Origin of the sequence: Rhodopirellula europaea 6C (assembly GCF_000338295.1) — a bacterium.
In the GTDB taxonomy this organism is placed as follows: domain Bacteria; phylum Planctomycetota; class Planctomycetia; order Pirellulales; family Pirellulaceae; genus Rhodopirellula; species Rhodopirellula europaea.
The window spans coordinates 1-50,895 of sequence record NZ_ANMO01000096.1 but is presented as its reverse complement, the minus strand read 5'-3'; the positions used below and the strand labels follow the sequence as shown (position 1 = coordinate 50,895).

Annotated in this window: 36 protein-coding genes; 24 read left to right on the top strand and 12 right to left on the bottom strand. The window is 56.0% G+C overall.

From position 1 onward, the window contains the following. Positions 1-365 precede the first annotated feature (365 nt). Together xrtU and RE6C_RS08560 are read left to right on the top strand one after the other, a co-directional pair. Entirely contained in the window at positions 366-2,195 is a 1,830-nt protein-coding gene (gene xrtU / locus RE6C_RS08565) for an exosortase U (protein WP_008655661.1), read from the top strand. Then, a complete protein-coding gene (locus tag RE6C_RS08560) occupies positions 2,192-3,685 on the top strand; it encodes a tetratricopeptide repeat protein (protein ID WP_008655660.1) in 1,494 nt (497 codons plus the stop codon). Before xrtU ends, RE6C_RS08560 begins: the two co-directional genes overlap by 4 nt. Before the next feature lie 601 nt (positions 3,686-4,286). On the opposite strand, the gene RE6C_RS08555 is transcribed toward RE6C_RS08560, so the two are convergent. Further along, a complete protein-coding gene (locus RE6C_RS08555) occupies positions 4,287-4,931 on the bottom strand; it encodes a hypothetical protein (protein WP_008655658.1) in 645 nt (214 codons plus the stop codon). A 577-nt stretch (positions 4,932-5,508) separates the two neighbouring features. After that, complete coding sequence (locus RE6C_RS08550) at positions 5,509-7,239, bottom strand: hypothetical protein (RefSeq protein ID WP_008655655.1); 1,731 nt, start codon at positions 7,237-7,239, stop codon at positions 5,509-5,511. 328 nt (positions 7,240-7,567) lie between these two features. On the opposite strand from RE6C_RS08550, the gene RE6C_RS08545 reads away from it, so the two are divergent. The 5 genes from RE6C_RS08545 to RE6C_RS08525 all read left to right on the top strand — a co-directional run bounded on the left by RE6C_RS08545 (position 7,568) and on the right by RE6C_RS08525 (position 17,790). Next, the gene (locus RE6C_RS08545) at positions 7,568-10,717 is read left to right on the top strand and encodes a dockerin type I domain-containing protein (protein ID WP_144054704.1); all 3,150 of its coding nucleotides are present in this window, start codon (positions 7,568-7,570) and stop codon (positions 10,715-10,717) included. Positions 10,718-11,206: 489 nt separating this feature from the next. Next, positions 11,207-14,968, top strand: coding sequence for a DUF4347 domain-containing protein (locus RE6C_RS08540; RefSeq protein WP_081605601.1), 3,762 nt, complete (start codon positions 11,207-11,209; stop codon positions 14,966-14,968). Between the two features lie 238 nt (positions 14,969-15,206). Next, positions 15,207-16,412, top strand: a complete 1,206-nt coding sequence (locus RE6C_RS08535; protein ID WP_008655646.1) for a hypothetical protein — start codon at positions 15,207-15,209, stop codon at positions 16,410-16,412. 89 nt (positions 16,413-16,501) lie between these two features. Continuing rightward, the gene (locus RE6C_RS08530) at positions 16,502-17,548 is read left to right on the top strand and encodes an endonuclease/exonuclease/phosphatase family protein (RefSeq protein ID WP_236618040.1); all 1,047 of its coding nucleotides are present in this window, start codon (positions 16,502-16,504) and stop codon (positions 17,546-17,548) included. Next, positions 17,545-17,790, top strand: a complete 246-nt coding sequence (locus RE6C_RS08525) for an RNA-binding S4 domain-containing protein (protein WP_007325922.1) — start codon at positions 17,545-17,547, stop codon at positions 17,788-17,790. Before RE6C_RS08530 ends, RE6C_RS08525 begins: the two co-directional genes overlap by 4 nt. A gap of 11 nt (positions 17,791-17,801) precedes the next feature. Here the strand turns inward: RE6C_RS08525 and RE6C_RS08520 are convergent, their stop codons facing one another. Continuing rightward, a complete protein-coding gene (locus RE6C_RS08520; protein WP_236616057.1) occupies positions 17,802-18,545 on the bottom strand; it encodes a DUF726 domain-containing protein in 744 nt (247 codons plus the stop codon). Between the two features lie 254 nt (positions 18,546-18,799). Between RE6C_RS08520 and RE6C_RS08515 the strand changes: the two genes are divergently transcribed. The 3 genes from RE6C_RS08515 (at position 18,800) to RE6C_RS08505 (ending at position 23,063) form a co-directional block, all read left to right on the top strand. Next, positions 18,800-20,563, top strand: a complete 1,764-nt coding sequence (locus RE6C_RS08515) for an Hsp70 family protein (protein WP_008655643.1) — start codon at positions 18,800-18,802, stop codon at positions 20,561-20,563. 2 nt (positions 20,564-20,565) lie between these two features. After that, entirely contained in the window at positions 20,566-21,246 is a 681-nt protein-coding gene (locus RE6C_RS08510) for a hypothetical protein (RefSeq protein WP_236618039.1), read from the top strand. A 113-nt stretch (positions 21,247-21,359) separates the two neighbouring features. Beyond that, positions 21,360-23,063, top strand: a complete 1,704-nt coding sequence (locus tag RE6C_RS08505; protein WP_008655641.1) for a J domain-containing protein — start codon at positions 21,360-21,362, stop codon at positions 23,061-23,063. Between the two features lie 265 nt (positions 23,064-23,328). Here the strand turns inward: RE6C_RS08505 and RE6C_RS08500 are convergent, their stop codons facing one another. Together RE6C_RS08500 and RE6C_RS08495 are read right to left on the bottom strand one after the other, a co-directional pair. Further along, entirely contained in the window at positions 23,329-23,610 is a 282-nt protein-coding gene (locus tag RE6C_RS08500) for a hypothetical protein (protein ID WP_008655640.1), read from the bottom strand. After that, positions 23,607-24,767, bottom strand: coding sequence for a Gfo/Idh/MocA family protein (locus tag RE6C_RS08495; RefSeq protein ID WP_173401782.1), 1,161 nt, complete (start codon positions 24,765-24,767; stop codon positions 23,607-23,609). The genes RE6C_RS08500 and RE6C_RS08495 overlap by 4 nt, the downstream gene beginning before the upstream one ends. Positions 24,768-25,088: 321 nt before the next feature. Here RE6C_RS08495 and RE6C_RS08490 point away from each other — a divergent pair, with 321 nt between their 5' ends. Continuing rightward, positions 25,089-25,613 carry a hypothetical protein gene (locus tag RE6C_RS08490; protein WP_008655638.1) on the top strand — a complete coding sequence of 175 codons (525 nt, stop codon included), beginning with the start codon at positions 25,089-25,091 and terminating at the stop codon, positions 25,611-25,613. Positions 25,614-25,756: 143 nt separating this feature from the next. After that, positions 25,757-26,896: a transglutaminase-like domain-containing protein gene (locus RE6C_RS08485; RefSeq protein WP_039961620.1), complete on the top strand. Its 1,140-nt coding sequence runs from the start codon at positions 25,757-25,759 to the stop codon at positions 26,894-26,896. A 216-nt stretch (positions 26,897-27,112) separates the two neighbouring features. On the opposite strand, the gene RE6C_RS08480 is transcribed toward RE6C_RS08485, so the two are convergent. Then, entirely contained in the window at positions 27,113-28,174 is a 1,062-nt protein-coding gene (locus RE6C_RS08480; protein WP_236618037.1) for a hypothetical protein, read from the bottom strand. Between the two features lie 898 nt (positions 28,175-29,072). On the opposite strand from RE6C_RS08480, the gene RE6C_RS08470 reads away from it, so the two are divergent. After that, entirely contained in the window at positions 29,073-29,954 is an 882-nt protein-coding gene (locus tag RE6C_RS08470; RefSeq protein WP_008655630.1) for an SHOCT domain-containing protein, read from the top strand. Positions 29,955-30,039: 85 nt separating this feature from the next. On the opposite strand, the gene RE6C_RS08465 is transcribed toward RE6C_RS08470, so the two are convergent. Next, entirely contained in the window at positions 30,040-34,797 is a 4,758-nt protein-coding gene (locus RE6C_RS08465; protein ID WP_008655627.1) for a sulfatase-like hydrolase/transferase, read from the bottom strand. A 142-nt stretch (positions 34,798-34,939) separates the two neighbouring features. Between RE6C_RS08465 and RE6C_RS08460 the strand changes: the two genes are divergently transcribed. Continuing rightward, positions 34,940-35,143, top strand: coding sequence for a sulfatase-like hydrolase/transferase (locus RE6C_RS08460; RefSeq protein ID WP_008655626.1), 204 nt, complete (start codon positions 34,940-34,942; stop codon positions 35,141-35,143). Positions 35,144-35,434: 291 nt separating this feature from the next. Here RE6C_RS08460 and RE6C_RS08450 read toward each other — a convergent pair whose 3' ends face one another. Then, positions 35,435-37,438 (bottom strand): redoxin family protein, encoded by a 2,004-nt coding sequence (locus RE6C_RS08450; RefSeq protein WP_008655623.1) that lies wholly within the window; start codon positions 37,436-37,438, stop codon positions 35,435-35,437. Then, a complete protein-coding gene (locus RE6C_RS08445; protein WP_039961615.1) occupies positions 37,435-38,310 on the bottom strand; it encodes an alpha/beta hydrolase family protein in 876 nt (291 codons plus the stop codon). Before RE6C_RS08445 ends, RE6C_RS08450 begins: the two co-directional genes overlap by 4 nt. A 453-nt stretch (positions 38,311-38,763) precedes the next feature. Between RE6C_RS08445 and fdhA the strand changes: the two genes are divergently transcribed. Then, positions 38,764-39,972, top strand: a complete 1,209-nt coding sequence (fdhA, locus tag RE6C_RS08440; protein WP_039961599.1) for a formaldehyde dehydrogenase, glutathione-independent — start codon at positions 38,764-38,766, stop codon at positions 39,970-39,972. 791 nt (positions 39,973-40,763) lie between these two features. Here the strand turns inward: fdhA and RE6C_RS08430 are convergent. Together RE6C_RS08430 and RE6C_RS08425 are read right to left on the bottom strand one after the other, a co-directional pair. Further along, a complete protein-coding gene (locus RE6C_RS08430) occupies positions 40,764-42,110 on the bottom strand; it encodes a hypothetical protein (protein WP_008655613.1) in 1,347 nt (448 codons plus the stop codon). A gap of 204 nt (positions 42,111-42,314) precedes the next feature. After that, positions 42,315-43,208, bottom strand: coding sequence for a rhomboid family intramembrane serine protease (locus RE6C_RS08425; RefSeq protein WP_039961597.1), 894 nt, complete (start codon positions 43,206-43,208; stop codon positions 42,315-42,317). A gap of 743 nt (positions 43,209-43,951) precedes the next feature. Here RE6C_RS08425 and RE6C_RS29445 point away from each other — a divergent pair. From RE6C_RS29445 to RE6C_RS30080, 3 genes are all read left to right on the top strand, one after another. Next, positions 43,952-44,308 (top strand): hypothetical protein, encoded by a 357-nt coding sequence (locus tag RE6C_RS29445; protein ID WP_008655609.1) that lies wholly within the window; start codon positions 43,952-43,954, stop codon positions 44,306-44,308. A gap of 142 nt (positions 44,309-44,450) precedes the next feature. After that, positions 44,451-45,053: a PDDEXK-like endonuclease domain-containing protein gene (locus tag RE6C_RS08415; protein WP_081605599.1), complete on the top strand. Its 603-nt coding sequence runs from the start codon at positions 44,451-44,453 to the stop codon at positions 45,051-45,053. Positions 45,054-45,148: 95 nt separating this feature from the next. After that, positions 45,149-45,691 carry a DUF3987 domain-containing protein gene (locus RE6C_RS30080; RefSeq protein WP_315852346.1) on the top strand — a complete coding sequence of 181 codons (543 nt, stop codon included), beginning with the start codon at positions 45,149-45,151 and terminating at the stop codon, positions 45,689-45,691. On the opposite strand, the gene RE6C_RS32430 is transcribed toward RE6C_RS30080, so the two are convergent. Next, positions 45,648-45,797, bottom strand: a complete 150-nt coding sequence (locus RE6C_RS32430) for a hypothetical protein (RefSeq protein ID WP_173401780.1) — start codon at positions 45,795-45,797, stop codon at positions 45,648-45,650. The two genes, RE6C_RS30080 and RE6C_RS32430, sit on opposite strands and share 44 nt — an antisense overlap. A 300-nt stretch (positions 45,798-46,097) precedes the next feature. Between RE6C_RS32430 and RE6C_RS08400 the strand changes: the two genes are divergently transcribed. From RE6C_RS08400 to RE6C_RS08375, 6 genes are all read left to right on the top strand, one after another. Continuing rightward, on the top strand, positions 46,098-47,234 hold the full coding sequence (locus tag RE6C_RS08400) for a radical SAM protein (protein WP_008655604.1): 1,137 nt from the start codon (positions 46,098-46,100) through the stop codon (positions 47,232-47,234). Then, on the top strand, positions 47,204-48,685 hold the full coding sequence (hemG, locus tag RE6C_RS08395; RefSeq protein ID WP_081605597.1) for a protoporphyrinogen oxidase: 1,482 nt from the start codon (positions 47,204-47,206) through the stop codon (positions 48,683-48,685). The genes RE6C_RS08400 and hemG overlap by 31 nt, the downstream gene beginning before the upstream one ends. A 62-nt stretch (positions 48,686-48,747) precedes the next feature. After that, positions 48,748-49,551, top strand: coding sequence for a YwiC-like family protein (locus RE6C_RS08390; protein WP_008655599.1), 804 nt, complete (start codon positions 48,748-48,750; stop codon positions 49,549-49,551). Then, positions 49,551-49,862 carry a cupin domain-containing protein gene (locus RE6C_RS08385; RefSeq protein WP_236618035.1) on the top strand — a complete coding sequence of 104 codons (312 nt, stop codon included), beginning with the start codon at positions 49,551-49,553 and terminating at the stop codon, positions 49,860-49,862. Before RE6C_RS08390 ends, RE6C_RS08385 begins: the two co-directional genes overlap by 1 nt. A gap of 64 nt (positions 49,863-49,926) precedes the next feature. Continuing rightward, entirely contained in the window at positions 49,927-50,565 is a 639-nt protein-coding gene (locus RE6C_RS08380) for a TenA family protein (protein ID WP_144054703.1), read from the top strand. Then, positions 50,555-50,895, top strand: a 341-nt coding sequence (locus RE6C_RS08375) for a thiaminase II/PqqC family protein (RefSeq protein ID WP_201766874.1), incomplete at its 3' end; no start/stop codon positions are given. The genes RE6C_RS08380 and RE6C_RS08375, both read left to right, overlap by 11 nt.

The following is a 50,895-nucleotide window of genomic DNA, read 5'->3' as shown; positions in this document are numbered from 1 at the left end:
AACGCACGCAACGGTTCGCAGTCCTGCAAACAATCTGAGATCTGGCGATTCCAGCTACGATTCGTGGAGATGCTGATCGTGGCCTTGCTGACGCGGCGGGTTGTGACGCGACAAGCGATGCTCGTCTGCATCGCCAGATTTGTTTAGTATTCCTACGTACGGTCCCTCGCTGACGCGTTCGGGTTGTGATTGCAGACTCAAATGCCGGACACATCTGATCTCTGCAATTCCAGCGTCCGATTGAGCGGGATTGCCTGCAATTCTTTTCGCGATTGCGGTGACAATCGGCTAGCAATTTGTGGCGTTCGGACACTCCTCGCCTTATCATGGGGATCGACCTTTCCCCCCGCACAACAGACCGCAGTATGACTGAAGATTCTCCCGCGATCGCTCCCATGAAGACGAAGGCGAAGGTGCCGTTGGCTCCCGTTCGCACTCCGGTCATCCAATCCGTTTGGACTTGGTTTTGGGTGGCTCTGCTTGCCGCGTGCATTCCCATGCTGGTCATCTACTTCTCGCGGATGTGGCGTCTAGATCATTACCAGTACTTTCCGTTTGCGATCGGAGCGGTCGCTTGGCTGGCATGGTCCCGTAGCGACCGCTACTTCTACGCTCCGTCTCGGATCAGTTCTCTGCTGCTGATCGCAGTAGGCGTCCTCGCCATGATCGGTAGTTGGAGCCTCCGGTCACCTTGGATGATGTCCATCGCCTTTGTCTGCTACGCGGCGGCTTGTTTGAGTGTGATGCGCGGCCCGCACGACAAGAGCCTGTTGATCCTCGCTCTGCCGTTGTTGCTGCTGATTCGTTTGCCGCTTGGCTACGACCAGTTGCTAGTGATTCAGCTGCAACATTTGACCACCATGATGTCGAGTTTGCTCCTGGATGTTCTCTCGATTCCGCACGCGGTGACACGAAATGTGATCGAACTGCCAAGCCGAGAATTGTTCGTGGCTGAAGCGTGCAGTGGAATTCAGTCAGTCTTCACCATGGCTTTTCTGAGCACGCTGATCGTCGCGATCAATCGCCGGAAACTGTGGCTGGCTCCGTTCTATTTAATCATCGCTCTCATTCTCGCCGCCGGCGGGAATGTCCTGCGAGTGACCATGGTTGCTGTCGCTGATCAATGGATGTCGCTTGACCTGGCATCGGGGTGGGCTCACGACATTTTGGGATACACCACTTTGGCGATTTCTGCATTCTTTCTTTGGTCATTCGATGGGATGATCATGACGCTGATGCACGTGACTGGAACGACGGCGGACGAACATCCGGACAATCCAGTCTTGCATCTTTGGAACTGGTTCGTTGACGACGGCCAAAACGTTGACGCCGTGGGCGAATACTACCGCAGCAATCAGCCGGTTTCAGATCCAAAAGACCTCGGATTTCAGCTGCAGCTAGCTCGTCTATTGGGCCGTTTGCAGGCCAAGCCTATCGCAGCAGCAATGGCGGTTCTGGGAGTTGTCTTGATTTCAGTAAGTTCGACTTCTGCCATGAAGGTCAGTGCCATCGGCGTGGAGGAAGGTGCGCAGGGCATGTTTGTTGATGGACTTATTTTCGAACCACCAGTTAAATTCATATCTTCAGGCAACAGCGGCTTTCGACTGAATGAACATCAACAGTCGCGTGACGGTGACAATCCCATTCTGGGACAAAATGCGGATGTTTGGACTTTCGAATCAATGGTCAACGGCGTTCCGGTTCGCGGACAGTTCGTCTTGAGTCAAACTTACGCAGAGTGGCATGAGCTTTGTCTTTGCTACGAGAACCAGGACTGGAGGCTGCTCAATCGAGTGCTGGAGTCAACCGATGCATCCGAGCCTGAAGCAGCAGATTCTGAATTTCAACCTTTCGCTTACGCTCTGTTTGGTGGTGACACCGACGCTCGCGGCCATCTCTGGTATTCCGCAATCACTCCATCAGGAAATTTTGTTTACCCACCCGAAAGGCCCGGACAAATCGGGAACCGGCTCGCTGAAGCCGCAGATGGCCTGGATGAAGTGATCGAACCGATGATGATGCTGCAGCTTTGGGTGGTCGCACCTCAAAAACTGGATGCGTCGACGATTGATCGGATTGATGAGATGTTTGACGGACTGCGGCAGAAGATTGCGACCGCGGTCAAAGCGGCCAATGGCGGCTCAGCGATTGGACCGGACGATCAGGCAGAAGCCAACTTGGAGGTGTCGTCATGATTCGGTACCTCAACCCGTTGCAGTGGTTCAAATGGTTTGGACAGTGGTTCATTGCTTGGTTTCGGACGATTCCGTGGAAACGCGCATCAACAGCGATTCCCGCGTTGGGATTGACGATTGCTTTGGCGATTTTACTGTTCGTTTCGACGGGCGAGAACGTTTCTTGGCGGAACCAGTTGATCCGCGAACAGTTGGCGTCCGCTTTCGAACGGGATGACTACAAGACCGCAGATCTGCTGATTCGCCGGCAGATTGAGGAAGGCGACGAGTCAGCTGAGACGCTGTACCGGTTGGCGGTGGCTCGGAATCAGCAGGATGAGACGGAGGAGGCTCGGTCGCTGATGCGTGGGTTGGTGGCGCAGCAGCGTGATGCTCGTGCGGCTCGGTGGTTGTTGCAGGAGCTCTATGAACAAAAGAAGTGGGCGGACCTGGAGAATGAGGAGCAGCGAGAGTTCGGACAGTTGCTTCGTCTTCTGAGCGAGGAAGTGCCTGATGATTTGGGCATCAAGAAGGCGTACGCGGACTATCTGATTCGCACCAACCGCCAGAATCAAGCGGTCCCGTACTTGGTTCAACTCGCGTCCGTTCAGCCGATGTTTGGATTGCAGGCGGCGATGATTTCCCGTCAAGCTGGCGAGGATGACGCTGCCACTCGCTACGCGGAGACCACGCTCGAAAAGATTCAGCAGCTGTTTGAGGAAGAGCCGGCCAGCCCGCAGTTGGCAATGGCGAACGTGCAGGCGTTGATCTTCCTTGAGAAGCACGCGGACGCGGTTCGGCTGTTGAGCGAATCGATTGGACGAATGAAAACCAAAGAGCATCAGGCTGGGTTGCAACAGGCAATGGGCGACACAATCGTCGTCTGGATCAACAAGATTGAATCGGAACCCAACGAGACCGTGGAAGAACGTTTGCGGGTGCTGAAGATGCTGCAAGTTGCGTTGCAGTATGCTCCCAACAATCCGCGTGTGCTGAGTCTGGTTGCGGATCAGGTGCTCAAAACGTTGGAATCGGATGACAAAGAACTGGGCAAGATTCGAGCGGCATTGGTCAAAGGGTCTTCGCCGGGAATCGCGAACTTCATTCGCGGGACGGCGGCCCTGTTGAAAGGCGATGCTGAGAAAGCAACGCTCCACCTGAAGCTCGCGGTGGAACATTTGCCGCATAGCCCGGCCATCCTGAATAACTTGGCAGTCGCGATAGCGGAGAAGGAAGATGGCGATCTGGAACAAGCCCTTCAGATCAGCGAGCAAGCGATCGAAAGTGTCTCGACACCGAATGCTTACTTCTTCGAAACCCGCGGGCAGATCCTGACCAAGCTAGGTAAACACCTGGAAGCCATCCCTGACCTCGAACGGGCTTTGGCGGAAGAGTCGCTGGCCAATGCGGCTCATGAGTCGCTTGCCGTTTGCTTTGAGGCGTTGGGGCAACAGGATTTGGCGGAGGAACACCGAGCGGCGATGACGGAAGAAGCCGAGACGTCCGATTGAGGTGTTTGGGTTTGCCGGGGATTTGAATCGAATGCTCAACGATCCAGGATGCTTTTAACGCTCGCTCGTCACAACCCGCCACGTTAGCAAGGACGCTGTGCTGGTCGCCGGCTCCATGGCTCGACATTGCTTCCATTGCGGGATGACTCCGTTGCCGACTCAGGCTTTGAGTCGGTTCTCCGCATCACGAAGAGCCTTGCTTACGCTGCGGGTTATGACTTGGAGCAGCTTGAACCGGAGCACTTGTGGGCCGAATTCTGGCGAACTCGGCTACGGGATGGACGGCCACGGCGGGATTGCGTTTGATTGCGCAGAAGGCCGATTCAGGGCCTGAATCTGCTACAGATTGGAGAGTTCGATCCTCGCTTATCCGGCTGCGGAAGACGGTTGCACGACGCTGCGGTTCAGTACACGTGTTGCCGACTCAGGCTTTGAGTCGGTTCGTCATATCACGAAAAGCCTTGCTCACGCTGCGGGTTGGGTGGTAGAGCGACGGGCAACGCTGTTACGACATGCAAAAAGGCGGCTGTGAGCTTGGCTCGCAGTCGCCTTTTTTCGTTGGTATTCGAGTCAATCTGAAGTATTGCTGGCTCAGACTGGTTTATTGAGTGATACCGGCTTGTCCGGCTGCGCTGGTCGTTGGCAACTTTGGTGCGGCCATTTGCTCGAGGCGTTCTCGGTTGATCTTGGTGGCCATCACACCTGGCGATGTGGCTGGCTCGATCGTGGTCACCAAAACCTGCGGTTGAGGCTGACCGTCCAACACATAGTTGTCGACCGCGTCTCGCACCGATTTCAGACGCGACTGGGTTTCAGCTTGGTTGGCACCGCGAAGGACGTAGATCTCTCGGCGAGTTTCAGGTGCCTGGGTGGCGATCCAGCGGACGCGATTTTGGCCGGCGGCCAAGAGGGCTCCGTCACCGCCACGAAACAGCTCGTGTCCGATGGTGTTGTGCATGCGCCATCCGTTGCGTTTCATCGCTTCGAATGGCATCACGACTTGCAGGGCGTCCACTTCGTTGAATGGGTCTGGCCAAGCGACATTGCGGTGGTAGCCGACGTGCATTTGGTGAACCAAGGAACCCCAGTCCGCCGATGCTGTTTGGGTGCGAATGCCACCGAATGCTGTCGCTGCGAGGATTGCGGCGAAGAGCAACGTGCGTTGTGTTGGGAACGTGGTCGCCATGGCGGGCAAGTCCTTTTGCAGGGCCGAATGAGTTTGAGTCGCAAGGTACTGGCTCCTCATCGCAAATTGCGAACGGAAGCCTTGATGCTTTATCTCATTCGTCACGTTGTGCCCTCGACGTTCAATCGCTGGACCAGAGGGGCCCCGGCTTGCGTGATCGATAAAGTCGCGGCAAGCGTTAGGGTTGCCAGAACTCGAATGCTGTTCACCTGGGCCGACTCAGGGCCTGAGTCGGCTACGCCGGTAAATCCGCCGCTTTAATGCACGTGTAGTCGACTCAGGCTCTGAGTCGACTGGCCTTCAACACGGAAGAGCCTTGCTGACGCGGCGGGTTATGACTACGAGTAGCCTGAACTGCGTGACTTACAGTCCGAATTCTTGGCGAATACGGCTACGGCAGTGCACGTAGTCGACTCAGGCTCTGAGTCGACTGGTCCTCAAAACGGAAGAGCCTTGCTGACGCGGCGGGTTGTGACTTGGGGCAGGGTGAACTGCGTGACTTACAGTCCGAATTCTTGGCGAATACGGCTACGGCAGTGCACGTAGTCGACTCAGGCTCTGAGTCGACTGATCCTCAACACAGAATAGCCTTGCTTACGCGGCGGGTTGTGACATCAAGCCGCGAATTGGCCCCGTTTCAGGAGTCGCTGGCTTCGGTTTCGACGACCAGTTTGTGGATCGCCTCGATGGCCTGGGACTCACTGCCGTGCAGGACTTTCATGGCATCGGGGCCGCCGGTGATCTCAAACGCTTGTTCGACTTCATCGGGCGTCAGCCAGCCGCGATAGCCGTAGTAGCGGATCTCGGCCAGTTTCCGAAGCGGCGTCATTGATCGGTCGCCCAACACTTGAGCCACACGTTTGCGAGCGACTTCAGGACTGAGTGTTGGCAAATCTGACAGCGTCAAACGCTCGTCCACCACCGCCCACAGAGACTTCAATTGTTCGTCGACATACGCCGATGGTGAACCTCGGCCAACACGGGTCATGCGTTCGACTTCGGTGTTGTCCATCGCGGCGGAGCTGACCAACGTCTTGCCGGTGCGAGCGTCCATCACCTTCACACGGCTGATGTTGCTGACGGCACCCATGCGATTTTCTTTCAGCCCTACGTCGAAATGGAACAGCAAATCTAACTCCAGGTAGTGAGCTGTTTTGATTGTGTCGCGCGAGTTGCCTTCTCCGACGAACAGAACGCTGGGAATCCACATGGATTGGGGTGCTTCGTCGACCGTCTCACCATTGACGGTGTGGCCCTGGGTCGTGGATTTAGCCTCGACGTCAACCAAAGCATGTCCGAATTTGCCGTCCGAGATCCGTTTTGACAGGCCGTTCTTGACTGTGTCAGCGACCAGCCCCAGGAACTTCTCCATGCGAGAATTGACTTCCGAGTCGGTCATTTCTGCTTTCGGAACCGACGGCGCCGCGGCTTGATTGCGCTGACCGCGTCCAGACATTCCCATCCCGGACATGCCCATGCCCGACATTCCCATTCCGGCCATGCCCATGTCTTCCTCGTACATATCCATGCCGCCCATTCCCATCTCTTCTTCCATGCCGGACATGCCTTCTCGCATGCCCTCATTCATTCCTTGCATGGAATTTGCCATCTCCATTTCCATGTCCATCATGCCGGAGTCCATCCCCATTCCCATCTCGCCGTTCCCCATGCCTCGAGAAGTTCCCGAGTCGGTGATGGGCGACGGATCCGTCGTTGAGGAATCGCCGTGGACCCCGAGGCTCACGCCAACCCGGAGGTGCCAAAGCGGTTTGCGGAAATGCTTGCTGAATTTGATTTGATCCATCTGCTGTTCAGCCGCGTCGCTGCCTCGAGCGATGAAGCCATGGAAAAGCTGCAGCGCCAAAGGCAGGTTGCCGTATCGGTACGCCACATGGGCTTCGTTGCGAAGAACTGGCCCCAAAGCCACCGGTTGTTGCGAAGTTGACGCGGACGTTAGGACTTGTTGAACACGCTCGGCCAGCGGTGACCAATCAAGCTGGAACACTTCCAGCATCACCGTGGGCGACGGCTTCAGGTCGCCTCCGCCGCGAGAGTTTGGCTGACCGCCGTAACCGGAACCGTATCCCGATTCGCCGTATGGATCCCCCATCCCTTGGTCTTCCATATCGGCGTCGTACATGTCCATGTCATCGTAGCCCGCCTCCATTTCTTCATAGCCGGAAGGGCCACCTTGGGCTTCCATTGCGGCACGCTCCGCCGCTTGCATCGTGGCCTGCTGGCCTTGGGCAACCGCGACCGACGAAAACGCGGTCGCGAAAAAGAGCGGGCCGAGCGTCGTCAAACAGATCGCCCAAGCAGCAGATTTGGCAGAAAAACGCAGCGACAGATCAGCGGGCTTTGTCGGCATGGGATGAATTGAATGGTGGAGAGGCGTTGCGGACGTTCAATCAAGCGTTTTGCTGGCAATCACGAGCGTGCGGGTCATCCCGATCGCGGTGATTCCGGCAAAAATCCGAGCAAAAGGCTACTCGGAGCCAAACGGTCGTTGTCTATAATAAGCGACGACGACGAGCGTCGGGGAACGGATTCTGGAAAACCATCCAAACAATCGCGTGACAAATCATCGGATTTTGACGCGAAAGATGCCGCATCCAGGGAACTTTCCTCCCACCCGTGACGTCCACCATAAAACGTCTGCCCATCCGTTCCGCCTCGACATGTGAGAATTCGTCACGATGCCGCGTGTTTCCCTGACGAGCCTACGACGCCGCTCCCAGAGAAATCTGTCGCGTGGGACTCGTCGTCGCCTTTCGATGCAAACGCTGGATGATCGCCGCGTTTTGGCCGCGATTGTTGGCTCGGTCTTTCACGACGCCAACGACTCTCTAAAAAAAGAAGCCGAAGAGTCGACGCTCGCGAATCGGTTGGTGTTCGTCGACCAAAACGACAACAGCACGCTGGATCAGGGCGAACAATACGGGCTGACGGACGAAGCCGGTCAGTTCGCATTCAATGGTCTTGGTGACGGCACCCACGTGATTCGTGTCTTCAACGGCACCGAGTCGCAAGTTCAAACCACGCCGACCGTGATCACGGCCAACCCGTTCCTCAGCGAAGCAGGAATCACGGCTGTCACGCCCGCCTTTGTTCTCGATGCGGGAACTTCGGAAGAAGACGTGCTGCCCGCCGTCTTCGCGAAAGGCACATCGCTCAACTCCGTGACCAGCAGCGGCTCGATTGCATCGACGTTGGATTTGGGCGTCGGCATTCAAGCGATCTGGCGTGCACCTTCCGGCGAATTGATCGCACTGGGTGACAATGCCGTCGGACACAAAGCATTCATCATCGATGCGGCACTCACAGGATTCACTCCGTTCGAGGACAGTGACCTCGCACCGCAATTCGTCGATCACGCGATTGACGACGTCGGCCGCGGTTTGCTGTTGCAAGCCGACGAAAACGGATCATCTCAGTTGTGGACTGTCGACACGGCCAGCCTCAGCGCCGAAGCGACAGGCACATTGATTCCAACAGACACCCAGTTGGTTGGCGACTCGGCACCTCGTTCAACAGACGGCCCCACCCGTTCGATCCTGGCTCGAGCGACGCAAATTGATGACGGGCAAGGTGGTTTTGCCGATGGATTGGAGATCCAGGTTTGGAGCAATGCCAGCCACTCGTTGTTGACCAACGACCCGATCATCGTCGATGGCGGTGTCGAAGTGGTCGCGTTCAGCGATGAAGCAGGCTTGTTGGTCGTGCGGCAATCAGATGGATTGACGGTTCACGATCTCGAAACCACTGACCTGGCGACTCTCTACAGCCTTCCGACCGACGCCCCCGTCGCGATCGATGCGGCCCGTGGATTGATCGTTACGTTGACTCCTGACTCAGTTGATCCGGTCGAGGCCGGGTTGCGATTGATCGATGCTGAAACTGGCGACTTGGTCGTCGATCTCGCGATTGATTTGTCATCGTTGAATCTGCCATCCACGTCCGGCGCACAAGGCATCTCGCTCGATCCCGAACTGCGACGCGTTGCTATCGTTGGTGCGGCCGGGTTGGCGGAAATGAGCCTTCGCACGCCGGCTCCTCACCGAGTTCAAATCACAAACAACGAAGACGCAGCCCCGATCGAGTTTGGGATGCGTTTGATCGGTGCCAACACGGCACCGGATTACAACACTCCGCCAAGCTGGACGATGGACGAGGACACCGTCCTGACCAGCGCGGCTCCCGCCGTATATGGCGACGCGTCCGACGCAGATGACGACGATTTCATCCTGCTGCCGATGCAACCAACCAGTGCCGGAGTGTCGACGGTAACGCTCGCCGGTTCGCTTTCGTACGTTCCGATCGAAGACTTCGCGGGCGTCGATCAATTCACCGTTTGGCTGCACGACGGACGCGACTTCACCGAGCACGCGTTGGACATCACGGTTGTGAATGTGCCGGACGCTCCTGTCCAAGTTGTGCCTCACGTCGAACCGGTCCCAGAAAACATTCTGGTGAACGGAATCATCGGCGAAATCGAAGTCATCGATGGTGACGGCCAAGGCAACCACATCATCGAAATCGATGACGACCGATTCATCGTCGACGCGAACGGCAATTTGATCTTTGTTGGCCCCGACAAACTGAACTGGGAAGATGAATGGGCGATCCCGTTGATCATCACAGTTCACGATCCTGACTTCGAAGAACCTTTGGTTCACACCGCGACGCTGCAGATCACCGACGAAGACGATCCGATCGAGGACGTGTTGCCGGGCAACGCAACGGTGCGTGAAAACTTCGAAGGCGACGTGGTCACCGAGATCACCGTGGTCGATGAAGACGACGACCAGTTCTACGACTTCGAAGTCGATGACGATCGCTTTGTCATCATCAGCGGAAGCCTGCGTTTGAAACCGGGCATCGCCGTCGATTACGAAGCCGAAGAGAGCATCGTGATCAACGTCACCGTTTCTCACCTGGACGACTCGTTTGAAAAAGCAATCACCTTGCAAGTGATTGACTTGCCGGAAGCCCCCACCGGATTTGCTCTCACGCCCGCCACGGTGGAAGAACAGCTTGCCGGTGCGACGGTTGGTGAACTTCGCATCGCCGGTAACCCTGCCGCGAACAATCACACTCTGACAGTCAACGATTCTCGATTTGTGTTTGATGGCTCGACGCTGAAGTTGGCAGAAGGCGTCGCGGTTTTGGTTGCCGACCAACAAGAAATCGAAGTCGACATCACCGCGAGCTCGCAATCGCCCGGAGTCGACCCGGTCACGGAAACATTCTTGATTCAAGTGATCGAGAATGACACGCCGTACCACAACGACACCGAGCCTCACGATGTGAACGGCGACGGTGACGTCAGCTCGTTGGACGCACTCACGATCATCAACTACCTCAACACGTACGGTCCTGGACCGGTTGGCTTTGGTGATCCCGGTTTCGGTTACGACGTCAACGGTGATGGATTTGTCACCGCGTTGGATGCGTTGTTGGTGATCAATCATCTGAATCACATTTCGACGCCCGCTGGCACGGTCAACAACGGTGAAGAAGAGCCGGACGGAGAAGGCGAAGGTGAACCCGACGTCGATGACGAACTCGCCCAAGAGAGCGACGATGATTCGGGGCAACCGTTGGCGCCGGGTGGCGATAGCACAATTGGCCCGAACGCTCCCCGAGGTTTCGCTCAATCATCGCTTCGCAGCCAAGCTCGCGATTCTGTGCTGACTGACTTGACCAAGTTGATTGATAGCAGCACGCAAGATCCGTTTGGCGTCACAACGGACCAGCTCGTCGATGTGCTTTCACGCGTGAGCGACCTGGGCGGCGACAACCACGACTCGGCACTCAAATTGTTGTCCGACGAATCGAACGAGTAGTCGTCGCGATAGCCGTTGATGAATCAGCCGACCGGCGGTAGCAGCGGTTGTTGAATGCAACGTCGTTCTGCTTGCTCTGCCGATGCGTTCGTAATCCATGAGCGACTGCGTGTGAGTTGTGCTGAGAACCGGGCCTAACGGCCTGCGGCTAATTGGATTTGCGTTAGCGGGCTGTTGATTTAATGAGCCGTACCGCGTTAGCGGCGGTTAGTCAGACGCCAACCTGGGCTAACGCCCATCGGCTAATTGTTGTCATTTGGTATATGACTAAATCAACAGACTGTTAGGCGTGCGAACGGGGCCAAACCCTGAACGGCCAACGATTCCTGCCAAATCTTCTACGCCAACGAACTACCAAAATTCACATTGTGCGAGTTGTATCGAATGTGCCGGTAGGTATGCTTGGGGAAGCACCCCTCTACAGGGCCGCATTGTCGTTGGTCGTGTCGGAAGGTTGCTGGTATCCAAGCCGTACCGGAACTGCATCTGATGACTCGATTCCAATCCAAACGCAAACCTTCTTTCGCCCATCCTCAATGGTCCGTTGAGCCGCTGGAGCCACGGCTCATGCTGGCGGGTGACGCGGGTGCAGAAGTCGCTGCGGCCGCCGGAACCAGCTCAGCCAACTCGAGCTCAGCCAACTCGAGCTCGTCTGACACGATCGCGGACTCATCGGCTTCGACCCCATCGGTGACCGAGATTGCCTTCATTGATGGCGACGTCGAGCAGTCCGAGCAACTCACCGGATTGATGCGAAGCGGTGTCGAGATCGTGCTGCTCGATGGAACGAAACCCGCGATCGATCAGATGACCGCGGTCCTAAGTGGCCGCACCAACGTGCGAGCCGTGCACATCGTCTCGCATGGTGAAGCGGGCGCATTGCAGCTGGCTGGGCAAAGAGTCGATGCGGAAGTGTTTCAACGACATTCCGATCAACTCGCGCGATGGAAGCATTCGCTTCATCGTGACGCGGACATCATGCTTTATGGCTGCAACGCCGCATCGGATGTCACCGGACACAACCTGATCACGACGCTCGCACATTTGACATCGGCCGACGTCGCTGCGTCTGACGATGCGACTGGGCATGCATCCCAAGGCGGTGATTGGGACTTGGAGTCGCACGTTGGCGACATCGAGACTTCGTTGCTCGCGAGCGTGGAGCAATTGCAACACATTGAAATGGTTCTACCGATCTCGATTCGTGCAGCCGGCACGACGGGCTCCGAACAGATGCAGTTGCAAGTCAACGGCGAAGTCGTCCAAACGTGGAACAACATTGGCGGTGACGTCGACGCTCGCCAGTTCCAAACGTTCACCTACAACGGTGCCGCGGACGCGACGGCGGATGATGTGCGAGTCGTTTTCACCAACGATTTGTATCAGCCCAGCCAAGGCATCGATCGCAACTTGGTCGTCGACTCGATCACCGTCAACGGTGTCACGGTCGAGTCAGAAAACGCGAATACCTTCGGAACGGGAACTTGGCAAGAAGAAGACGGTGTCGCTCCTGGATTCCGACGCAGTGAATGGATCCACAGCAACGGCTACTTCCAATACGCGGCGCCATCAGCATCCAGCTCGATCTCCGTTTACGCGGCCGGTGCCGAGAACACGGAAACGATTGAACTTTGGATCGATGGCCAGCGAGCCCAAACGTGGCAGAACATCGGTGGAGACATCGACACAGGCGATTTCGTCCAATTGGACTTCGACGCCGACACCACGGTCGATATTTCACAGATTCAAATTCGCTTCACGAATGACCTTTATCAAGCCGACGACGGTATCGATCGCAACGTTCGCATCGACCGAATTGAACTGGACGGAACGTCTTATCAAACCGAAGCTGAAACGGTTTATTCCACCGGCACATGGCAGGAAGATGGCCTGACGCCAGGATTCAAACAATCCGAATGGCTGCACGCAAACGGCTACTTCCTATATGGAATCACACCGACCAATCCTGGAACGATCTCGCTCGCGACCAGCAACGTGACGGTCGACGAAGACGCGGGAACAGCACTCATTCAAGTCATTCGGTCGGGCGGCAGTGACGGCATCGCCACGGTTGACTATGACACGTTCGCTGGCACGGCGACCGATGGTGTCGACTACACGCGTCAAACCGGAACGCTGACGTTTGCCGACGGTGTCACCGAGCAAACGATCGTGATTCCTATTCTCGATGACGCTTTGCTGGAAAACAACGAAACCTTCAACATCACGATCGACAACGTGCAAGGCGGAGCCAACTTGCTGGTTCCTAGAACTGCGACGGTGTCGATCGTTGACAACGAAGTCAGCCTGCCCGACTACTCGAACTTCGCCGACATATCCGGTTTAACTCTCAACGGCACAGCACGTCAAACCGGTAACACGCTCGAACTCACGCAAGCCCTCAACAACCAAGCCGGCAGTGCGTTCTACTCCACCGCGGTCAATCTCACCAACGATGGATCCTTCCGCACCGCCTTCACATTTCGTGCGATGAACGGTGCGGGCACGAACGGTGCCGACGGCCTGACCTTCACCATCCAAAACGATCCCCGCGGAGCGACCGCCATTGGCGGTTCCGGTGAAGAACTCGGTTACCAGGACATCTCCAACTCGGTCGCCATTGAATTCGATACTTATCGAAACAGTCTGGACCTGAACGACAACCACGTCTCGATCTTGACCGGTTCGGTGTATTCGAACGTGCGAACTGCGGTTCCGGAGATCGATCTCAACAACGGAAGTCCGCGATATGCGTGGGTCGAATACAACGGGACGAGCAATGTGTTGGCGGTCTACCTGTCCGACAACGCAACGAAGCCGACTGAAGCTTTGATGAAGGCCACGATTGACTTGCAAACGCAGGTCGGTGATTCAGGATTCGTCGGCTTCACCGCTGGGACGGGCGGACTGGACAATTCACACCGCATCTTGAACTGGACCGTCGACCAAACCGATCCACCGTTCGATCCACCCGTTGTTGGCGGTGACGAAGTCCTCAGCACGACGATCGCGTCACAACTTCATTTGCCAACCGCCATCGATTGGCTCCCTGACGGAACGATGTTGGTATCTGAACAAGGCGGAGTCGTCAAAACGGTTCGTGGCGGCGCGGTCGCAAACGATCCTTTCATCGACATCTCGGGAATCGTCAACGGTACGCGCGATCGCGGACTGCTCGATATCGCCGTGCATCCAGACTTCGCAAACAATCCGTACGTCTATCTGCTCTTCACCTACGACCCGCCGGAGGTCAATCAATACAGCAACGGATCGTTGGCCGGTCCCGATGGCAAAGGCAACCGCGCCGGCCGTCTGATCCGTGTGACCGCCGATGTCGCCAACAACTACCAAACCGCGGTTGCGGGCAGCGAAGTGGTTCTGCTGGGCAGCAATAGCACGTGGGAAAACTTCAACGGGTTTGCCAACAGCACATTCAACTTCAACGAAGCCCCGGCTGGCGAGAACCCAGACGGAACCTACATCAACGATTTCATCAACAGCGACAGTGAATCGCACACGATCGGATCACTCGCCTTCGGAATCAACGGCGAGCTGTTCGTCTCGATCGGCGACGGTGCCAGCTACAACCGTGTCGATGTCCGAGCCGACCGCGTCCAGGATATCGACAGCTTGTCCGGTAAGGTGCTGCGAATCGATCCGCTCACTGGCGAAGGTTTGTCGGACAATCCGTTCTTCAACGGCGATCCAGACGCCAACCGATCCAAGGTCTATCAGCTGGGTCTACGGAATCCGTTCCGTATGTCGGTCGATCCCGTCACCGGTCGATTGTTCGTGGGTGATGTCGGCTGGACCAAATGGGAAGAGATCAATTCAGCCGGTGCCGGTGCAAACTTTGGATGGCCGTTCTACGAAGGAGGCAGTGGAACCAGTTTGGTCAACTCCGGATACGCAAACACCCCAGAGGGGATCGCTTTCTTCGCGGAAAACGTCGTTGTGAATTCCTCGCAATATGGGCTGAATCATCAAGCCGATGGGATCAACGCGATCGTGATGGGCGACGTCTATCGTGGAAACCTATACGGCGACGATTACACCGGCGACGTGTTCTTCAACGACCTGGGCCAAGGCATTGTCCGCCACGGCGACGTCGACGCGACCGGAGCAATCACCAACGTGCAAACCTTCACAACCGGTGCCGGCGCCGTGGTCGCGATCAGCCAAGGCCCCGACGGAGCCCTGTACTACGTCGACCTCGACGATGGCTTGGTCGGACGCTGGGAAATCGTTTGATTTCGCTTCGATCTGAAAGAGTAGAACGGTTGTCCTCAACTGTTCCGGTGCGATGGCAACTTGTCGTCGCCCCTCTATAGCGAGCGATGGCGGTTATTCGGGAAGTTACCCACCATCAGGCCAGAGATTGTCCTTGCCAGCCGCACTCCACCAGACGCGTTGTTGACATTTGGCCCCTGCTGCGTCACGTTCGGGGACACGAAATCACCGAAAATCCCCGCCTCAAAGCCCATTCTCCGTGTCGCTCGATCCCCAACTGCTCGCCCGCCTCAGCACCGATCCTGCCAAACGCATCGACGAAGTCATCGCCCATTACCGGCGTGAACGTCAGCCGGTCGAATTGTTCGAAGCCCTGAAGATGAAAAGTCGGCTGGCTCATGGTCTGCCGATGATCGCGGAACCTGACGAACCGCTTGCACCCGCCAAATCGGATGCGGACAAACAGCGTGAGCGAGATCTCGAGGAAGATCTCCTCGACGCATGTCGCCAAGCCGGTGCGATGCTTATCCAAGACGGACGCATTGCGGAAGGTTGGATGTACCTGCGTCCGACCGGTGACAATGAGTTGGCAAAGCGATTGCTCGAAGACATCGAAATCAACGACGACAACTACGACGAGATGACCCAGGTGCTACTGCACGAGAACGTCGATCTCCGTCGCGGGTACAACGCCGTGCTTCAACACCAAGGCACGTGCAATAGCATTACGCTTTACGACCAAGCCATCGCGGCACGCTCGCGGACGGATCGTCAGATCGCTGCCGAATGTTTGCTCACCTCGTTCTACAACGAACTGCTTTCGCTCGTTCGCGACGACTTCCGAAATCGCGGACCGGAAAACGGTGTCACTGCCGAAGCCATCGAAGAAGACGCCACGAAGCTCAATCTTGGCGAACTGATTGCCAAGTACAAATGGATCCTCGGTGGCGGCGGCTATCACCTCGACACGACTCACCTGTCGTCGACTGTCCGCTTCGCGACTGTGATCGACGATCGCGAAATGATCGATCAAGCTTTACAGCTTTGCCAGTACGGACGTCGATTGCCATCTGATTTTCAATATCCCGGCGAAGAACCTTTCGTCGACTTCTATCCCGCTCATTCAGCGTTCTTTTCCGCGTTGTTGGGACAGAGCGTTGACACCGCACTGCGAATGTTTGAACAGAAGGCTCGCACGGTCGACGTCAACGTTGCCGGCGCCGGTGCCATCGAAACGTACATCGATTTGCTCGATCGAGTCGGCCGCCCCGCGGAAGCACTCCGCGCCGCGATCGAGCTGTTCCCCGATGACGTTCCCGTTCAACGAGTCTTGCCCGAACTGTTGGCGATGGCTCGACGAGCCAAACAGGCGGGCGACACTTCGGGCCTCGATGCTCTAGAAAAGTTCTGCTTCGAACGATCTGACCTCCTCGCCGTCGCCGCCATCGCGGCAGAAAAAGCTTGACCGGCGGAACCACCAGATCAACTTCCCCGCGGCAAACTCCGCGCGAGGAACAATCCCGCAAGATTCACTCATCAGTGACGAATGACACCATGCGTTTTCTTTTCTTGCTCGCCTTCACCGGGCAATTCATCAGCGGGTTTGGATCTGCCGCGTTCGCGCAGCAGCCGACCGAGTTCAGCGTCATGACTTGGAATTTGGAATGGTTCTTCGACAATCAAACAGCTGATAACCCCAGCGAATTGGGCCGCGAAAAGAGTGCTCCCAGTCGCGGGCAATGGGATTGGCGTCGCGACCGAGTGGCGGCGGCGATCGCGAAAGCCCAACCGACCGTTGTCGCGTTGCAAGAAATTGAGAGCCAGAACGTCATGTACTTTCTGACTCGAGCGATCGATCGCAACCATGGGCTAAAGTACGACGACTATGTGATCAAAGGCGAAGATTTCTACACCGAACAGGATGTCGCTTTTCTCGCGACCACCACAACCGGCGTGCAATCCATTTCTCGCGGGGTCGTGACACCGTCGATGAAATCACGCGGCCACGCCTCCGTCTCCAAACATCTTTTCGCGGTGGTCGAAATACCGGTCAACGGAAAGATCGAACTTTTGGTGATGGCAAACTGTCACCTTCGTGCGATGGCCGAAAAAGGTGAATTGCGTGCGAAACAAGCACGAACGCTTAGCCTGTGGTTGGAACGTTTGGTCGCGGGCGTCAAAGCATCGCAGGAGAACCCTGAGCAACCGGTTCATGTCCTTGTCACCGGCGATTTCAACACGGAAGAGTTGGCAGGCAGAATTTCATCGGACTCGGACCTAGCCGTTCTGATGTCGCGAGGCACCAACGATCCTTCTGATGATTTGGTTGACTTGCACGATCACATTCCCGCCGCAGAACGAACCACGCACCTGTTACCAGGTCGCCAATTCGATCGCATCCTCGTTTCGCGAGACTTGGTCGTCGACACTCCCGGAGTCGTTGACTTGTGCCTTCGCGATGTGTCGGTTCGATCCGATTTGAACTTTGGCGGCGGTCAAGACACCCAAGACGAACACTGGAACAACTACTGGGGCATCGCTGATGACCAGCGTGACATCAGTGACCACAATCCCGTCCTCGCACGATTTCAAATCCAATGAGCGATTCACCGACGCAGCCCAACGTTCCAGTCCCCATGGTTCGACTGGATGATTTTCTCAAACGAGAGGGTTTGGTTGGAACCGGAGGCGAAGCCAAGGTGCTGATCCAGGGCGGCGAAGTCATCGTCAACGGCGAAGTCGACACGCGTCGTCGCAAACAATTGCATGACGGCGATGTCGTCACATTCAATGGCGAAGACTACCCGGTCGATGTGGCATCACTCGGCGATCCACCAATGTGAATCAGTTGGATCTAGCTGATCGCGTATTGTCCGAACCGATTCCAGTAGCCGCTGTGATGGCCCCAAAAATTGAACTGGTTGGGCAACTCGCGACAAAGATCGTGATTCATCAATCGATCGCTCAGCTTTTCGCAAACGATCGCACCGGTACCGACAACGCGATCGATCACGGGTGCCATGTTAAGGATTCGATCTCGCGGCGAATAAAGGTTGATCAAGCGACCGCGAAACGCATCCGCTTGATCGTTCCAATTCAGTCGCGATGTCATCCCGCCCATCAGCAACAGGTCATCGACGCGGCAATCTCTTTCGGCGAGCTTCTCAAGAGCCGATCGAATCACGACCGTTCCCAGCGAATGCCCCACCAGGTGCAACGGTCGTTTGCCAACTCCGGGAAGTTCCAAGATTTTGTCGGCCAACCGGATTCCGTCTCGTCGAGCGCAGTAGTACCGATGGCGGAAACTGGCTGCGCCGATAACGGCGGCGGTTCCTATACCGCCCGCCAAAGTCCCGACTCCGAGCAACGCTCGGCCACCGTGAATGGCGGGCAAAGCCGCACGAGCACCGCGAGCGATCACGCCCACCGATGGCCCAACTTCGGTCCAGGATCCAGCGGCCCACAGCACGCTGTACGTGGATCCTCTCAATTCGGCAGCACGAATCAGATTGGCGTTCGGTCGAGCCCGATAGCCGGCCACCACGACGTGGATTGGCCCGCGACTCGATTCTTCAATCGCATCAATCCGGACTGCCATCAACAACTCTTCGGAAAAAACAAAAACAAGCTCGCCATATCGGCGAAATCAGCTCACCCAAAATACCCGATCAACACGCTTCGACGCAAAGCGATTTCTGAGCCCGATTTTCTACTCTTCCGCGGCCTGCTGACTCCCGCTAAATCCTCCTGTTTCAACGGATGCACGGCGAGACGCAAAATCACTAGACTATCACCGCTCGAAAATGCTTTTGCCCGCCGCGATCACCCACTCTCGAACACCGTTCTCGATTCATGCCTGAATTCGGATCCGATTCGTCTTTCCCAACCGAAGAACCGGTGTGCATTGGGATCGATCTCGGCACCACGCACTCGTTGGTCAGCGTTTTCCGCGATGGCAAACCCGAATTGATCTCCAACGCTCATGGCGACAAGCTCACGCCATCGATCGTGGGTGTTTTGCAAGACGGCCAAATCGTGGTCGGCTCCGCTGCCAGAGAACTTCGCGTCACCGCTCCGGAACGATGTGCATGGGTGTTCAAACGCTACATGGGCCAAGAACGCAAACTCAAACTTGGCGACAAAGAATTCACGCCTCACGAGTTGAGCAGTTTGGTTTTGCAGTCGCTTCGTGATGACGCGGCTGCTCAGTTGAACACTGAAATCACCGACGCTGTGATCACTGTCCCGGCGTACTTCAACGATCATCAACGCACCGCGACACGGTTGGCGGGCGAGATGGCGGGCTTGAACGTTCGCCGAATGATCAACGAACCCACCGCCGCGGCACTCGTCTACGGCTTCCACGCTCGCGAAGAAGAAAAGAACCTCTGCGTCATCGACCTTGGCGGCGGCACGTTTGACGTGACCGTCATGGAAGTCTTCGAAGGCACCCTGGAAATCCGGGCAACCGCCGGCGAAAGCATGTTGGGCGGCGAAGACTTCACCGACCGAATGGTCTCCGCGGTCTTATCCAGCGAAGACACCCAGCTCGAACTCGCCGAACTGCAGCAACCTCTGCGTGTATCTCGATTGCGAGGCGAATGCGAAAAGGCCAAACGTTTGCTGTCCAAAGAAGAAAGCTGCAAGATCCGGCTTCCCGACCAAGACGGCAACTTCGCCGAGAAACCGAAAACATATCGGCTGACCCGAGCCGACTTTTCGCGAATGTGCGATCCGTTGATGCAGCGAATCGCGGGACCGATCGCGCGAGCACTTCGCGACGCTGAACTGGATCCCAAAGACATCGACGACGTGATCTTGGTCGGTGGCTCGACTCGCATGCCCGTGCTGCGTGACTTCGTCATCGACTACTTTGGCAAACCACCGATCATCGATCACGACCCCGACGAAGTCGTCGCTCTCGGCGCGGCCGTCCAAGCCGCCTTGATCGGTCAAGACGCCGCGGTCGACGACATGGTGATGACGGATGTCTGTCCGTTCACGCTGGGGGTCGAAGTCGTCAAAGAATTCGGCGGCCACATGCAGGACGGCTATTTCAAACCGGTGTTGCATCGCAATTGCACGATCCCAGTTTCACGCGAAGAAGTATTCAGCACCGTCGCCGCAAACCAATCCAACGTGACGCTGCGAGTCTTCCAAGGTGACGCTCGCAAAGTGGCCGACAACACGGCTCTGGGGGAATTGGAAGTCAAAGGATTGCCGCCCGGTCCCGCCGGCAGTCCCATCTATGTTCGCTTCACGTACGATTTGTCAGGCGTATTGGAGGTCGAGGCCTATGCGCCGGGAGGCGAACGGTTCCGCACCGTTTTGACCAATCATGTGCATCAGTTGTCTCCCGCCCAAATTGAAGAAGCCAAGCGTCGCATCGATGCATTGAAGTTCTATCCTCGCGATGATCTAGACAATCAAAAGCTCGCTCGATTTGCGGAACGCATGCTCGGCGAACTCCATCCATCCCAGCGCCAACAACTCGACGAAGCCTTGGATATCTACGAAGACGCCATGGCAAGATCCGATCGCGAACACTTTGCGAGCGCAAAGGATACGCTGCTAATGGTTCTATCGTCACTTGGGCTCGATCACGAAGAACTTTGAACTTGGCTGACTCACCCTCCAACGGCTATTTGCGATCCATGCTGGACATCAATCCGGTGTGGCAGTCCGCATCCGCGTTGCAGTTGCGACGAAAGACGTTGCGGATGCCGAATCATGATCGCCGCCAATCCAGCGTCGATTCGGATTCCGTTGACGACATGGTCGCCAAGCACCAGAAACGAGCGAAGGCTCGCGAGACGGTGACTCATCTTCAACAGAAATTCTTCCATCTATCGGACGAAGAACTGCGCTCAGGCCTGGCCAGTCTAAACGCTGAAGAGGTCCCCGAGTTGGCACCAACGATTCGCCGTTTGCAAACCGCCGCAAGCGAACGCAACTCGTTCGTCACAATGTTGGACGACAAGAAGTTTGACCGCGAATTGGTGATCGCATTGGGCAAGTCCGTGGTGCTGCCGCAATCCGACGCCGGCTACGTTCGCGAGAAGTACATTCAAAATTTGACGACCAAGAGCAGTCGCAAACGAGCTCGCGAGACTTCACTCAAAATTCAAAAGGCGTATCCCAATCTGTTCGCCTTAGAACGCGATTGGCTCACCACGCTGCAGAACAGCAAATCGTCGGGACCGATGAAGTCCGGCGGTGCCTCCTTGCTCAACTTCAGGGTCCTGTTCTTTGGAACCCTGATCGCCTACCAAATCGCCAAACTTTTCCTGATGGATTGAGCCGACCGCTGCAGCGCCCGCCTTCTGCAGAAGCATCGCACGGCGGTGGCAGAATCCTCACCCTGCCGGTACCGCCCATCGCATCCAAGTGACACTCACGCCCATCATCGTTCATGTCTGACCCCGCGTGGCACCATCTTCCGCACGATCCAAGATCGTTCTTTGACTTAGCGGAAGGCTTCGATCGTCGTGATCTGAAGCGTGCCTATGGAAAGCTGATTCGTCAGTTCAAACCGGAAACGCACCCGCAGGAATTTCAACGGATTCGGGCGGCCTACGAACAACTCGAGAACGCGGAACGATACGGCCGAAACCAAGCCGAGAGCCAATCTGCCGCGGAGGCTTGGAAGCCCAACACCAATTCTCAGCCGCAATCCGAATCGCGTCCTAGTGACACTTCGGCCTCGGATGCCAACCAACCGTCCAAACGTCCGAAGCCACCGATTTCGCCCGTTGATGAAGCGATCGCGAATCCGCGTGAGTCTTACACGCGTCTTTCCCAAAGGCATTCACGCTCGCCGCTTGATTACTACATCCTCGCGGTGCTCAGCGACCTTCTCGTCAAACCAACCAACGAGAGCGAAAAACATCGCCCCCAGTTTTTGCAATGGTTGCTCGATGGCTTGCAGGAACATCCGCAAGAACACGGACTGATCTCACTCGTCGCTGGCACGCTTCGCGGTGATGTGCCAGACGATCAGATCCAAACGCTGCTGCCAAAGATCGCCAAATCGATTCGTTCTTCGATGTTCTATCGATTGACCGAACCGCTTTGGGAACGCCTGTTGCTCGACCAACCGTTCGAAACCTTCGAACGGTTGATCCGCGAATGCGAAGGCCATCTGCGTCAGGGCGATCCCCGCGCCCGACTGGCGTTCTACCTTCGCATCTTGAGGACGGCCATCTGGACCGCTCCCTCGGAGTGGACTCAATCGCAACTCGAAACGTTGTCTGGCCAAGCCGCAGACTTGGACGATTCGATGCAGAACGATTTGGAATTCGTTGAACTGCTGCACAGTTATCTTTCGTCTACCAAGCCATCTGCTTCGGAGTTTCCGGCGCGTGCGACGATGGAATCGTTCCTACGCACCTACTGCACCGGCGACGGACCGACGGCGACGGCGGAAATGGCACGGTGTCTCGACGAGATCGCTCGCGATGCTCACGGCGTTCAGGAGTCATTCCCGATCAACCAAGAACAAGACGATCACTCGTTGTTCCTACTGATGATGATGGCCACATCGGATCTGGCAGAAACAACTGGCTTGATCGCCCCCGCACCAGACGAAGAGAAGAACAATCGTCAAGCGGTCTCGTGTTTGCGTGATCTCAAGAACACGCTGCAAGAAGTCGTGCATCGCGTTTCATTGATTGACACAACCTACAAATGGATTCCGTTCGCGGGCCTCTACTTGGTCTTCGGAATCCTCTTCACCGTGATCTGGTTCATCGCGATGACGATCGTCAACCAAATGACCTACTCCTCGGCGAGCGGTGCCATCAGTGTGTTGATCATGATCGCTGGGCTCCTTAGCTTTCCCATCCTGTATTTTTGGTGGTTCTATCCCAAGCACCTTGCCGAGCGTGCTGAAAACTCCCGCCAAAAATACTTTGCAACGTGCTACACCAAACGTTGGCGAGAGCGACTGTTCCGCTATGTGCAATCCTGCGGGGAATCTCCCAGCGATTCATTGACGCGTCTCAACGAGGCTGCGGCATTCCACGACGACACCGAATGGATGAACCTGGTCCTCAGTTTCTGCCACGGCGATCTCGGGCTACTGATTTTCGCCCGCGCACAATTGTTTGTGGGGTGAGTGGGAGTCGGAGTGGGAAAGGGGCTCAGGGCCACAGAACCACAGGAGCCTCCCCGTAGCCGGATTCGCCAGAATTCGGACCACACAACGACCCATGCTCGCAACGCGAGCGAGCATCCCAACCCGCAGCGTAAGCAAGGCCACCAATAACAATCCCCGCCTCCCGGTAGCCGGATTCGCCAGAATCCGGACCACACCACCGTCCTATGCTCGCAAAGCGAGCAAGCATCCCAACCCGCAGCGTAAGCAAGGCCCCCACAACAACCTACAAGTGCAGCGGCAAGAACCGTTTCATTTCATCGGGCTGTTTCTCCGCAGGAGGATCCAACCACGGAACCTCCTCTTCCCGTTGCATGTGCTCGCTGATCCGAGCCCGTACGTCGCGAACGATTGTTGACAGCACATCGCGTTCGGTCGCACCTTCGGTTTCGACACCTTCCAAGTTCGCGACGCGCCCCCGCGTGCGACCACTTTCCGTTCGGCTGACGTAAACCACGCACCCAAACGCCGGCTGATCTTTCTTACTGGTCGTCGGCAAATCGGTCACGCGAGATCTCCCAAATCAACTCGTCGTCCTTCATGCAAACTCGTACGAGCCGCCTTCAAAATCGCGGCTGCATTGAACGCGTCTTCCAATCCACTCAGGTTTCGAACCAAACTCGTCACTGCCCGATGGAATTGGCCGAGCATCTTTTCACCAACCGGGGATTCACCTTCCAGGAACTCTTGGTGACGTCCCGCGTCATCGAACCAGACCAGCGTTCCGGGCAGATCGACAAACGCGACTCCGTTCTCGCAACAAACCTGCATCGCCGCGGGTGGTCGAAACCCGATCGCCTCTTGCCACTGGGCAGGAATGTAGCTGCCACAACTGATCTGAGCAGTGACACCTTTGTTCTCGCTGGTTCGCCGAGCTTTATCAGTTGAACTTCCGTTCGATGACGCCGCAGGAGTTCCAGTCGAGAATCGCTCGCGCGTTGCTCGACCGGAACTCGTTTCTTTGAACAACAAACTGAGAGCTTGATAGTCCGCCGCTTCTTCGGGCGAATGATTGGCCGACATCACACTGAGAGGTCGTTCGCCGACAACGTAACAACACCAATCGATCAACTGCATCAATTCGGTTCGTGTCATCCGAGCACGAATCTCTTCCGGATCAACTCGCGAATCATCGCCTAAGTTTCCTTCGACACCGCGTCGCGTGATCTGGTCGCGTCGCTTCATTGGAGCGTCTTCCAAACACAATCGCTTGTGACAAAAAATCAGTCGAGGTGCCCCCAGGTGAGTCGCGATCAATTCCTTCAACCGCAACGTCGCGGGAGCAAACCGGCGTGGAAGCCCAGCCATGAATGCGACTCCGGAATCCTCCACGCAATTCTTGAATTCGCGATCGCGAATCGGATCGAAGTCCAAATCGCTAGCCCAGTAAACCGCTTTGCCGGCCCGACAGGCCGCGGTTGCGGGATGGAACCGCAACCAAGAGTTCTCGAGCACCAACACCGCGTCGATGTCATCCCGCGTCACCAACGCTTGGTATCCGTCGACGGGGTCCGCTTGGAACTCGGAGACCGCAGATTCGGCCAATTTGGACACGTTGCAATAGATCGCACGAACATCGAATCGATCTCCTAGCATCCGCAACGCAGGCCGGTGCATGGACTGCCATTGATCGCCCAATCCGATCAATCCGATTCGCAATTTCACTCGAGTTCCCTTCGCAGTTCGCCTGGATTGTTCATCGATGCACAATCTAGCAGATTCGCAAGCGTTCGGTATGCAGCCTACCGTTCCGCCCAGAACTCCAAAAAAACAAACCTTCGCGACAGATCGCTTGCAGCAACCCGCGAGGGGGTGACAGCAGCGGCGTTCGTACCTTCCGCCGCCGTGTGGCAGGGGCAATCGTGGGACAGCCTTTTCAGGGAAGAAATTCGCATCAACCAAACCTTTTGAAGTAACAAACAATGGTTCGGTCCGCTGGGTGGAGTGTTGCCCCAATTCCCCCCTTCACCGGCACGGATCGAAGTCATGCGTCAACTCAGCCTCACCGTCATCTTTAGCGTCTGTTTCCTGGCCAACGCTGAGGCGCAGTACAAGCCAAGGTACGAGCACGCATCCCCAACCCAGCCTCCTATCCGGAAAGCAGATCAAGGAACTCTCGAAGCGGAATGGTTGGAAGCGATCGCGATGACGGACTACGAAGTCTGGATCGCGGAAGACACGTCGAAGAAGCAGCAATATCAAGTCTTCCTGCGACAGGATGGGGGATGGTTCAGCCCGGGCGAAGCCGCCGGCGGGATGCATGTCCAAGATCGATTCTTCGACACCCATGAGGAAGCAGAGCTTTTCGCGTTGCTGGAAATGCAACGCAATCCGAAAAACATGGACTACTACATCAAGAGCTACACACCCGATATGGACTGGCAATACGTCGACACCTTCGACAGCAACGCCAAAGCACGCGAATTCTTGGATGGGTTGATGGCACTGATCGGCGACAACTATGTCGGTGATATCCGGCGAGTGACCGTTTTGCCGCGGTCGCTGCAATAGTCCAGCTCCTGAAGCGACCTGACTTCCTGTCGATCGCCGACAAAATGCAGACGGCGGTTTTGACTGCTATGCTTGGCATTCGTCGATTTGATCGTGGGCTGCTGATTCACCCACCAGCGACAATTCCAAGCGGTGTCCCACTAATGCATTCAGCCAAAACGCTATTTCTCGCTGCGATTATGTTCGCGGGCTTGTGCCTGACTGATGCACAGGCGCAAGACAACGCCGTGAACAGACAGGCCCCAACGGCGACTGAAGTGCCGAAAATTCCCGGGGGTCTCAATCGAGGATTCTCGATCGTTCGTACTCCGGCCAAACGAGTCACCGCGACGCTCACCTTCGCGGTCGACATCCCATCGGTGAAAGCCGACACCTGGGTTTTCGCCATGCCGGTGCCCCCGAACTTGCCCGGTCAAACATTGGTGAACGCCAGCACCACACCCACCAGCGAACGCATCACAGATAAGTCTGTGTTGAAGCGGATCATTCGCCGGAGTCGCATCGAGGTGGTGGATGATTCGCAAACCAGTTCCGCCCAGTTCCGATGCGATGACGAAATCCAATTGTTTGCTCGATCGTTGCAATTCGACAAGCGAGCCATCTCAGCGAACCCGTCAGTCGATTCGCTCTCAGACAAAGACCGAGCGATCTTTCTGCGGGCGACGCCAGAGTACGACTTTCAGTCCGAAGCATTCCAAAAGTGGAAAACGAAGAATCGGTTTCGACGCATTCGGACGGAGGGCGAAGTCCGATTCGCTCAACGAGTGTTCCAAAGGCTCGCCAACACATACCAGTATTCGTATGTCCCAAGCGAAGACAGAACCGCATCCCTGTTGTGCCAATCGGATGCAACTGACTGCGGTGGTCTCTCCACTCTTTTCGCCACCGTCATGCGAAGCGAAGGCGTGCCAGCACGAATCCTTTCGGGCCGATGGGCGATCTCAGCCAATCCAGGCGAGACGATCAACGACCAACCGTACTACCAGTACCACGTGATCGCGGAGTTCTACGCTCAAGACGTTGGCTGGATTCCTTTGGATACCTCTTCGGCGATCATTCACGACCGCACCCAAACGAAACTGCAATACTTCGGACAGTCCGACGGTGATTTCATCACCTATCACGTAGATCCTGGCGTTGAATTCGACACGGACCTTCACGGTGACTACCGAGCCCCATACTTCCAAATCCCTTTGATGTGGCTGACCGGAGAAGGCACGCTCGACCAATTCAGCCATCAGGAATCTTGGACGGTCAAACCTTCCGCAGGTCGGCAGGAATGATCGGGCAGAATCATGTGAGCCGTTTGGCGTTGGCTCCGGTCGCACGTGGAAGCAACACCGCTTCCCGAAAAGGATCAAATGCCAAAAGACAATGATCAACAACGATCATGCAAACAACGAAGGGCGATGGTGAATCATTCACCACCGCCCTTTTCGCTTCCACAAGCTCGGTATAGATCGATCAATTCGTGTTGATTGATCGATCGGTGACGTGGATCAATATCGGAAGATCATGTCCACGGTCACTCGGTCTTCCAAAACGTCTTTGAATGCCGTCAGAGGGAATTCGTACGCAACGCCAGCTTCGAAGTTGCCGTTGGGTTTGAACTTCATCCCGACGTTGTGCGTGACCAAGTCGTTGCCTTCCACGTCGGTTGCACCCAAGTTGATCAAGTCTTGGCCCGAGACACCCAAAGCCAAACCGGTTTCGGCTTCATCCACCCAGTGCCACCAAGAGTTTTCGGTGAACAGGTAAACCCGGTCGGTCAATTTCACGTCAAAGTGGTTGTTCCAATGAACAGTTGTGCTTTGAACCGATTGATCGACGGGCAATTGCCATCCAAAGGAACTGAGGATGTGGGCATTGCCACCCAGCAAACGTTGACCGCCCGTTGCGAAAAAGTGAAATTCGCCATCGCCAACAGCTTGTGACGATTGCTTGCTGCCCATCGGAATTTCATATGTGAATCCGCCGGACAACAACGTTCCCGATTGAGTATCGCGAATGAGGTTGTATTTCAAACCCGCTGACACATCGGCCCACCCGGAATCCAGCAACAACGTGTCCAAGGTGCCTTCGCTGTTGTCCAGGATGTAACCGTCTTTCACAGCGATAAGACTGAGTCGTTCCGTCAATGCCACTCGGAACTGCAATGCAAACAGTTGGACCGAACCGCCGGCGGGAATGTTCCCTGGCCCAAGCGTCGCGGGGAACTGATGCGTCACAAAGATCGGACGGAGTTCCGTCAAGTTGCGAGGGTCTTCGAAGTGAACAAAGTCGATCATCGGGCTGATGAAGTCATCAAAGCAGTGATCGCTCGGACGCAGATGTCGTTTTAGCGAGGCCAAACATCCGGCGGCTTTGCAACCACGGCACGCGACCGAATCACAGAACGAATCACATCCGCAGTCGTCGCAACCAAGCTCATCGCAACACACATCATCGCATCCGACCAGCCCCAATGGATCACAACCACTGGATTGCCCGGCCGTAGCAAACGACGTCAAACAACATCCCATGATGACTGCCAAAGCCGAGGCCTTCCAAACGCAATTCACGATCCATCTCCTGTTGCCGTTGACATTGCCGAGGGCCGATCGACGATGCCGGCTCAATCGAACAATGTGCTTGTTTCGTTACTGAGGCGAATCGGTCGGCACGATCACACCGCCGCGATCCAACATCAGCGATCGACACAGTTTGCCAAGTCCCACTTAATCGCAGACGTGTTACCACCCCAAACCGAAACCACTCGTCTGACATCAAAATTGTGCGGATTTGTCACACATTGCATTCCCATTGGCATCGCGATGTGCCAATACGACGCGAATCAAAACTGTGGCCCCATATCACTGCTCAACTTGAGAGGATTTCCGAATACAAAGAAATTTCGCGGAACACCGATACACCCACTCCAAACCCACCATCTTCTCGAACGCAGTGGCTTGTTGAAGAACATGTCCAGTTCATTTGCCGGCGAATTGGCTCGCGTCCCACGTCCCGCCGCCTGAATTTTCGCGGCCTAGCTCGGGCATGAATCGTTGCGCTGTTGTGCCTAGTCGTCGATCGCGATGACCAGTAGCACCAGCGCCCGAGATTCATGCACTGGTTTCGATAACGCTCGCCATCGGAGGTCACGCTGAACCAAATTTCATTGATTGGGCACTGCGTCGATGGTCAAATCAATCGTCCAATTTGAACGTATCGAGCTGAACCTGCACCTGAAAATCGTCCGGCACCATTCCGACAGTTGATCATTCATGATCTTCGCCGCATTCAATGGGGCGAGAACAGCCGACAATGCCCCAGGCCGGCGCGATCAACTCCCCAAATCGCTGGCCTAGGAAGTCTGGGTGAATTGGTTGACAATATGATCAGTGATGTCAGTAAAGTGCCTGATGTCAATTTGTTTTCACCAGTGTTTTCTGCGAGTCTCCCGTGTTGCCACTTTCGTCCATGGGCCAGCAAATCGCCCAGACACTTTCAAATCGCCATGGGTTTTCCGTCGATGCCGTCAGCCACATGCTGGCGGCGGTCTACAACGGCAATGGAAGCATGGCCCAGTTCTCACATCCAGAATTCGGTGGGTCGGGACAGTGGATGTCCGGCGGTATGATGATGATTGGCGATATGTTCAATCAGAATTTGAAGTACCGCGTTGCCGCGTTGTGCGATGACTGTGCTCGTTCAATTGCCGAGAACCAAACTGGAACCAGCAGCGGCGTCTTCCAATCACAAAGCCAAAGCGGTGGCTCGAACTATCAAGACCAGCAGACCGGCGGCGGATCGGCCGAGAACAGTCTGTTTGCCCCGGACCCGCGAAGAAATTGGTGGCCCAGCGAACTTGGATCGCCTTCGGCTAGCGGATCACAAAACCACATGCGATACGCTTACTTTGCCAACGCTCAACGTTTGGCGGTCGCGACGGGTGATGACGTTTGGTTGTACGACACGTTGCATCACAACATTGGCGGATTCAGTCAACAGCAATCGGGCGACGGCTCCATCACCTTCACCAGCCAATTCGGAATCGTTCCGCTTTCTTCACTGCCGGTCGTCAGCCGCAACGGAGTCACCGAAACGCCGCAAGCTCCACCGGGGCCGACTCCGCCAACGCCGGCCCCACCACAATCGGGACCGACTCAACCAATGCAAGAGGCTTCTCCTGCTGAGCTTCCGCCCGCACCGGTTTCCTCATCGAATCCTTCGCAAACGCAACCGTCCAACGCGAATGACGTTTTCGACACACTCAATCGCCTCGGCGGTTTGCTCGACAAAGGCTACATCACACAAGAAGAATTCGATCGCAAAAAATCTGACTTGCTGGACCGGATCTAAAATCAGCCAGTCAATCATCAGCGATCTTCGAAAGTCTTGACGACTTTCGTTTTCGAATTTCAGAGGATCACCGGTCAATCGCCGATCAGAACCTCTGAGACTCGTCTGGCCCCGGGTTCGCATACGCCGGATCTTTGGCTCGGATCAGAACTTCGCCATCGTCCGTCATTCGCACATCCAGCGGGACGATCGTGACTCCTTGCTCGTTGATGGTTTGAGCGTTGTCGCCGAGGTCGCGATCTTCGATGCCGTCCCGCTGAACAGGAGGCACATTGGCGTTGAAGAATGCGGTGCACCACCACTTGCCATCTTGGGTTTGAAAGGGAGTCCCGTGTCCCAGAAAACGGCCTGCGAATTTCCGAGGTCCGTAAGGACCGGTGATTTCGTCAGCCACGCTGTAGTACAGGTTGTAGGAACCTTTGCGGCCCTGGTCAGTCGACCACGCTGTTCCGAGATGAACGTATTTGCCACCGACTTTGATCATCGTGGCACCCTCGTGACCGATTCGACGGATGGGTTCTCCATCCGGCCCCGGGCGAGTCCCCGAGGGATCAATGCGAGTGGGTTCGGCGGCGTAACCCGAAAGGTCCTTCGTTAGGGGAGCTACAGATGTGTTCTGCCACAACATCCAAACCGTTCCATCGTCGTTGGTGAACAGCGATGGATCGTGACGAGGTCCCATCTTGCCTTTCATCGGATGCGTCCAAGGTCCCGAGAGTCTCTCGTCCTTTGAAAGCACAAAACTGGAGTGCTGTTTCGGGCAATGCACCAACGCCCAACGTCCCCTATTTCCAAGTTTCGGCATCCAATGAACCTCGGGCGCCCAAATCCTGTCTTTCGCAGTCTTGCGTCCCTGCTTTGCCTTCCAAGTGTCGCCGGTATCGAAGATCGCGCCGAGCGATTCCCACTCGACGAGATCCTTGCTGCGATAGGCACGCACCTGACTTCCCACAATGCTCTGGTCACCCAGACCGATGTTGTAGGGATTCGTTTGTTCTCGCGGTTCACCTTCGTTCGGTTGGGTTCCGGTGAGATAGAAATATCCGGCGGGTCCTGATGTGATGTACGGATCGCGAATCCAGCCAGCTTTGATGAACAGTGCGCGGTCGTGAGACTGCAATCCCGCTCGAATGGTCTCCGGATCCATGACCGGTTCTGGAATGCGATCCGTTGGCACCTCGACAAAGGCCGAGTCAGGGAACTGGTCCGCCTTGCTCTCATCTATCGCGGCTTCCTGTGTCTCAGTGTCGGCGGCCATGGAAGCTTTCATGTCTGATGTTTCTGGCTTCGACAAGTTCGCAGACAAAGTCGACGCATCGTCCTGCAGCATGATCGGACCGGCCGCATTGATCGCCGTGCAGTTGTTATCAGCTCCTGGGTATTCACCTCGCTTCATTCCTCCGCTCGCGCCGGAGGCATGCAACGATTGGCGATCAACGGTCGGATGCCTGGGAACACTGTCGCCAGTTTCTTCCTTCCACTGGTCCAGCAACGTGCGCAGTTGTTGTAGCGTTGTTTGGTGTTCCGGCATTGCAGCCAAATTGACAAACTGATTTGGATCTTTCTCCACGTGGAATAGCATCTCGACCGGCTGAGGCTTTTGTGTCAGTAATGCTTGAGCTTCGGTGAGCTTGCCCACTTCGGCGGCCTCCCACAGTTCACGTGCGGCAGCGAAGCTGTACGACGCACTTTCGCCCGACAAGTTGTGCCGTTCCGGCCAAGCATTCCAGATGTAAAGCCAATCTCCGGCTCGAACAGCCCGCTCGTGGTTTTGAAACACGTGCCAATTTCGCTCTGCAAACGCGACCTCGCGAGTGACTGCATTCGGATCGCCAAGGACGTCCACGGCACTGACTCCTTGCACCGTTTCCGGACACGCAACGCCGGCAAGTTCCAGGATTGTGGGTGCGAAGTCGATTGAACTGACGATTGAATTCGTCCGCCCAGTCGCAACGTTTGGCCCCGAGATGATCAATGGAGTTTTGATTCCGCTGTCGTACAAGTACGTCTTGCAGCGCGGAAACGGCCGGCCGTTGTCGCTGCAATAGATGATGTACGTGTTGTCCAGAATCTTCTGGCGTTTCAGTTCTTCCACCACTTGCCCGACGGCGTAGTCGGTGCGTGCGACCTCGTGGTAGTACCCAGCCAATTGGCCGCGTGTGCCTTCACCGTCAAACAACATCGGTGGCACGCCAGTCGATTGGGCGTCGAACTTCGGAGCGTCTTCGTTTGGCGTGAATGGAGAGTGAGCGTCGTGCGATGCAAACCAGCAGAAAAACGGCTGGTCCGTTGGCCGGTCACGAAGATGCGCCACCCAACGCTCACTGCCGGCCGGTTTGCTATCTGTGCTCACATCAAAACCCAACGCATCGGGTTTGGCCATGTGGTTTTTTCCGGAGATCACCGTGTGGTATCCCGCTTCCCGCAACGATTGAACAAACGTCCGTTGCGTCTCCGGCAAAGTCGTGTGCAACTCAGGCGCTCCCGTGTTGTGCGGATAGCGACCTGTGATCATTGAACAACGACTTGGCGAACACGAACTGATCGTCAGATAGGCGTTGTCGAAAACGAGACCTCTGGCAGCGAGGCGTTCGAGATTTGGAGTTGGAACGAATGTGTTGCCATAGACGCTCAAGTCATCCGGGCTGATGTCATCGGTGAGCACAAACACAAAATTGGGCTTGTTCTTGGTGTCGCTGGAAGTTCCGCTGTTCTTCCTGGCAGACTTTGTGACCTCCGGTCGTGTTGCCTCGACATCGTAGTGCAGTACCCTGCCCGAAAAACGATTGGGTGAGGAGTAATCTCCGGCAGCAGTCCGTTCATCAAATCCAATGCTCAGACCGTCGACCGGCTGTGCGGGAATCAATCCGGGTGAACTCATCGAGATCGGTTCGCCATCGTTGATGGTCAGCGTCATACGTTCCGCTGACAGGGTTGCGGTCAATCGAACTCGTCTGTGAACAATGGACGAGCCCATCAATCGTTTGACTTTTCCATCCACCCGAACATCGAACGCCGGTTTGCCATCGACGAAATGCAAAGCGTAGCCATGTTGGATGCCACCTTGAGCCATCGCAACGCCGCTCGGATTGTCCGCTTCAACGTCAGCGAACACCGTCAGCCTTCGATTCGCAATCAGCGGCGATTCAGCCTCCTTGGTCGCGGACGTTGCTTTTTCGGTACCGGCGTAGGGCTCCCAAGTCACACCGACTCGTTTAGCCCACGCTTCCCATCGGGAGACCATCGACGCCAATCGCTGCGAATGCTGGTCAGCAAGATTGTTGAGCTCACAACGATCTTCCGCGAGATTGTAAAGTTCCCACGACAGTTTCTTGGGCATTCGTTTCGAATAGACGATCTTCCAATCTCCATCGCGAAACGCATGAGCCGCTTGGTGGTCAAACCCAATTTCGCGAGGTGGCGATGATTCGCCACGCATCACGGGCAGCAAGCTTTTTCCTTCCAACGGTTGGATTGAATGGCCCGCGAAACTGGATGGATATTCGCCTCCGGCCGCCTCCAACACCGTGGGCAAAACATCCATCATGTGTGCAGGTTCGCGAACCCAATCGTCCCGTTTGCCGATGCCCTTCGGCCAATGAGCGATGAACGGCGTGCTAATGCCGCCCTCATGCGTGAAGTGCTTGTACATTCGAAACGGTGTGTTACCAAGATTGGCCCAAGCACTCCCATACGATTGATGAGTCCCACGTCCGCCGATGTCCCGCACTTGCTCACCAGTTCGCAAAATCGTTTCGCCACGTCTCGAGACGCCGTCGAACCCGAACGGTCCCCACTCGTAACAAGCACCGTTGTCGCTGAGAAAGAGAATCAGTGTGTTGTCAAAGTCTCCGGTCTGCTTCAGGTGATCAACGATTCGGCCGACACCGTGATCGACGCATTCCACCATCGCTGCGAAAACGGACATCCGACGAGCAAGATCTTTTTGCCGATCGGATTCCAACGAATCCCACGCTGGATTCTGTTCTCCAGCAAATCCATTCGCGATGTCATCCCGATCAACAGGAACAATCTCTCTCGGTGGCAAAGTCCATTGCTTGCCGTCTACCAAACCAAGCTGCCGCATTCTTTGGAACCGTTCCTCTCGCAGCACGTCCCATCCGCGTGAATAAATCGACTCATACTTGTCTGCTCGTTCAGCAGGTGCTTGCACGGGAAAGTGCGGCGAAGAATGTCCTAGAAATAGAAACCATGGCTGATCGGTGGATTGCCCTTGGCGAATGAATTCAATGGCGTAATCGTTGAACACATCGGTCGCATAAAACTGATCCGCCGGTGGTTCGATTTCTTTCGAGCGTCCCTCGGGCAACCGGATGTAGTAATCGGCGTCGTATTGGTCGTGCGAATGACCGTTGGTGTAGCCATAAAACTCGTCAAAGCCACGCTCGATAGGTCCGGTTTTCGGATGCAGGTGCCACTTCCCGACGTAGTAGCAACCATACCCTTCCGGCTTCAGCACTTCGGCCATTGTCACGCAGTCATCGCGAAGCCGACCCAGGTACCCTGGCCCTCGAGTCTGACTTGGTTCACTTGTCGTGAAATCGCCAATCCCGGCTTGAGTCGGATACAAACCGGTCATGAGGGAGGCGCGGCTGGGGCAGCAACGTGCGGAGTTGTAAACTTGAGTCAGCTTGACGCCGTCCGCGGCCAGCTCGTCGATGTGAGGCGTGCTGATCTCACCGCCGTAGCAACCGAGATCCGAATAGCCCAAGTCATCCGCCAGAACAACGATGACATTCGGACGATCCTGAGAAAACGCGTCACTCGCCAGGACCGCGAAACAAAAAAGAGCCGTGAACAACGACCGATAGCTAAAATGCATGCATTAACTCGCTTTCTTGAAAAACAAAGGGGCGGCTTCGAGAGCATTCTAGCACAACCCGACTCCCATCGAGTCACCACAGCCGACCGATCACTGAGAAAGCCAGTCAGGGCTCCGTGATCAAGGAGCTCCACCGGAAGGAATGCACAACGCAACCTATCTGGCCACCATCAAGCATCGCGATAAGTCGACTGGCCGGCTGATTGGAAAGCTCGACGAGCTGTCACCTGCCGAGAATACGATGGTGGTCTTCTTGAATGACAACGGCGATGTCATGCACAAGTATGACCTTTCCACCGATTCACCGGAAACAACCGAAGGCAACGCTCCGCTTCGTAAGAGATAGGTTTCCTTCTGCGAAGGCGGTATCCGTGTTCCCTGCATCGTGCGATTGCGGGAAGTTGTCTTAGCCGGCGTGTTCGATTCAACACCCATCCACGTCTTGGACTGGTTTCCGACGCGAACCAATCTGGCGGGCGATGAATCCAACCCGCTTGGTGATGGCATCCATTCTCAAGCCGTTACTCAGAGGCGAATCGATTGGTTTCAACGCGTTGCATTCCAAACGGAGTGTGAACCCAAAAAGCACGACCTCATGAACGAGGCGTGATTTGATTACGGAGACGTATCGACCGTTCTAAAGTCGCGATAGTTCTTCGCGATCAACCTTGTTGTCTTGGTTACGGTCGAGTCGGTCAAAAGTCGTGGTGGCGGCTGACTTCTCGCCTGGCATCCGTTCGCGGACTTCCGCCCGCGTGATGAACCCGTCCCCGTCCACATCGAGCCGACGAAAGAGCCTTGCCTGAGAGTTGCCGTTGCTCGATTCCGGCTTTGCCTTCACCGTTTGCTCCATGACGACGTATTCAACATATCCAAGATGCATTTCGTCGTAGGTCTGCTCACCCCAGCGAACATCGCGTGTGGGATCAGGGTTGGCCGGATTGCCCGCACTGTTGTCATACCAAGACGTGTAGCGAATCGTATCGCCAGGGTGCATCGCGCGGGGCTGGGCCAATCGGTAGAGCAACTGCCAATTGAAGTCGTAATGAGGAACGTCAAGCAATGTCTCGGTCTTGCCATCACGAATCAATTCGTACCGTGCTGCCTTGCCTCGCAGGTGCATGTGTGGCAGGAATCCGAGAACTTCAACGTTGTCGGGGACATTGAGTTTTGCCGTGACCGCGTGATCGCTTGCGCCCGCAGGAATCGTGAAGCGTGGATTGACGATACCGGCCACTTTCACTTCATGCTTCGGTGGTTGTTTTGAAAAGATGATTCCGACACGAGTGCTATCTTCGGTGGCGGTTCCGTTGGGTGTGTAGTGCATTTGGAATCGCAGCTTCGCCCCGGCCGGCAACCACTTTGCGTAACCCTCCGGATAGTCAAGCACGCTGTTGCCAGGAACGTAAACGCCCCAGTACCCCGATCGCTCGTCAACCTCGTCAGATTGGAGCGAAACAATCACGTGATGCACGACGCTTCGGTTTCCGGGCCGAACCTCGATTGCCCTCACCCACTTGCCCTCCTCGAAGTTCGTCTCCACGGTGATGTTCTTGTATGGCATCACGCCGGTCGCTTGAATTGGAACGGGTTTGGCAAATTCAAACACCGCATCCGGTTTTCCAATCAACCAACCGTCGGCGAATTGCTGGGCGATCGGAGCGTCGTCGGGATCACCTTCGGGTGTGTCCGCGTCGATCCAGGCGAACAATTTTGCCTTTTCGGTTGCCGACAATCGACGCTCATTGGCCCAGTGCTGGACTGGTGGGTCACCCGCCAGCGCGTTGGCTTCCACCGGTGCCGCGAACCAAGGTGGCATAACACCTCGATCGACGACGCTACGGATCATCCCCGCGTAATCCTGGACCTGTTCGTACGTTTCCAGAGGGATCGGCGCGATCCCGGTGTCGCGATGGCACTCAACACAATTTCGATTGATGATTCTTGCGATTTGACGGTGGTAGGTGATCTCGGTTGCCTCGGCGATCGTCGGATCCTCCTGCATCAACAACTCACATCCGGGGGAAGTCGTCGCGCTGATTCGGGGAATCGCACCGTCCAGAACCGATTCGATGGCATCCCTCAGGAACGTTTGTCGTGGAGTTTCCAGGGCATAGCCGAACCCATACTGATCATCGACTGCTCCGCGATAAACCAACGTTCGCGAGCGATCCAAAACGAACACTTCCGTCGTTGTTTTAACACCGAGCGTTCGCGAAATCGCCCGATCATCATCGCGAACATAGGGCCCACGAAAAGCATGAACCAGGACGGCGTTGTGAAGCCGTTCCAAGTCTTCGGACTTGTTCGGGTTGATGAATAGGAAACGAACGCCGCGGTCCTTGTACTCTTGCTCGATCGCAGCCAGTGTCGGCGAGTATTTCAAGCACAACGGGCACCCCGTTCCAGTCATCGCGACCACGGTGACGGGAGCTTCGGCGAATTCACTCAAACGAAGCTGCGTTCCGTCGATCGCCGTGAACGAAAGATCCGGGATCATGCTGCCGATGCCGACTTCACCTGCTTTGATTGCGACCGGCCCCTGGCGGACCTCGGAATCGGAAGCATCAGCGGCTGACAAACCGCTGATTGCAATCAGCCCCAGGGCGACGAGGGCAATCGGATTTAAATTGATTGTCATTTGGATTCCTCTGACGAACCTTCCGTGAGATGTGCCTCGAACCAAGCGACCATCGCCTTGGTTGCTTTTGCCGCGTCCTCACCGTCAAACCCGTGACCGGCTTCGGGAAACTCGATCAGGCGACTGGTCACACCTTCTCTTTCGAACGCGGCTTGAATATTGCGACTGTGAAAGATCGGTACAAGTTCGTCTTTCCCGCCAGCAAGCAATAGTGTCGGGGCATCATCGAGTGTGACATACCGCAGAGGCGAATCCTTTGCCGCAATGGCTTGGTCAATTTCGAGTGCGGGAAAACGATCATAAACTGGCAATCGATCGGGCGAGTCTTTCGCCATGACTTGCAAATCAGTCGGCGCCACGTAAGCGACAACAGCCTGCACACGATTGCTGGTTTGAGCGACAGGATCAGTGGCCTCCGGGTCCCCTTCGTCGGAAGCTGTTCCAAGCATCAGTGACAAATGTCCTCCGGCACTCATCCCGAAGACGCCAATGCGATCGGGATCGATCGAAAACTGGTCGGCATGATTGCGAATGAACCGCACGCTTTGGCGGACATCAGCCACCGCTTCGGCGATCGAAAACTTGGGACTGCTGCCGTGGCGAACCGCGAAAACGGTGAACCCTTTCTCCGTCAGCGGGCGGAACATCGACTTTGTTTCCTCGGGCGGCGTCCAAGCGGAGTACCAGCCGCCGCTGACCATGAACAATACCGCCGCACCATTGCTGTTTTCGGTTGGTCGGAAAACATCAAAGGTCTTCGCCAATCCAAATTTGTGGCCGTAAACCACATCGGGGGTAATCGTCACCTCGCCTGCTGAAACGAAGTTTGTCAACGTGAGCGAGACGACAAAAGCGGGAATCAAAGATCGCATCGGAACTCCGAATTCGACGGTCTGTTTAGATGGAACGACGACGCTTGGAACCCAGCAACCTCGGGCGAGTTTCACAAGACGGAAGAATCGTCGAACGGGCGAACTGGCCAATTATATCTGCACGAGAGGACCGGCGTGGCGACGGCAGCTAAGAAGGAACCTGTTCTTAATCTAGAGACAACTTTGCCGCTACGATTCACGCGAATCAACAGCGCACGAAGCCGCACGCTATCCGTGACTCAAATGAAGAGACCATCGGCGCAGCCACTTGGTGAGGTGCTCGGGTGCTTTGACAATCGATCAACCTTGCAACGACATCGGTCGCTGCCGCCCATTGCCACGATTCCATCTGATAGACTGCCTCTCGGCTTAGTGACGTTGATCTTCCCGTCGGCGTCACCAAGGTTGTCTTCTCTCCCGCTCGCTCCTTCATTCCCCACGAGGCGTGTTTCGATGTCAGATAACAAAGGTGTTGTGTACCTTGGCGATGGAAAGGTCGACGTTCAGTCGATCGACGATCCCAAATTGGAACTCAGCTATCGAGGAAAAACTCGGCAGTGCCATCATGGAGTGATCTTGAAGGTCATCTCCACCAACATTTGCGGCTCCGACCAACACATGGTTCGCGGACGCACGACAGCCCCGGCCGGCATGGTGCTTGGGCACGAGATCACTGGCGAGGTTGTGGAAGCCGGCCGCGACGTGGAGTTCATCAAGAAGGGTGACATCTGCAGCGTGCCGTTCAACATCGCGTGCGGTCGATGCCGCTGCTGCAAAGAAGGCGACACTGGCGTTTGCGAAAACGTGAACCCCGACCGCCCCGGCGCAGCTTATGGTTACGTCGACATGGGCGGCTGGATCGGCGGCCAATCTCGGTACGTGATGGTTCCCTACGCCGATTGGAACCTGCTCGCGTTCCCTGATCGCGACCAAGCTCTCGCGAAAATTCGCGACTTGACCATGTTGTCGGACATTTTCCCAACTGGGTACCACGGCGCGTACACCGCGGGCGTGACCACCGGCAGCACCGTGTATGTCGCAGGAGCCGGCCCCGTCGGACTTGCATGTGCTCACGCTGCTCAGTTGCTCGGTGCAGCGGTGGTGATCGTTGGCGACATGGTTGAGGAACGGCTCGCGCAAGCCCGCTCGTTCGGTTGCGAGACGGTTGACCTCAAAACCGAGGCTTCTTTGCCAGACATGATCGAACAAATCTTGGGATCCCGCGAAGTCGACTGTGCCGTTGACTGTGTTGGCTTCGAAGCCCGCGGTCATGGCGGCGAATCAGGTGTCGAGAAACCCGCGACGGTGCTTAACCAAGTCATGGAAGTGACCCGAGTCGGAGGCGGCGTCGGCATTCCCGGCTTGTACGTGACCGATGATCCGGGCGGAGTCGACGAAGCAGCCCGAACCGGCAATCTATCGCTCCGCATCGGTTTGGGCTGGGCCAAATCGCTGCACTTCACCACCGGCCAGTGCCCCGTGATGAAGTACAACCGAGGCCTGATGATGGCGATTCTGCATGATCGTTGCCAAATTGCCAAAGCGGTCAACGCAACGGTGATCTCGCTGGAAGATGCCCCTCAAGGCTACGCCGACTTTGATCAAGGAGCCGCCAAAAAATTCGTGCTCGACCCGCACGGCGTCCTGGCTGCTTCCAGCTAAGAACCACGTTAACAACAAGTGATGTAGCGGAAGGGCGCGAGCCCTCCGGTTCCTCACCGGGCGGCTTGCGCCACACCGCTAACATCGTGACTTGTTGTTCACGCGTTGCTAAGGAGCGCGGCATTCAATCGACGCGTCAGAGGGCGGATGCAGCAATTGCATTCGCCCTTTCTGCGTTGAGAGGTTGTGCAGTTTTTTCACTCCGCTTTTCTGCAGATTTACACTCGATGTACCTATCGCGAAACGAAGTTTTGGGGATTGGTACACCGACTCCGTTCAGGCGTAGAGGTCGCGCAGTCTATCGAGGCCGCGTTTTAGCGGGTTTCAGCATTTGAGAACCTCTCCCGAAACGAAGTTTTGGGGGAGGTCGAGCGACGCCGTTCAGGCGTACGCGAGGGAGGGGGCCGGGCACGGGAAACGGCGCGTTCTACCCTCGCCGGAATTGCCGCTGAACGCTCGCTTTCCGCCCCCTCCCGCTGCGGCTTGTCGACTGAGTCGTCAACGACGTTTTCATGCATGTAGGATGGGCACTCTTGCTTGTCCAAGTTGCGGATATTAGCTTCAAGCCGAATTTGAATCGGAGCTTGAAACACTCGGCAATTCAACCGACGTGGGCGTGGCTTCGATGGCGAGCATGCTCATGCCGAACGACATCAAGTGATCCCTTTGGCGTTTGCTGCGGTTCTTTTGGAGAGAACACTGACCAACATGCAAACGGCTCAACTGTCGAGAGCTGGATGCAGCAGGAGCATGCATGCATCGCTGCGTCGTGCAGTGAATTCTGAAGCGATTTAGTCCTGCCCGGCTCGATAGCCGGCTAGGGTTTCGCTCAATATCTCATGCAACTCGGCTCGCGTTGTTGCATTCAGATGCGAGTAGTCGTCGGGCACGGTCTCGCCAGTCAGGATCGCTCGCAGTTGAGACATGATTTCTGTTTTCAGGATTGGCTGGAGGGCGTCAAAGGCTTCGGTGTAGACAAGAAAACTGCACGGGTATTTGAACAACCTGGTTTGCAGATCAAACTGCCGAAGGGATCGCCCCTTCGAATCAATCGGCCCGCGTGCCTCGAACTCATGCACAAACTCTCCCGCACTGTCGATTGGTGACTGCAACGGTTCCTCGTCGCAGAACAAGATTGCCTTCAACACTTGGCGTGCGGCGTGGGTGTTTTGCATTGACAGGTCAGCCTCGTCTGCTTCGCTGACGCTCAGCCCCTTCGCCAGACGCTGTGCACGATCGTACTCGAGCTTTCGGACGGTGAAGTCCGCTTTGACGAAAACGTTGTGAACACTGGTTTGATGCCCCAGCACCATCAACGCCGCAATGTCACTGGTCGGCATCAAGTACCCAGAAGTGTCAAAGCGATCTTCCAAGTCCATGACATTGCCGCTGCGACGCAGATCCAACGCGTTGCCTCGCAAGAAGGCGTTGCCCATGTGCTGCATGGAACCATGGTTGCCGGTCACGTACCAACCGCCCCAACGCTCCTTAAAGGGACTGGAATCACTGGTCACGTGCGAGGGGAACTGGGCATTGATCCCGCCGTCGTGAAACGGCGAAACACTGCGCATCATATGCCCCGGCAACCCGCCCGTCATCGATGTGGCATGGCAACCCAAACAGTCATAGTCTGACCGCGTCATCTTCGCTCGCCAGGGTTTCATGTCGACGGTATAGAACGCCGCTCCCAACTTCGAATCGGCGGTTGAGACTTCGACCAACGAGCTGCCTCGCACCCAACCAACGTAAGTGTCGTCGTTGAAGTAGATGGCTCTCGGGTTGGAACGCGAAATATGCTGTACCTGCATGCTCGTTTTGGAAAACACCAGTGTTTGCGATGAAACCGGGATGTCCAATGCCTGCAGGAGCGATTCCAAGTGCCCGCGTGGCTTGCTGTAATCGAGACGCACTTCTTTGGACTGGATCTTCGCAATCAACCGGCTGACGCGATTGTCCTCGACCGTATCCGAGTAGGAAAACGGCGGCTCCTCGATGTCCATTAACCCTTGCGCTGACACTGCGGAAAGGACGCCAATCGACAGCGACCATCTCAATGTCAAAGCCATCGCCACCAGGCATTTTATCGATGGATGATTCGTCATGAACTCGCCAACGTCATGTGATTGATTTCGGGTCATGTCTCGTTCAGGGTTCGCAGAACCTCGGCACGGTTTGATTGACGCGCGACCCAGTACCACCGGTTTTCGCCACGCCAATTAAGTGCACCTATCTGTATAGAATACACTGTAAACGCTTCCACGTGAACGATGCCCGGGCGTGAACTCGGCAGGTGTTCCCAAAGCCAAGAGATTGAACTCAGCGAATGAATTCAAAAAGGGAGATCACGGTGCTCCGAGCACCCAAGCGCCAATCACGATTGCGCCGGTGATCACGCCAGCGACCATTTGGAACGAACTGCTGGCAAGCCAAGCCTCCGGCAAGCGGCATCCGATCCAGCCAAACAGCGTCCCAGCGACGAAGCCGGTGACGTGTGCCAAGACATCAGTCCGTTCGCCTTCCAGCCCCATGAACGACAACAACAGGACGCCGCCGATCAAGGGACTCCAGCGAACCAATGCCTTCGTCGATGTTTTGTATCGAGGGTGCATCGCGTGCGCGACCAGGATCCCCAACGCGGCGAAGACCGCGGTCGATGCGCCGATCGAAGTGTGCACCGCGTCCCGAATCACGGCGTTCATCAAGTTCCCCAGTGCACCGGCCAAGACAATTGCTAGCCAAGCCAATCCGCCACCTAGAAGACGACCCGCCAACACGCCGAAGACACCACCAAAGACCAAATTTGAAAGCAAGTGCCCGGCATCTGCGTGTAACGTCAGCGCAGTGATTGTTCGCCACCACTCACCATTCATCACATCGCCCGCGTTCATCTGACCGACCGCTTTCCAGTCGATCCCGTAGGCAGACGTATCCGCCAGAACGGCGACCGAGACAATGAAAATGGCGTAGTAAATCACACCCGCAATCGAACCACCGAACACGATGACCTTCGATGGCAGCGACTGCTTGATCTCGGCGAGACGATCGTTGCGATACGACTGCAACTCAGCGAAAGCGGCTCCAACTTGAGCTTCGGGCACGACCAAGCACCAATCCCCGGATTGTTGCACCATCTCGCTTGAGATTCCCACCGATTCCAGAACCAAACGAGCATCCATGCAGTCGCGGTGCGAAGGCGAACGAAAAACGATTTCGGGTTCCAGTCGTCTTTCAGTCATAGCATGGCTGGAAATGTCGCCAATCACCTTGCTATTGGCGTGGCGTTGGCTTGGTCGACAGAAATTGGATGAAGCCAAACTAGGCGACACCCCTGGCACAAAGCAAGCGGTTCGGACAGAGAGTCCTCGCACCTCCCGGGCGAACTGACGAAACGCGTCGCCGCAAGTCAATTACCCGGCCCCTTGGTCGCCGTCGGCCTCAGTCGAGCACCGAACGACACGAGGTCATTCCGTTTGGCGATTTCAATCACACCGACGTTGAGACTGATTCTCCTAGGCACAGCCCGATTCGCTTTTCATCCGCCGTATGATTTCACGTATCAGTGCCAACCATCCAGACAGAGCCGTCAAACGCGTGTGCCCGTTTTGCCGCAGTCGATCTTGCCCCCCCAGGAACCTTGACAGAACCATGTCCGCGGGCCTCCCTGGGTGGAGTAACCGTCACAAACGTCAGACTCTTCGACTTTCACCAATCTGTGGATTGCGGTTCGCTGAAAGCAAGCTCGTCCTCAGCATCCGGACGGTAACTTTTTGTTACCCAAACGATTGCGGTCCGCTAGCGGAACAAGCCCGTTCACGGGACACAACCATTCGCCAGGGTCAGTATCGCGATAAATGGATCGTCGTGCGACGCCGGCTCAACACAGGCAAGCTCGACTCAACGCAGAAATCACCTTTGCTGCGTCGAGGATTCTGCCATTGTCTGTCGCTTCCTTGAACTCGACCAACTAGCAAAGCAGGCCATGAACAAAGTAGGTACGACATCGACTGGCAACGTCATGGTCGAGATGACCGCCCAAGAATATGAAGCCCTCCGTCAGCTCACCAAACCGAGCCCGTCTCCGGATCCTGCCGTCACGCCATCCGCAAAAGTCATGGATGCCAAGTCGATGTCACGTGCGGAAAGAATTGAGTACGTCAAACCACGCCTGATGAAACTTTCACCGAAGAAACGCGAGTCGGTCGTGAGATCCATCAAAGCGATGTTTCAGCATTCAGGCGGAATTTCCCAGCCGGAGGTGGACGCAATGATCAAGGCATTGCAAAAGACCGGCTACTTCAAAATCGCGACCAGTGGCAAGGTTGCCTACCGCGTCTAGAGACACGCCGAAACTCTCACACGATCGCACCACACGATCCACCACCGCTCGTGCAGAACAACAGCGGACTAACGGCGTCACGAAAAAAAGCCAACAGAAGAAAACCCTGGAAATAACAGGGTCTGTCTTCAGTTGGCTTTCGATGACTGATCGTCAAGCTACCCCGCTAGGGTTCCGGATTGATCTTGCCCTGAAGCATCCCGACCGACCTGGGCAATTCTGCTTGGCAATTGAATGTGATGGTGCGACTTACCATTCGTCTCACACAGCGCGCGACCGCGATCGAATTCGGCAAACAATTCTCGAAAGCCTTGGTTGGACCATCATCCGCGTATGGTCGACGGATTGGGTGCGGAATCCAGATCGCCAAATCGAACGCATTTTGGAGGCTTACGAAAAGTCGCTTCTTTCCCCAATCAATGCCAAACAAGATTCTCAAGACGATGTCGAGGAGGATTTAGAACCGACATTCATCCAGAAAGAAGACGATCAACAACGGCGTGCAAAGCTGTCGTTCGACTCGATCGACGAAGTCCCCGACGACGCCATTCATTTGGCGGCGACCTACGTCTTGACTCAGGCCGGAGCGATGACAGTCGACGATTTGGTTCGTCAAACATCACGAGAACTCGGATTCAGAAGAACCGGCCAGAAGATTCGCTCTCGAATCGAGTGTCGCCTGAACGCAGACCTCGAAAACGGCAGTCTCATACGAACCGGACACAAAATCGCGGTCTCCAGCTGATCTGGCGAGACTGCAATCAAGGCGTCCAACGCACAGTGTTTTCCGCCAGGTCGACATCGAATTCCCCATCGCACTCGCAAGACACCAACGAGTAGGTGCCCATCGGATTATCGACCTGCATCGTCAGCAGTTCGCCGCAGTGCGGACAAGTGACTTCCGTGCTGCCGGTCGTTGTCCAGCTGAAAGAACTGGAACACCAAATCGTTGACAGTGCACCTCAGCCAATCGTCCTGAAGATGAGCCGCTTAGCCAAAAAGCGATTCGCCGAATTCGTTGACTCACACGGGGCGGAAACGATTCAGCATGGCGAAGCACTTGCCGCTGCGTGGGCGAAATTCGAAGGGTACGCGATGAGATTTGCGTTGGTTGATCACCTTGTTCGTGCCGCCTGCGGTGAAAATGGGTGCCGATCAGACGGACCAGTCCGTCGCAAGAGTATCGAAAACGGAATTGAACTCTCGAGATGGTTCGCCAGTGAGACAGAACGGATCTACGCCACTTTGAACTTCGCGAAACTAGACGACCAACGCGAAGGTCCTGAAAACCGAAACGCCAGCCGTCTTGCCGAGTGGATCAAGAGTCATGGTGGGTCAGCTACGATAGCCGTTCCGCGGCATCGGCCACCAAGTGATTCGTGATCTCTTGGTCCGCGTGATGCCAAAGAACGCGGCGAAGAATGGTTGGAAATAGCTTTCTCGGGATGGCTTCGGCGAGCTTGTTCCAGGCTTTGGCGATCTCAGCCATCTCGTCCGGATCTTTTGCTTTGGTTCGGCCAAGCACTGTGACAATTGGCGTGTTCGTCTCGTGGCGGTACACGCTTAAGCCGCGCAGAACCGATGGTCGCCTGTGGTCAACCTACAGCGATAAAACGGACAAAAAATCGAACCATCCTGTGACGCTTGTGTGCATCGCAAGCATACAGACGATCAAAGCGAGTCGCGTGACATTTCGCCGCAGCATTCCTGCTGCGATCTATTCTATACCCAGTAGTGCATATTGCGATAAGATGATTGAACGAGTTTCATTCATCCTTGGAATCGCGACATGATCGCTCGACCTCAACACAACACTGCGACTCGGCCGCCTCACGTGAGGTCTCGCAAATCGTTTGTCCACAGCCCGATGCTGGTGTTCTACGAGCTGACGCGGGCGTGCGACTTGGTGTGTTTGCACTGCCGAGCATGTGCTCAGAAACGACGTGATCCGAATGAGTTGGATACCACGCAGTCAAAACGATTGATTGATCAACTCGGTGAATTTCCCGATCCGCCGATGTTGATTTTGACCGGCGGCGATCCGCTCAAGCGCGACGATATTTATGAGCTGATCGAGTACGCGGTTGATTCGGGCATCGACGTTTCGATCACACCGAGCGCGACGCCGCTGGTGAACCGTGACTCCATTCGGCGGCTTCGCGACGCGGGCATTTCGCGGATGGCGATCAGCGTCGACGGCGCGGACGCGGCCACGCACGACGCCAACCGAGGCGTCGCGGGCAGCTTTGATCACAGCATGAACGTGCTGCAGATCGCTCGTGAGCTGGGTGTGCAAACGCAGATCAACACAACGCTGACGCCGGCCAATGTTGATCAAATTGAAACGATGGGCGAGCGGTTTGGTGAACTCGACATTGCTTTGTGGTCGGTGTTCTTTCTGATCCCGGTCGGGCGTGCGACCGAGATGGAACGCTTGAACGCGGACGAATGCGAGGACGCGTTTGCTCGCCTGCACGCTCAAGCCCAGTTGCAGCCGTTCATGGTCAAAACAACCGAAGCGCCGCACTACCGCCGATACGTGATTCAAAACACGACCAAACAAACTGATGCCGCTCCGCGTGGCTTCATTCCCGCTGGTGTGAACGACGGCAAAGGTGTGATGTTCGTTAGCCACACCGGCGAAATCTTTCCCACCGGGTTCTTGCCAATTCATTGCGGCGACTTTCCTCAGCAAAACATCGTGGATGTTTATCAGAAATCGCCGACTTTCCGGATGCTTCGCGACAGCGATCAACTGGAAGGCAAATGTGGTGTCTGCGAATTCCGAAACGTCTGCGGCGGTTCACGCGCCCGAGCGTTCGGCGTGACCGGCAACCCGATGGCCGAAGAACCCGACTGCAACTACATCCCTCCCGCCTTCCATGGATCTCCACCATGCCCTCCTTCGCTCGTCCCCACCGCGTAGCCGTCATCGGCGGTGGTATCTCCGGACTCGCCGCGGCCCATCAGCTCCTCAAACTTGATCCGTCGCTCGACGTGACGCTGCACGAATCGGGCGACCGGCTTGGCGGCGTGATCAAGACGACTCGCAAAGACGGGTTCTTGATCGAGGGTGCGGCCGATAACTTCATCACCACCTCACCGACCGCGATCGACCTTTGCAAGGATCTTGGTCTTGGCAACGAACTGATTCAAACCAACTCGGGCGGTGGCGGAGCGATGGTGGTCAGTCGCGGCAAGCTGGAACCGATCCCGCCGGGGTTCATGGTGATGGCTCCGTCGCGGTTGTGGCCGATCCTTGCCACGAAGATCCTGTCGCCGATGGGGAAGCTGCGTTCAGGGATGGAAGTCTTCGTGCCTCGGAAAAAGCAAACCGATGATGAATCGCTGCGATCGTTCATTTGTCGCCGGTTCGGCACTGAAATGTTCGAGCGGTTGGTGCAACCCTTGGTCGGCGGCATCTACACGGCCGACCCAACCCGGTTGAGCGTCGCGGCGACGATGCCCAGATTTCTTGACATGGAACGCGATCATGGCAGTTTGATTCGCGGCATGATGGCGGGGCGTCGCAAAAAGAAGCACAGCTCCGAAAATCGCGGCGGTGCGAGATACAGTCAATTCATGACGCTGCGAGGCGGAATGTCACGATTGATTGACGCGTTAGGCGACAACCTACCGACGGACAATGTGCGTCTGAATTCGCGAGTCAGCGACTTGTCTAAAGATGACGACGGCTGGCTGATTCGCACCGAAGACGGACAGACATCTCATGCCGATGCCGTCATCGTTGCTTCGCCGGCCAATCACGCCGGTGCGATGCTTCGACGCGTCGACACGAAAATGGCCCGGCGTCTGAGCAACATCCAATATGCCAGTTGTGCCGTCGTTTCGTTGGCGTTCCGACGTGACCAGATCAAGACCGCGATTGACTCGTTCGGGTTTGTCGTCCCGCATATTGAGAACCACATGATCCTGTCTTGCAGCTTCTCAAGCGAGAAGTACGACGGTCGTGCACCGGAGGGGACGGTCTTGATGCGAGTGTTTATCGGCGGCGCGATGCAACCGGGTTTGCTGCGAATGCCCGACCAGCAGTTGATCGAATTGGCCCACTGGGAACTTGCCAAATTAATGAACATCGAAGGCGAACCGATCCTGCGTCACATCACACGCCAAACGCACGCGATGCCGCAGTACCACGTCGGTCATAAACAACGCATCGCCGAAATCAATGAACAGCTTGAACATCATCACACGCTGGCCCTCGCTGGCAGTTCACTTTCCGGCGTGGGTGTGCCCGGCTGCATCGACAGCGGACAGAAGGCGGCGGCCAGAGTTCTCGCGGGACTGAAAGAAGTTGACGCGAAGGCGGAGAGACGCGAGGACGCAGAGAACCCTGAACTCATCTCCCTGCGTTGATATCTTCTCCTCTGCGGCTCCCCGCCTCTCGCGACTTTACGTCCAATTCTCAAACACAATCTATGAGCACCGCCACCATTCACCGATCGACAACGCAAGCTGCCTCATCGGCCAAGCTGAAACCGAAGGAACACGGAGCGTACGCGATCCTGGGCATCCCGATCCTGACGGCGTTGCTGATCGCCGGTCCAACCGTCGTTGGCCTATGCGTGGCCGTTGCCGCCGTGACTGGCTTCCTCGCTCACGAACCGTTGCTGGTCACGCTCGGTCATCGTGGTTCGCGAGCCCAACGCACGATGCCGGCGGCATCTCGGCGACTCACGATTCTATTGTTCGTCACACTCGCTTGCGGAATCATCGCCATCGCGATGGGGTCTAACGCCGTTCGATGGTCGTTGGCTGGATGTGGCATTCTTGCCGTCGCCAGCTTTACGTTGGCCATCGCAGGCAAGCACAAAACACTCGGCGGGCAGCTCTTTGGCGTCGTTGGTCTATCCGTTGCGTGCGTGCCGATCATGCTCGCGGGTGGTTTCGCAGTATCGACCACCAACGAGGCCTGGGCGACTTGGTTGATCGGATTTGCCGCGACAACGATGGCAGTTCGCGGAGTCATCGCGGCACAGAAACGACAGTCGCGATGGGTGCACTGGACCATGATGGCGGGACTGTCAGGACTGGTCGCCGGGCTAACAGCCGTCAGCTTTCGCTTACCAATTGCAACACTGCCGATGTTGGCGATGTCTTGGTATCTGATGTTCGACCCGCCACCCGCCCAACAACTCAAACGTGTCGGTTGGACATTGGTCGTCGGAACGATCGCGTCGGCCGCTTGGATGACTTACACCCTTACCCCGTGGACCAACTGATGAACACGAACGCAACCGAAATGATCGACTTGCTACAGATCGACCCCGATGCGGAGCCCAAACCTAGCCTGCTGCTTCAAAACGATTCCTTCAAAATCATGCGTTTGGTCTTACCGGTCGGTAAGACGATCCCTGAACACAAAGCTCCGAAGGAGATCGCCGTTCAGTGCGTCAGTGGTGCCGTCGACTTCACCGCCAAAGGCGAGACGCACCACATGACGACCGGCAAGCTGCTTCACCTGGAACCCGGCGAATTGCACGCCCTGACGGCGATCGAAGCATCTGTCATGCTTGTCACGATGGCAAAGTAGCTCGCCCTCGAAAATTCTCGAAGCGGCACATCGAAAGCAGCCCTTTTTCGTCAAAGCATCGAACTTGAATACCAAAGCAATCCACACCGAATCTGCCTCACTGGAAACGATCGAGAATGGCTCCTTCGTCAGAAGTGCCGGACGTTTGTGGGAAGAAGGAACCCGTGCCAAGTTCCTCGACGCGATACGCGACGGAACCTTGCCAACGGAAGCGTTTGAGCGTTGGCTGGTGCAGGACTATCTCTTCGCGAAAGGTTTGACAACGTTCCAAGCCATCGCCGCGGGGAAGGCTCCGCGATCGGCGCAGAAGGTGTTGATTGATGGACTGGTCGCGATGGAAGCCGAGTTGCAATGGTTTGAAAAACTGGCTAGCGAACGTTCGCTGGATCTCGAGACGCCACACCACCCGACCTGTCAGCGATACGTCGATTACTTGATCGCGTCCGCCTACACGAAGCCGCCGGCAATTCACTTGGCAATCCTGTTTGGTGTCGAAGCGGCCTATTTGTCGGGATGGAGTCGGCTGGAAGCTTCCGGTCCGTACGAAGAATACATTCGGCGTTGGTCCAATGACCTTTTCTTGCAATACGTTGCCGAGCTTCACCAAGCTTGCGTGGACCATCCTCTGAAAGGTCAGCAGGACGAATTCAACACGGTGCTTTGCCACGAACGTGATTTCTGGACGATGACCTATGAAGGATGAATCCGGCGTGCCATCGTGTCTGCACCAAATGCTCTGGGATGAGAACTCGGACTTGATCGACCGTTGCTTGCATCACCCCTTTGTGCGTGGCCTGGGTGATGGAACCCTCAGCCAAGATTCCTTTCGTCGTTATATTGCCCAGGACGCTTTCTTCCTCAACTCTTTTGCGAAAGCCTACTCGTTGGCATTGGCGAAAACCGAGAGCACGGATCATGCGAAGGCGTTTCATGGTTTCATCGGTGGCGTCCTGGACGAATTGAAGCTGCACGCTGCTTACGCGGAGTCCCTCAGCATTGACCTGAGCCATGTGCAGCCCTATGCCGAAACGCT

Bases quoted from the DNA above. Each gene is read 5' to 3' on its own strand.
- xrtU (WP_008655661.1), top strand. From the start codon at position 366: ATGACTGAAGATTCTCCCGCGATCGCTCCCATGAAGACGAAGGCGAAG.
- RE6C_RS08560 (WP_008655660.1), top strand. From the start codon at position 2,192: ATGATTCGGTACCTCAACCCGTTGCAGTGGTTCAAATGGTTTGGACAG.
- RE6C_RS08555 (WP_008655658.1), bottom strand. From the start codon at position 4,931: ATGAGGAGCCAGTACCTTGCGACTCAAACTCATTCGGCCCTGCAAAAG.
- RE6C_RS08550 (WP_008655655.1), bottom strand. From the start codon at position 7,239: ATGCCGACAAAGCCCGCTGATCTGTCGCTGCGTTTTTCTGCCAAATCT.
- RE6C_RS08545 (WP_144054704.1), top strand. From the start codon at position 7,568: ATGCCGCGTGTTTCCCTGACGAGCCTACGACGCCGCTCCCAGAGAAAT.
- RE6C_RS08540 (WP_081605601.1), top strand. From the start codon at position 11,207: ATGACTCGATTCCAATCCAAACGCAAACCTTCTTTCGCCCATCCTCAA.
- RE6C_RS08530 (WP_236618040.1), top strand. From the start codon at position 16,502: ATGCGTTTTCTTTTCTTGCTCGCCTTCACCGGGCAATTCATCAGCGGG.
- RE6C_RS08525 (WP_007325922.1), top strand. From the start codon at position 17,545: ATGAGCGATTCACCGACGCAGCCCAACGTTCCAGTCCCCATGGTTCGA.
- RE6C_RS08520 (WP_236616057.1), bottom strand. From the start codon at position 18,545: ATGGCAGTCCGGATTGATGCGATTGAAGAATCGAGTCGCGGGCCAATC.
- RE6C_RS08515 (WP_008655643.1), top strand. From the start codon at position 18,800: ATGCCTGAATTCGGATCCGATTCGTCTTTCCCAACCGAAGAACCGGTG.
- RE6C_RS08505 (WP_008655641.1), top strand. From the start codon at position 21,360: ATGTCTGACCCCGCGTGGCACCATCTTCCGCACGATCCAAGATCGTTC.
- RE6C_RS08490 (WP_008655638.1), top strand. From the start codon at position 25,089: ATGCGTCAACTCAGCCTCACCGTCATCTTTAGCGTCTGTTTCCTGGCC.
- RE6C_RS08485 (WP_039961620.1), top strand. From the start codon at position 25,757: ATGCATTCAGCCAAAACGCTATTTCTCGCTGCGATTATGTTCGCGGGC.
- RE6C_RS08470 (WP_008655630.1), top strand. From the start codon at position 29,073: ATGGGCCAGCAAATCGCCCAGACACTTTCAAATCGCCATGGGTTTTCC.
- RE6C_RS08465 (WP_008655627.1), bottom strand. From the start codon at position 34,797: ATGCATTTTAGCTATCGGTCGTTGTTCACGGCTCTTTTTTGTTTCGCG.
- RE6C_RS08460 (WP_008655626.1), top strand. From the start codon at position 34,940: ATGCACAACGCAACCTATCTGGCCACCATCAAGCATCGCGATAAGTCG.
- RE6C_RS08450 (WP_008655623.1), bottom strand. From the start codon at position 37,438: ATGACAATCAATTTAAATCCGATTGCCCTCGTCGCCCTGGGGCTGATT.
- RE6C_RS08445 (WP_039961615.1), bottom strand. From the start codon at position 38,310: ATGCGATCTTTGATTCCCGCTTTTGTCGTCTCGCTCACGTTGACAAAC.
- fdhA (WP_039961599.1), top strand. From the start codon at position 38,764: ATGTCAGATAACAAAGGTGTTGTGTACCTTGGCGATGGAAAGGTCGAC.
- RE6C_RS08430 (WP_008655613.1), bottom strand. From the start codon at position 42,110: ATGACCCGAAATCAATCACATGACGTTGGCGAGTTCATGACGAATCAT.
- RE6C_RS08425 (WP_039961597.1), bottom strand. From the start codon at position 43,208: ATGACTGAAAGACGACTGGAACCCGAAATCGTTTTTCGTTCGCCTTCG.
- RE6C_RS29445 (WP_008655609.1), top strand. From the start codon at position 43,952: ATGAACAAAGTAGGTACGACATCGACTGGCAACGTCATGGTCGAGATG.
- RE6C_RS08415 (WP_081605599.1), top strand. From the start codon at position 44,451: ATGACTGATCGTCAAGCTACCCCGCTAGGGTTCCGGATTGATCTTGCC.
- RE6C_RS32430 (WP_173401780.1), bottom strand. From the start codon at position 45,797: ATGGCTGAGATCGCCAAAGCCTGGAACAAGCTCGCCGAAGCCATCCCG.
- RE6C_RS08400 (WP_008655604.1), top strand. From the start codon at position 46,098: ATGATCGCTCGACCTCAACACAACACTGCGACTCGGCCGCCTCACGTG.
- hemG (WP_081605597.1), top strand. From the start codon at position 47,204: ATGCCCTCCTTCGCTCGTCCCCACCGCGTAGCCGTCATCGGCGGTGGT.
- RE6C_RS08390 (WP_008655599.1), top strand. From the start codon at position 48,748: ATGAGCACCGCCACCATTCACCGATCGACAACGCAAGCTGCCTCATCG.
- RE6C_RS08385 (WP_236618035.1), top strand. From the start codon at position 49,551: ATGAACACGAACGCAACCGAAATGATCGACTTGCTACAGATCGACCCC.